Annotated in this window: 51 protein-coding genes; 32 read left to right on the forward strand and 19 right to left on the reverse strand. The window is 56.2% G+C overall.

What is annotated here, in order from left to right:
• Positions 1-89 precede the first annotated feature (89 nt).
• The 3 genes from FC18_RS05800 to FC18_RS05810 form a co-directional block, all read right to left on the reverse strand.
• Entirely contained in the window at positions 90-830 is a 741-nt protein-coding gene (locus FC18_RS05800; RefSeq protein WP_156300921.1) for an amino acid ABC transporter ATP-binding protein, read from the reverse strand.
• A complete protein-coding gene (locus FC18_RS05805) occupies positions 827-2287 on the reverse strand; it encodes an amino acid ABC transporter substrate-binding protein/permease (RefSeq protein ID WP_054679239.1) in 1461 nt (486 codons plus the stop codon). Before FC18_RS05805 ends, FC18_RS05800 begins: the two co-directional genes overlap by 4 nt.
• Before the next feature lie 166 nt (positions 2288-2453).
• Positions 2454-3371, reverse strand: a complete 918-nt coding sequence (locus FC18_RS05810) for a DMT family transporter (protein ID WP_056975713.1) — start codon at positions 3369-3371, stop codon at positions 2454-2456.
• Positions 3372-3548: 177 nt separating this feature from the next.
• Here FC18_RS05810 and FC18_RS05815 point away from each other — a divergent pair, with 177 nt between their 5' ends.
• The 10 genes from FC18_RS05815 (at position 3549) to FC18_RS05860 (ending at position 14401) form a co-directional block, all read left to right on the forward strand.
• Complete coding sequence (locus tag FC18_RS05815) at positions 3549-3854, forward strand: hypothetical protein (RefSeq protein WP_054679229.1); 306 nt, start codon at positions 3549-3551, stop codon at positions 3852-3854.
• Between the two features lie 125 nt (positions 3855-3979).
• The gene (locus FC18_RS05820) at positions 3980-5992 is read left to right on the forward strand and encodes a DHH family phosphoesterase (protein ID WP_054679226.1); all 2013 of its coding nucleotides are present in this window, start codon (positions 3980-3982) and stop codon (positions 5990-5992) included.
• Between the two features lie 138 nt (positions 5993-6130).
• Positions 6131-6580, forward strand: coding sequence for a 50S ribosomal protein L9 (gene rplI / locus FC18_RS05825; RefSeq protein WP_054679223.1), 450 nt, complete (start codon positions 6131-6133; stop codon positions 6578-6580).
• A gap of 225 nt (positions 6581-6805) precedes the next feature.
• A complete protein-coding gene (locus FC18_RS05830) occupies positions 6806-7681 on the forward strand; it encodes a helix-turn-helix domain-containing protein (protein WP_054679221.1) in 876 nt (291 codons plus the stop codon).
• 188 nt (positions 7682-7869) lie between these two features.
• On the forward strand, positions 7870-8697 hold the full coding sequence (locus FC18_RS05835; protein ID WP_054679218.1) for a CPBP family intramembrane glutamic endopeptidase: 828 nt from the start codon (positions 7870-7872) through the stop codon (positions 8695-8697).
• 149 nt (positions 8698-8846) lie between these two features.
• Complete coding sequence (locus FC18_RS05840; protein ID WP_054679216.1) at positions 8847-9428, forward strand: uracil-DNA glycosylase family protein; 582 nt, start codon at positions 8847-8849, stop codon at positions 9426-9428.
• Between the two features lie 45 nt (positions 9429-9473).
• Positions 9474-10076: a sugar O-acetyltransferase gene (locus tag FC18_RS05845; protein ID WP_054679214.1), complete on the forward strand. Its 603-nt coding sequence runs from the start codon at positions 9474-9476 to the stop codon at positions 10074-10076.
• Between the two features lie 202 nt (positions 10077-10278).
• Complete coding sequence (dnaB, locus tag FC18_RS05850; protein ID WP_054679211.1) at positions 10279-11667, forward strand: replicative DNA helicase; 1389 nt, start codon at positions 10279-10281, stop codon at positions 11665-11667.
• 32 nt (positions 11668-11699) lie between these two features.
• Positions 11700-12866, forward strand: coding sequence for a hypothetical protein (locus FC18_RS05855; RefSeq protein ID WP_054679208.1), 1167 nt, complete (start codon positions 11700-11702; stop codon positions 12864-12866).
• Positions 12867-13111: 245 nt separating this feature from the next.
• A complete protein-coding gene (locus tag FC18_RS05860) occupies positions 13112-14401 on the forward strand; it encodes an adenylosuccinate synthase (protein WP_054679205.1) in 1290 nt (429 codons plus the stop codon).
• Positions 14402-14461: 60 nt separating this feature from the next.
• Here the strand turns inward: FC18_RS05860 and FC18_RS05865 are convergent, their stop codons facing one another.
• Positions 14462-15613 (reverse strand): M56 family metallopeptidase, encoded by a 1152-nt coding sequence (locus FC18_RS05865; protein ID WP_054679202.1) that lies wholly within the window; start codon positions 15611-15613, stop codon positions 14462-14464.
• 320 nt (positions 15614-15933) lie between these two features.
• On the opposite strand from FC18_RS05865, the gene FC18_RS05870 reads away from it, so the two are divergent.
• Positions 15934-16515, forward strand: coding sequence for a VanZ family protein (locus FC18_RS05870; RefSeq protein ID WP_054679199.1), 582 nt, complete (start codon positions 15934-15936; stop codon positions 16513-16515).
• A gap of 46 nt (positions 16516-16561) precedes the next feature.
• Here the strand turns inward: FC18_RS05870 and FC18_RS05875 are convergent, their stop codons facing one another.
• On the reverse strand, positions 16562-16915 hold the full coding sequence (locus tag FC18_RS05875) for a BlaI/MecI/CopY family transcriptional regulator (RefSeq protein ID WP_054679198.1): 354 nt from the start codon (positions 16913-16915) through the stop codon (positions 16562-16564).
• Between the two features lie 290 nt (positions 16916-17205).
• Here FC18_RS05875 and FC18_RS05880 point away from each other — a divergent pair, with 290 nt between their 5' ends.
• Positions 17206-17625, forward strand: coding sequence for a hypothetical protein (locus tag FC18_RS05880; RefSeq protein ID WP_054679195.1), 420 nt, complete (start codon positions 17206-17208; stop codon positions 17623-17625).
• Between the two features lie 57 nt (positions 17626-17682).
• Here the strand turns inward: FC18_RS05880 and FC18_RS05885 are convergent, their stop codons facing one another.
• Positions 17683-17883 carry a hypothetical protein gene (locus FC18_RS05885; protein WP_054679191.1) on the reverse strand — a complete coding sequence of 67 codons (201 nt, stop codon included), beginning with the start codon at positions 17881-17883 and terminating at the stop codon, positions 17683-17685.
• A gap of 265 nt (positions 17884-18148) precedes the next feature.
• Between FC18_RS05885 and FC18_RS05890 the strand changes: the two genes are divergently transcribed.
• Positions 18149-18853, forward strand: coding sequence for an MIP/aquaporin family protein (locus FC18_RS05890; protein ID WP_054679188.1), 705 nt, complete (start codon positions 18149-18151; stop codon positions 18851-18853).
• 180 nt (positions 18854-19033) lie between these two features.
• Here FC18_RS05890 and FC18_RS05895 read toward each other — a convergent pair whose 3' ends face one another.
• The 3 genes from FC18_RS05895 to FC18_RS11915 form a co-directional block, all read right to left on the reverse strand.
• Positions 19034-21040, reverse strand: a complete 2007-nt coding sequence (locus FC18_RS05895; protein WP_056975715.1) for an FtsX-like permease family protein — start codon at positions 21038-21040, stop codon at positions 19034-19036.
• On the reverse strand, positions 21041-21826 hold the full coding sequence (locus FC18_RS05900; RefSeq protein ID WP_056975718.1) for an ABC transporter ATP-binding protein: 786 nt from the start codon (positions 21824-21826) through the stop codon (positions 21041-21043).
• Positions 21827-22186: 360 nt separating this feature from the next.
• Complete coding sequence (locus FC18_RS11915; protein WP_082404078.1) at positions 22187-22435, reverse strand: type II toxin-antitoxin system PemK/MazF family toxin; 249 nt, start codon at positions 22433-22435, stop codon at positions 22187-22189.
• A gap of 89 nt (positions 22436-22524) precedes the next feature.
• Here FC18_RS11915 and FC18_RS05910 point away from each other — a divergent pair, with 89 nt between their 5' ends.
• The 6 genes from FC18_RS05910 to FC18_RS05935 all read left to right on the forward strand — a co-directional run bounded on the left by FC18_RS05910 (position 22525) and on the right by FC18_RS05935 (position 27410).
• Positions 22525-23013, forward strand: coding sequence for an AAA family ATPase (locus FC18_RS05910; protein WP_054679176.1), 489 nt, complete (start codon positions 22525-22527; stop codon positions 23011-23013).
• Between the two features lie 49 nt (positions 23014-23062).
• Positions 23063-23626, forward strand: coding sequence for a Crp/Fnr family transcriptional regulator (locus FC18_RS05915; protein ID WP_054679173.1), 564 nt, complete (start codon positions 23063-23065; stop codon positions 23624-23626).
• An 87-nt stretch (positions 23627-23713) separates the two neighbouring features.
• Positions 23714-24304: an NAD(P)H-dependent oxidoreductase gene (locus FC18_RS05920; RefSeq protein WP_054679170.1), complete on the forward strand. Its 591-nt coding sequence runs from the start codon at positions 23714-23716 to the stop codon at positions 24302-24304.
• 189 nt (positions 24305-24493) lie between these two features.
• Entirely contained in the window at positions 24494-25198 is a 705-nt protein-coding gene (locus tag FC18_RS05925; protein WP_054679167.1) for an ABC transporter ATP-binding protein, read from the forward strand.
• Entirely contained in the window at positions 25176-26282 is a 1107-nt protein-coding gene (locus FC18_RS05930) for a hypothetical protein (protein WP_054679163.1), read from the forward strand. Before FC18_RS05925 ends, FC18_RS05930 begins: the two co-directional genes overlap by 23 nt.
• A gap of 12 nt (positions 26283-26294) precedes the next feature.
• Entirely contained in the window at positions 26295-27410 is a 1116-nt protein-coding gene (locus tag FC18_RS05935) for a hypothetical protein (RefSeq protein WP_056975720.1), read from the forward strand.
• A gap of 48 nt (positions 27411-27458) precedes the next feature.
• Here the strand turns inward: FC18_RS05935 and FC18_RS05940 are convergent, their stop codons facing one another.
• A complete protein-coding gene (locus FC18_RS05940) occupies positions 27459-27680 on the reverse strand; it encodes a KH domain-containing protein (RefSeq protein WP_054679154.1) in 222 nt (73 codons plus the stop codon).
• Positions 27681-27826: 146 nt separating this feature from the next.
• Between FC18_RS05940 and FC18_RS05945 the strand changes: the two genes are divergently transcribed.
• The gene (locus tag FC18_RS05945; protein WP_054679152.1) at positions 27827-28102 is read left to right on the forward strand and encodes a type II toxin-antitoxin system RelB/DinJ family antitoxin; all 276 of its coding nucleotides are present in this window, start codon (positions 27827-27829) and stop codon (positions 28100-28102) included.
• Between the two features lie 38 nt (positions 28103-28140).
• Here FC18_RS05945 and FC18_RS05950 read toward each other — a convergent pair whose 3' ends face one another.
• The 3 genes from FC18_RS05950 to FC18_RS05960 form a co-directional block, all read right to left on the reverse strand.
• The gene (locus FC18_RS05950; protein ID WP_054679149.1) at positions 28141-29112 is read right to left on the reverse strand and encodes a sensor histidine kinase; all 972 of its coding nucleotides are present in this window, start codon (positions 29110-29112) and stop codon (positions 28141-28143) included.
• Positions 29105-29800: a response regulator transcription factor gene (locus FC18_RS05955; protein WP_054679146.1), complete on the reverse strand. Its 696-nt coding sequence runs from the start codon at positions 29798-29800 to the stop codon at positions 29105-29107. Before FC18_RS05955 ends, FC18_RS05950 begins: the two co-directional genes overlap by 8 nt.
• Before the next feature lie 87 nt (positions 29801-29887).
• Entirely contained in the window at positions 29888-30229 is a 342-nt protein-coding gene (locus FC18_RS05960; protein ID WP_054679143.1) for a DUF1648 domain-containing protein, read from the reverse strand.
• Positions 30230-30410: 181 nt separating this feature from the next.
• On the opposite strand from FC18_RS05960, the gene FC18_RS05965 reads away from it, so the two are divergent.
• A complete protein-coding gene (locus tag FC18_RS05965) occupies positions 30411-31613 on the forward strand; it encodes a DUF2075 domain-containing protein (protein ID WP_054679140.1) in 1203 nt (400 codons plus the stop codon).
• A gap of 82 nt (positions 31614-31695) precedes the next feature.
• Positions 31696-32541: an aldo/keto reductase gene (locus FC18_RS05970; RefSeq protein WP_056975722.1), complete on the forward strand. Its 846-nt coding sequence runs from the start codon at positions 31696-31698 to the stop codon at positions 32539-32541.
• Positions 32542-32591: 50 nt separating this feature from the next.
• Here FC18_RS05970 and FC18_RS05975 read toward each other — a convergent pair whose 3' ends face one another.
• The 5 genes from FC18_RS05975 to FC18_RS05995 all read right to left on the reverse strand — a co-directional run bounded on the left by FC18_RS05975 (position 32592) and on the right by FC18_RS05995 (position 36327).
• Positions 32592-32810, reverse strand: a complete 219-nt coding sequence (locus FC18_RS05975) for a hypothetical protein (RefSeq protein WP_054679139.1) — start codon at positions 32808-32810, stop codon at positions 32592-32594.
• A 19-nt stretch (positions 32811-32829) separates the two neighbouring features.
• A complete protein-coding gene (locus FC18_RS05980) occupies positions 32830-33615 on the reverse strand; it encodes a Cof-type HAD-IIB family hydrolase (protein ID WP_054679136.1) in 786 nt (261 codons plus the stop codon).
• Positions 33616-33730: 115 nt separating this feature from the next.
• Positions 33731-34393, reverse strand: a complete 663-nt coding sequence (locus FC18_RS05985; RefSeq protein ID WP_056975724.1) for an EAL domain-containing protein — start codon at positions 34391-34393, stop codon at positions 33731-33733.
• A gap of 74 nt (positions 34394-34467) precedes the next feature.
• The gene (locus FC18_RS05990) at positions 34468-35604 is read right to left on the reverse strand and encodes an NADH-dependent flavin oxidoreductase (protein ID WP_082620474.1); all 1137 of its coding nucleotides are present in this window, start codon (positions 35602-35604) and stop codon (positions 34468-34470) included.
• A gap of 39 nt (positions 35605-35643) precedes the next feature.
• Positions 35644-36327, reverse strand: a complete 684-nt coding sequence (locus FC18_RS05995) for a type 1 glutamine amidotransferase domain-containing protein (RefSeq protein WP_054679134.1) — start codon at positions 36325-36327, stop codon at positions 35644-35646.
• 148 nt (positions 36328-36475) lie between these two features.
• On the opposite strand from FC18_RS05995, the gene FC18_RS06000 reads away from it, so the two are divergent.
• The gene (locus FC18_RS06000) at positions 36476-36967 is read left to right on the forward strand and encodes a GNAT family N-acetyltransferase (protein WP_054679131.1); all 492 of its coding nucleotides are present in this window, start codon (positions 36476-36478) and stop codon (positions 36965-36967) included.
• Between the two features lie 236 nt (positions 36968-37203).
• Here FC18_RS06000 and FC18_RS06005 read toward each other — a convergent pair whose 3' ends face one another.
• Positions 37204-38592, reverse strand: a complete 1389-nt coding sequence (locus FC18_RS06005; RefSeq protein WP_056975726.1) for an amino acid permease — start codon at positions 38590-38592, stop codon at positions 37204-37206.
• Positions 38593-38748: 156 nt separating this feature from the next.
• Between FC18_RS06005 and mmuM the strand changes: the two genes are divergently transcribed.
• The 9 genes from mmuM to FC18_RS06050 all read left to right on the forward strand — a co-directional run bounded on the left by mmuM (position 38749) and on the right by FC18_RS06050 (position 47887).
• On the forward strand, positions 38749-39702 hold the full coding sequence (gene mmuM / locus FC18_RS06010; RefSeq protein WP_054679128.1) for a homocysteine S-methyltransferase: 954 nt from the start codon (positions 38749-38751) through the stop codon (positions 39700-39702).
• Positions 39703-39919: 217 nt separating this feature from the next.
• Positions 39920-40897, forward strand: a complete 978-nt coding sequence (gene guaC, locus FC18_RS06015) for a GMP reductase (RefSeq protein ID WP_054679124.1) — start codon at positions 39920-39922, stop codon at positions 40895-40897.
• 129 nt (positions 40898-41026) lie between these two features.
• Entirely contained in the window at positions 41027-41899 is an 873-nt protein-coding gene (locus FC18_RS06020) for an ROK family protein (protein ID WP_054679122.1), read from the forward strand.
• 169 nt (positions 41900-42068) lie between these two features.
• Positions 42069-42437, forward strand: coding sequence for a GntR family transcriptional regulator (locus FC18_RS06025; RefSeq protein WP_054679120.1), 369 nt, complete (start codon positions 42069-42071; stop codon positions 42435-42437).
• Between the two features lie 5 nt (positions 42438-42442).
• The gene (locus FC18_RS06030) at positions 42443-43342 is read left to right on the forward strand and encodes an ATP-binding cassette domain-containing protein (RefSeq protein ID WP_054679117.1); all 900 of its coding nucleotides are present in this window, start codon (positions 42443-42445) and stop codon (positions 43340-43342) included.
• Complete coding sequence (locus FC18_RS06035; RefSeq protein ID WP_056975728.1) at positions 43332-44342, forward strand: hypothetical protein; 1011 nt, start codon at positions 43332-43334, stop codon at positions 44340-44342. The genes FC18_RS06030 and FC18_RS06035 overlap by 11 nt, the downstream gene beginning before the upstream one ends.
• 13 nt (positions 44343-44355) lie before the next feature.
• Positions 44356-45360, forward strand: a complete 1005-nt coding sequence (locus FC18_RS06040) for a hypothetical protein (protein ID WP_056975730.1) — start codon at positions 44356-44358, stop codon at positions 45358-45360.
• Between the two features lie 219 nt (positions 45361-45579).
• Positions 45580-46638 carry a D-alanine--D-alanine ligase family protein gene (locus FC18_RS06045; protein WP_056975732.1) on the forward strand — a complete coding sequence of 353 codons (1059 nt, stop codon included), beginning with the start codon at positions 45580-45582 and terminating at the stop codon, positions 46636-46638.
• A gap of 259 nt (positions 46639-46897) precedes the next feature.
• Positions 46898-47887 (forward strand): D-2-hydroxyacid dehydrogenase, encoded by a 990-nt coding sequence (locus FC18_RS06050; protein WP_056975734.1) that lies wholly within the window; start codon positions 46898-46900, stop codon positions 47885-47887.
• The last annotated feature ends 164 nt before the right edge of the window (positions 47888-48051 follow it).

Below are 48051 nucleotides of genomic sequence, written 5' to 3' on the forward strand. Positions count from 1 at the left end.
CATTGATTTAGATGTTATTTTCAGAAGTGGCTAACTTGTACTTGAAATTTACCAAACAAAAACTCCACCTTTTGCGGGTGGAGTTTTTGTTATGCATTCAGCACTTGGTTCAAGAATGTCTGCAGCCGCGGGTGCTGCGGGTGGTCGAAAATCTGTTCCGGTGTGCCTTGCTCCAGAATCTTACCATCACCGAAGAAGACGACGCGGTCGGCAACTTCCTTTGCGAAGCCCATTTCGTGGGTCACGATAACCATGGTCATGCCTTGCTTGGCGAGCCGACGCATAACGCCGAGGACGTCGCCAACCATTTCGGGATCCAGCGCACTGGTGGGTTCGTCAAACAGCATGATTTCGGGTTTCATTGCGAGGGCGCGGGCGATGGCCACCCGCTGCTTTTGGCCCCCGGACAGGGAACTGGGGTTGTCGTCGGCCTTCTCGCTCAGGCCAACGGTGGCCAGGAGCTTGTCGGCTTCTACGTTCGCTGCGTCCTTGTCCATCACACCGAGTTCGACGGGTGCCAGGGTAATATTCTCCCGCACGGTCATGTTGGGGAAGAGGTTGAAGTGCTGGAACACCATGCCAATCTTCTCGCGGATCTTGTTGATGTCCACGCCTGGTTTGGCAATATCCTCACCGTCAATCATGATTTCACCGGTTGTCGTGGTTTCGAGGCCGTTAATCATGCGCAGGACGGTACTCTTCCCGGCCCCGGATGGTCCGATGAGCACGACGACTTCATTGTCTTCAACCTGCAGGTCCACGCCCTTGATGACGTCGTTGGCACCATATTGCTTGTGCACATTTTTCATTTCTACACGTGTTGTCATTATGCATTCACCTTCTTCTGGACCCAGTTAGATAGCCACGTTAATACCGTGATGATGATGAGGTAAATCAGGGCAACCATGGTCCAAATCTTAAAGCCTTCCATGTTGCGGGCGATGATAATCTTCCCGGTTTGCGTCAATTCGAGCAGGCCGATGACGGAGAGGATGGAGGTATCCTTCAGCGTGATGATGAACTGGTTGATGAAGGATGGAATCATGATCTTAATCCCCTGCGGCAGAATTACGCGGCGCATGGCCTTGCTCCACGGCAAGCCGAGCGAACGCGCGGCTTCCATCTGCCCGTTGTCGACGGACTCGATGCCCCCCTTAACGAAGGCGGCGGTGTAGGCCCCTTCGTTAAGGGTCAAGGTGATAATCCCGGCGATGAAGGCAGGAATCTTGGTGCCGGTTAGGCTTGGAATCCCGGTGTAGATGAACAGAGCGAGCACCATGAGGGGCAATCCCCGGAAGATGTAGATGAAGGTGGTTGCCGTGCCCTGGGCGAACTTATTCGGGGTCGCGCCTAGCAAACCGATGAGGATTCCAACAATGGTGGCACAGAGGATGGCCACAATCGTCAGCAGCAACGTTTCGCCGAGTCCCTGCAGCAGGGTGCCACTGTTGGTTTTGAGCAACCCGAGGAATGAGTGGTTGGTTTCCTGCGTGGACTTGTTGGCTTTTTCCTGTGACTTGGTGGAGCCGTTGCCCAGGTACTTAGCGACAATCTTGTCGTACTTACCGTTAGCCTTGAGCTTCTTAATCCCGTCGTTGACCATGTTCAGGAGGTGCTTATCGCCCTTCTTGATGGCAATCCCGTAGCTGCCAGATTCGGCAGGTTTTGTGACAATCTTCAGCGCCAAACCGGTCGCAATCCCGTACTGCATTACGGGCTGGTCTTCGAAGCAGGCCGCGGAGTTACCGGTGATGACGTCCTGGTACACGTTGTTGGAATCGTCGAAGGTGACGACGGTCAGATTGTACTTGGACTTGATGGAGTTGATGTAGTCGGCGGAAGAAGTCCCAGTCTTGACCGCAACCTTCTTCCCGCGCAGATCGGCCAAGCTCTTAATGGTGGAGTTCTTCTTCACCGCGCCCACAACCCCGGACGTGTAGTAGGGGTCGGACATCTCGAACTTCGCTTTGCGTTCAGGGGTGATGCTCATGCCGGCAATGGTTCCGTCGATTTGGCCCGCTTCAAGCGACTGCACCGCTGCGTTGAAGCCAAGCGGTTTGATGTTGACGTTGAAGCCTTCTTCTTTGGCAATCGCGTGCATCAGGTCGATATCGATGCCGACGTATTTGTTGTCCTTGTTCGCGAATTCGAACGGCGCGAAGGTTACGTCCGTACCGATTGTGTAGGTCTTCGCGGCCGCGCGCACCGTACTTGTTTGCGTTGTAACTAACGCTACCATACCGACAAACAGCGTGATAACGGCGGTCCAGAACCAATTGCGTTTCATAAATGCCACCACTTTCGTAAAAATAATGTATTAAGGATAGCTTAAATGACAGACAAATGTCCATGGACTTTGTCAGGTTACCTGACATTGAGGCAAATTGTGGCAAAAAGATTGGGATTGAGGCGCAAAAAACGCATGCGCGGCGGGGCGACATGCGTTAAATAGGTTATTCCCGCTCCCCAATTCGTCGCCGCTTCTTCTTCGGCTGCCAACTCATGGCGAAGACGGCGAGGAGGACGGTGATGATGCCTGCCAGTTGCAAGGGATGGAAGTCGAGGTTCAGGAAGAGGACGGAGAGGATGGTGGCGGTCATCGGCTCGAAGTTGCCAATCATGCTGGCCACAGCGGGAGCGAGGATGCGCAGGCTGGAGACGTAGAGGATGTAGGCGAGGAAGGTGGCGCCGAAGATCACGAAGAATACGGCGAGCCAGAGCGTTGGGGTCAGGCCGCGGGGGATGCGCCACATGGGGTGCAAGATGTTGCCGACAATGCCGCCGAGCATGAGCCCCCAACCGACAACGATGATTGGTTCGTAGTGATTCAGCAACGGGCGCGGCAGCATGGTGTACGCGACCCCGGTGCATGCCCCCATGACGCCCCAGAAGATGGCGAGTAGCGGCACACCGAGCTCATGCACGTTGCCGTTCGTGACGAGGAAGAACACGCCGAGGAGCGCGGCGATGATGGCGATGGTATCAATCGGCCGCGGCATGGACTTCTGGCGCACGCTGACGATGATGGTAATCATGGCGGGGACGAGCGCAAGTAAGATGGTGGCCACGGCGGCGTTCCCGTAGAAGATGGCCAGCAGGTAGGTGAGCTGGGCGGCCGCGACGCCGAACAGCCCGAATGCAATCAAGCGCACGGCGGCGCGGCGATCACGCCAGATAGCCCAAATGTCTTTTTTCGTTGCTAGTGCCAGCAGTAGCATCACCAGGCCGCTCCAGAACATGCGCATGCCGCTGAGCCATTGCGGGGTAGCGGCGGTGTTGTTGAAGATGATATTGCTGCAGACGCCGCCGACACCCCACATGCAGGTGCCGATACCCGCCTGGATGGCCGCGCGTAGTTTCGATTGTTGCATAATATGTATTCCTTTCGCCGGCGCTGGTTCGCCCAGTATGTTTAGCGCCAGAATTCAGTATAGTGGTTGGCGTCGCGCTTGGCTAGATTGTGGCGGCAGAAAATAACGTAGAGAATTTTTCTACTATATATAACTCTGCCAAGGGCCAGCGTATACTGGTGAATGAGGTGGGGTAAAATGAAAAGCATTCGGTTATTCTTTGCGCCCGGCGGCAGCAAGGCGGACATCAGCAAAATGTTCGACGTCTGCGGGGGCGTGTTCGTCCTTGCGTATTTAATTGGACTGTTGTGGCGGTTGCGGTTTGGACTTGATGTGCTTGGGGTGGGCGCAGTCCTGACCATCGTACCGCTAAGCAAGTGGTTTGAACGTACGCGCATGCCGCATCTTGGGGCGGTGCTGCTGGCCATCGTGCTGGGCTTCCTGCTGCTTGCAGGGACCAGCCTGTTGTTATTAGTCATGGGGGCAGCGTTTGGGCGCCCGTAGTCAATTCCGATTGTTTTGCTCGGCTCGCGGTGTAATGTTAACCGTTTACACTGTGGTGCTGGGTGCTGTGTGGTAAAATGGGTCAGTAACACCGATTGGAAATGAGAGGAGCAATTGCAAAACTCATGCAAAAAATCAAAGGCACAATCAAGCTGCCGGCCTTCCTCGAAGACGTCCGGCTCCGGTATGTTTCGCTAGCGATGGTGGCCCTCGCGGTTGCGGGGATTATCATTGCGTTCTTCATTAAGCCATTGTTAGCGCTGGGCATGACCGTTGTTTTGATTGGTATTCTCCTTGCATCCTTCTACACGCTGGAGACGATTACCAAGAATACGAATAAGTACATCGCCAACCTGTCGTACCGCATCAAGCGTGGGGAGCAAGAAGCCCTCGTGCGGATGCCGATGGGGATTCTGATGTACGACAAGAAGATGAACATCGAGTGGCTGAACCCATTCCTGCGTACATATTTTGGGGATGAACCCGCACTCGGCCGCAACTTAGCCGACGTTGACGGCGAACTCGCCGCCATTATCGCGGGCCATCAGGACAGCAAGGAACCACGGCTGGTCCACTGGGGTGAGAACCAGTTCGAAATCACGGTGCAAAGCAGCATCGGGGTCGTCTACATGATGGACGTCACCCGGTACGCCGCCATCGAGCAACGGGCCGCAGACGAGAAGATTGTCATCGGCCAGATTTTCCTCGATAACTACGATGAGGTCACCCAGAGCCTGGATGACCAGCTGATTTCGAACCTCAGCAATTACGTCACCACGGAATTGACCACGTGGGCCACCAAGTTCGGGTTCTTCGTTAAGCGTGTGGATGAAGACCACTTCATCCTGATTGCTTACGCGAAGGCCTTGCGTGCTGTGATTGCCGACAAGTTCCGCATCCTGGACACGATTCGGGAAGGGACGTCGAAACAGAATGCACCGCTGACGCTGTCCATCGGGATTGCGTACGGTGATACCGACCTCGGCCAGCTCGCATTGACCAGTCAATCGAATCTGGACCTCGCGCTTGGTCGTGGCGGGGACCAGGTTGTGGTTAAGGCCCGCACTGGTGAGGCCAAGTTCTACGGCGGTAAGACCAACCCGATGGAAAAGCGGACCCGCGTGCGGGCGCGCATGATTAGTCAGGCACTGCAAGAGTTGTTCAAGCAGACGGACAAAATCTACGTGGTTGGCCACGGCCGGCCCGACATGGACAGTATCGGGGCCGCTCTCGGGGTGCGCCGAATTGCCCAGATGAACGGTAAAGAATGTTACGTCGTTCTGGACCCCACGAACCTGCACTCTGACGTGGAACGCCTGATGGAGAAGGTGGCTAGTGATCCAGAACTGGCTAACCAGATTATCACCCCCGAAGCTGCAATTGGCGGGGCGACCGACAAGTCGATGCTCGTGATGGTCGATCACAGCAAGCCATCAATCACGACGGCGCCGGAGCTATACACCAAGCTGCAGAACCGGGTGGTCATCCTGGATCACCACCGGCGCGGCGAGGAGTTCCCCGACAACCCGATGCTCGTGTACATCGAACCGTACGCCAGCTCGACGTGTGAGTTGATTGCCGAAATGTTCGAGTACCAACCACAGGGGAGCGCACCACTGAACAAGCTGGAAGCCACCGCGATGCTCGCGGGAATTACGGTCGACACGAAGAACTTCGCGCTACGGACCGGGACCCGGACCTTTGACGCGGCCTCTTACCTGCGTTCAATGGGGGCCGACGCCAAGCTAATTTCGAACATGCTGAAGGAGAATCTGGACTCATACATTCAGAAGAACCACCTGATTGATGGCGTCGAAATGATTGGCGACAACATGGCCGTTGCATGCGGTGAAGAAGTGAAGTCCTACGATCCCGTGATTGCGGCGCAGGCGGCAGATACACTGCTGTCGCTGTCTGGGATTGATGCCAGCTTCGTGGTTACGAAGCGACGGGACGGCAAAGTCGGGATTTCTGCCCGCAGCCTTGGTGACATCAACGTGCAACTCATCATGGAACGGCTGGGCGGTGGGGGTCACCTCAGCAACGCTGCCACCCAGATGGCCGGCGTGACCGTGGCCGATGCGAAGGGCGAGCTGCTCAACGCGATTCACAAGGAGCTCACACAGGAAGACGATTAGCCGCGGCGACATTTTCAGGCTTTTGACCGCAATCCGCGTAAACCCTTGGCGTTTTGCCGGTTAGATAGGTAAACTAATAGTATCAACAAAGGAATAAGCCCGACTGCACGCGGCCGGGCCCAAACGGAGGTATTCACAATGAAGGTTATTTTCACCGAAGACGTACGTGGTAAGGGCAAGCGCGGCCAGCTCAAGGAAATCCCTGACGGTTACGCGAACTTCCTCATCAAGAACAACAAGGCGAAGGCCGGCACGCCCCAGGCTATCAGTCAGCTGAAGGGTCAGGAGAAGGCCGAAGAGAAGAAGGCCGCTGCGCTTAAGGCTGAAGCCGTGGCCTTGAAGACCAAGCTCGAAGACGACAAGACCGTGGTTGAAATCAAGTCCAAGGCTGGTGCCGACTCCCGCCTGTTCGGCTCCGTCCCGAGCAAGCAGATTGCTCAGGCCCTCGAGAAGCAGTTCGGTTACAAGGTCGACAAGCGCAAGATCGACCTACCCGAACCCATCCGCGCGCTGGGTTACCGGAATCTGACGGTGCAGCTCGCACCCGGTGTGGACGCGAAGATTCGCGTGCACGTCGTGGAACAGTAATATAAGCGAATGCCCCCTAACTTGCAATTCAGGTTAGGGGGCATTTTTTTAATGTTGACTAGTGCTTTGGCGTGCTGGCGGTAAGCTGTTGGTCTGAGGTACAACGAGATTGACACTGAAGGTCAGTAAGGTCAAAATAGTTATTAGAATCGTTCTTTTTGCTTTCATAATATATTCTCCTATATTTGCAATGCTATTATCAATTAGTAACGGATGGTGAGCGACATGAACTATGGTCAAAAGTTTAAACTGTTACGTAAGGCGAAGGGGTTTGCACTGAAACAATTAGCAGACGAAACTATCTCAATTTCGGCCATCTCCCGGTTTGAAAACGGTAAGGCTGATTTGGGATTGCAGACGTTGGACCGAATATTAACTAAGATGCATAGCTCGCTGATGGAATTTATGGAGCAGCATCCAACGCGTACTAGTCGTGATGTAAGTACAAACATCTACAGTCTTGTGGGCAATATGCAAGTGGAGCGAAACGTTTCCGGATTACAGGATCTGTTTCAGACTGTGCATGCAGAATATTTGCAGAATAGCCAACTTGAAACACTTGTTCATTTGGCGGTGATTGCGACTGCGCTCTACTCATTAACTGGTAAAAATGTGATGCGCGCAAAAGAAATTGACCGCATCTACAACAGCGTGTTTGATGTTGAGGTTTGGGACTCAGATACACTAACTGTACTCGGCAGTATTGCGGTGCTCCTCGATCCGCCGCGACTGGAGATTGTGTTCAACGATTTGGTTAGTAACGCGCCGACAATCATGCGCCAGGACTTCATTGCGGCCGGCGACTTGTGGGACAACATGCTTAATTGTTATGAGATTGCGCTTGGACGGGATGTAGAGATTGCGACCAGAATGCACGCGAAATTATCCCAGCTGGCGGTGCCGTACCTTGCGCTTGATTACCAAATCCGAATTTACTTTTTGAACCAATTGTTTGCGGGCCTAACCGGGAAGGATGAACTGGAGCGACTAACGGCAAAGAAGAACGTTTTTGCGATTATCGGGTTGTTAATTGATGTTGGGAACCCGCTCGTGGCAAGGCAGTACGCGGATATTGCGGACGGGGTGCTGGAGGGAAATTAATTTTTCAGTCAACAAATGCGCAAGATGACTTTGCAGATAGGGGAAATTAGCGTTTTTCCCTGTATTTTGTTAATTATTATGGCTACTTTTTCCCACGTGTGAGAATAAGCGTCGGGTTGCAATTGCTGGCAGTAATATTTAGGCAACAGTTATCAGTAGAGCAGACTAGTTGATTGAGGTGCGCATCCATGGAAACGTTAAAGCACAAGTGGCATTTGAATAATTGGCAAACGGTGCTGGTCGCATTCGGCAGTTGCTTGTTGTGGCTGGCATGTGGCTATTACCTGCCGCTTGCTGTGCACATCCATGTCAGCGAATGGCGAATTGGGATTTCCCTGGCCACACCAGTTCTGGCGGTACTGTTGGCCCTGCTCTGGCATTACAAGCTCGGTGTCCGTTACCCAATCCGAATCAAGGGGCTGCTAGTGGGGTTGTTAATGGGCTGGCCCTTCATCTGGCAAGCAATAACGTATCTTCCGTGGACCAAGGCATTGTACACAATCTATGACTGGCAAACGTACCGGCCAATGTTCATGTTGGTGGTGCTGGAATCGTTGCTGACCGGGATTGAAGAGGAATTGCTGTTTCGCGGTACGCTGATGGGCCTGCTGAAGAAGGCATTTGCGGACCGTAAACATGCCAACCTGTTGGTGATTGGTCTGTCCGCGGTGTTTTTCGGGTTGCTGCACTTAACCAATATGACTGCAGACATCGGCTCCAATCAGCAGGTTATTCAGGAAGCTCTGTCCGCGGTTGCGTTCGGTATTTTCATGGGCACGATTTATCTGCTGACGAACAACTTGCTGCCGGTGATTCTGTTGCACACGATGCAGGACATTCAGCCGCTGAACACGATTTTGTGCCGGCACGAGTCAGCCGTGAAGAATTATTCGTTCGACTGGTCCGGCATTATCTCTGGACTGCTGCTCATCGTCCTTGCCATCGCGCTCAGTGCCTGCTACTGGTGGCTGAGTAGCTACCTCAAGAAACGCCGTCTGCGTGCGGCCGTTAAGTAAAAAATCTGCTGCCCCGTAACTGCATGGTTGCGGGGTATTTCTGTGCCCGTCGGTAGCAAAATCATTGGTTATGCGCAATAATATTGTTGTAGTAGCCACGAGGAAAGTGTAGTTAAGCAGGCATGCTTAACCATACCCTGGAGGATAACATGACAGAACTCGATGATATTTTTAATGCTATCAAAGCCGACCCGCAGAACGCGGAGTACACCGCACGTGGCGTTGATCCACTATATGCGGTGGACCCGGCGGCGAAGATTGTCCTGATTGGGCAGGCGCCCGGCATTCGAGCGGAGCAGTCCAAGATGTATTGGAATGACCCCAGTGGCGACCGACTGCGCGAGTGGATGGGCATTGACCGGGATACGTTCTACGACCCGAAGCAGGTGGCCATCATCCCGCTGGACTTTTACTACCCCGGGAAGGGCAAGAGCGGGGACTTGCCGCCGCGTAAGGGTTTTGCGGAGAAGTGGCACCCGCAACTGCTTGCAGCCTTGCCGAACCTGCAGTTAACGGTGCTGATTGGGATGTACGCGCAGAAGTATTATCTGGGTAAGAACCGTAAGCGGACGCTCACCGACACCGTGCACGCATACCAAGAGTACCTGCCCAAGTATTTCCCCCTCGTGCACCCATCGCCCCGGAACCAGCTGTGGATGAGCCGTAATCCGTGGTTTGCCGAAGACGTCCTGCCCGACTTCAAGCAGCGTGTCCACACGATTTTACAGTAATAGCCAAACGCAACTAACTGATTAGCAAAAGAAACGGAGATTGATATGCGTCCCTTCATGGATATTTTGACCGACCCCAACGGTTACATTATTGATTACCACGACCAGGACCAGAGCCTGCAGCCCCACGCGCGGAACCTATGCTGGCAGCTGAACCAGATTGATCCGCTTGACGATGCAGCGCGCCGGGCAGTATTGAATGAACTCTTCGGTACGCTCGCACCAACTGCGAACGTGCACTCGGGCTTCCAGTGTGACTACGGGGTGAACATCCACGCGGACGCGGATGTCTTCATCAACTACAACGTCACCATGCTCGACACCTCGCCGATTAAGCTCGGCGCGGGTAGCCTGATTGGTCCGTACAGCGTGCTCGCCTGCCCGAACCACGCCTTGGATGTGGGGCAGCGCCGGTTCGGCATCTGTGCCTCCAAGCCGATTACCCTGGAACACGACGTCTGGCTAGGCGCGCACGTTACCGTCGTTGGTGGCGTCACGATTGGCGCCGGCAGTGTCATTGGCGCCGGCAGCGTGGTCACCCACGACATTCCCGCGGGTGTGGTCGCGGTCGGTTCCCCCGCGAAGGTCGTCCGCAAGATTACCCCGGCGGACAAGATTCCGGATGCGGAATTAACGCCGCGCGACTAGAAGAAAGAGGCACCTGCTAACGGATGGTTGGCAGGTGCCTTTTGACGTCTACGCCCAAAATTCCCGACCAATCTGTTTGTTCTGGCCGGTCTTAATTTCTGCTACTTTATGGTAGAATTTACTAAGCCGTGCACGTGCAGAATGCGTGCACATGAACCAGTCACCCGCACGCGTTGCGGGTCAGTGCGAAGGAGGATCATCGATGGACGAACCAATCAATAACCGGCAGATGCCGTTCAATAATGAAGCGGAACAAGCGGTTTTGGGGGGCATTCTGCTCAAGCCCGAGACCGTGGCGGATGCGCAGGAATACGTGACGGCCGATGACTTCTACCGCCGTGCGCACCAGCTGATTTTCGCCGCGATGGAGGAAATCTCGGACCGCGACGACGCCATTGACGTGGTCACGGTACAGGAACAGCTGGAGAAGAACGACAGCCTGGAAGATGTTGGTGGGATTCCATACCTGATGGAACTCACTGATGCCGTGGCGATGGCCACCAACGTCAGCTACTACGCGCGGATTGTGAAGCAGAAGGCCACGAGTCGGCGGCTGATCAACGCGGCCACCGAGATTGCGACCCGCGGCTTCGACGACAACGACGACCCGAACATCCAGCTGGAAGAAGCCGAAGAGCAGATTTCCCGCATCGGCCAGGGTGGCGGGAATGACTTCCGCAAGATTCGCGACGTGCTGGGCGACGCGATGAATAACATCGATGAACTCATCAACCAGCACGAGGAAATCACGGGGCTGGCCACCGGTTTTGCCGACCTGGATAAGATGACCACCGGGTTCCACGAAGACGAAATGATTGTTATCGCCGCCCGTCCCGGGATGGGGAAGACTGCGTTCGCGCTGAACATCGCGCAGAACGTCGGGACCAAGACGGACAAGGCCGTTGCCATCTTCTCCCTCGAAATGGGGGCGGAATCCCTGGTTAACCGGATGATTTGTAGCGAAGGTAACATCAACGCGAACCACCTGCGCACCGGGCAGCTGACGCCAGAAGAGATGCAGAACCTCATCATCGCGATGGGGAGTCTGTCCAAAACGAACATCTACTTCGACGACACCCCGGGGATTCGCGTGGGGGAAATCCGGGCGAAGTGTCGCCGGCTGGCGCGCCAGCCGGATGTCGACCTCGGCCTGATTATCATCGACTACCTGCAGCTGATTGAAGGTAGTGGCCAGGAGAACCGGCAACAAGAAGTGTCCAACATTTCCCGGCAACTGAAGAAGCTCGCCAAAGAACTGCACGTGCCCGTCATCGCGATGTCCCAGTTGTCACGTGGCGTGGAACAGCGTCAGGACAAGCGGCCCGTGCTGTCGGATATTCGTGAATCCGGGGCGATTGAACAGGATGCCGACATCGTGGCCTTCCTCTACCGTGAAGATTACTACCGGGACGAAGAGGGCGTCGATGATGATGACGGCCCGAAGGAAGATCCAGAAGACCAGGACGTTGGGGAAATGGAAATCATCTTGGAGAAGAACCGTTCCGGGGCGCGCGGCACGGTTAAGTTGATGTTCGTGAAGTCACTGAACAAGTTCTCCTCCATCGCGTACCAAGGTGGTGCCCCGCACTAAGCCTTGGGCGCAGAAAGTAAATGAGGCAGTAAATGGACGGAATTGTAATGAGCCTGGTAACGGCCCGCACGCAGCATCTATTAATTAATGTCTACCAGCACGATGTGGACGATTTCTATACCGGTTACGTGCAAGCCGTCGCCGACGACGGGGTGGTTTTGCGAACCTTTAGCGATGCCGGCCTCGCCGACGGTTTCGCGTTCGTGGCGCTGCGGGCGATTGACTCCATTGAAGTGGCCGGTGCCGACCTCGACAACATGGCCTACCGGATTGCGACCGCCGACGAGCTGCGGTTCCGCGCCACGCCGGCGGCACCGCTCGCCATGCCGCTACACGACGATAACCCGCTGCTGTACCAAGTCGCCGAGAACATGCGGCGGACGGGGCAGGCGGTGCTCTGTGTCACCATTGACGCTGAGAATTACCTGGAAGGGCAAATCGTGGCGGTGCACGAGGACAACCTGGAGTTATCCGTCTTCAATAAGTTCAATTACACCGACCGCCGTCGCATTCAGGTGGACTACTCAAGTCTGCAGGTGCTGGAATATGAGGGCTATGATTTGATGCTGGAGACCGCGCTGCTTGCTCAGCGGGCAACCCTCACGCACACGCCAACGCACCGGTACCCGAACAACAACAACGCGGACAAGATTTTGCAGGCGGCTCAGCAAACGAACCAGCTCGTGGCGGTCCTTGCCCGGCAGAATTTCGAAAACTTCTACGTCGGCCGCGTTATCACCGTGAACCAGCAGTGGGCGGTCATTCGCCTCATCGACATGGCTGGGCAGTTCGGCGGGTACACCCTGCTGCGGGTCAGTGCGGTGCATTCCGTGATTATCGCGTCCGATTACCTGACGACCATGGACTTTTATGAACGTTGGGGGCAGGCGCACAGCTTTATTCAGGTGCCAGTATTGAATCAGGAACGCGAATTCGATGCGGACAGCGATTTGCTGGGTGATTTGCTCAGTGAAGGCGAAATCTTCGGCCGCGTTTACCGCGTTCGCGGCACCCAGGATAATGGCGTGGAGCCAATCATGGGCACGCCCAGTGCGGTAGATCAGGACAGCTTCACGATTATCCCGACCGGGGCCAACGCTGAAGCCGGACAGACTTTCCGTAACAGCGAGGTGCAGGCCCTGAGTTTCGGCAACGTCTACACGTTCTTGCAGGAGCGGTGGCTGAGCGACAAGGAGTAATCCCAAGTGGGAATCGCCGGTAGTGGTGATTCCCATTTTTAGTGGGCGCCGGGCATGTTTCACGTGTGACATAATTGCCTTAGGTTAGCGTTTTTGCAGCTAATGTTCGGGTTTTACCCCCACAAAAGGGGTAGGCACCCCCAATTGTTCCCACGAAAACCGGATTAACCCTTGCTGATTGTTCGGGTTATTGATATTATTGTTAAGGTTTTTGAAACGCATCTCCAGGAAGGGGTATTTTAATTATGGGTACAGTAGTTATCGTTGGTACACAGTGGGGCGACGAAGGTAAGGGGAAGATCGTTGACTTCCTGAGCCAGGGCGCGAACGTCATCGCCCGTTACCAGGGGGGCGACAATGCGGGCCACACCATTCACGCGAACGGTCAGGTCTACAAGTTGCGCCTGGTTCCATCCGGGATTCTGTACCCAGACAAGCTATCCGTTGTCGGTAACGGGGTCGTGGTGAACCCGAAGAGCCTCGTTGCTGAACTCGCGCGGCTTAAGGAACAGGGCGTGGCAAGTGCTAACCTGCGCATCAGCGACCGCGCCCAGGTCATCCTGCCGTACCACATCGCCCTCGACAAGTTGCAGGAAGCAGCCAAGGGTGACGGTAAGATTGGGACCACCGGCCGCGGTATCGGCCCTGCCTACATGGACAAGGCCGGCCGGGTTGGGATTCGCTTCTGTGACCTCCTGGAAAAAGACACATTCGAACGCAAGCTGCGTGCCAACTTGGCAGAAAAGAACGTGCTGTTCACCAAGATTTACGGTGCCGAACCAATGCAGTTCGACGACATCTTCGAAGAATACTACGCATACGGGCAGCAGCTCGCGCAGTTCGTGGTCGACACCTCGGTGCTGCTCAACGACACTGTGGATGACGGCGGCAACGTCTTGTTCGAAGGCGCCCAGGGCATCATGCTCGACATCGACCAGGGAACCTACCCATTCGTGACGTCCAGTAACCCTGCTGGTGGGGTATCCACCGGTTCCGGTCTCGGTGCTTCCCGTGTGAGTCGCGTCGTTGGGGTCACCAAGGCGTACACCTCCCGAGTTGGGGATGGCCCATTCCCAACTGAATTGAACAACGAAACCGGCGACTTCATCCGCAACGCCGGCCACGAATTCGGGACGGTTACCGGCCGTCCACGCCGCATTGGCTGGCTCGACACCGTGGTGGTTAACCACGCCAAGCGCGTTGCCGGGGTGACGGACATCTGCTTGAACTCTGTGGATGTGCTCACTGGCCTCGACACCATCAAGATTTGCAAGGCGTACAAGAAGGCTAACGGCGAGATCATCACCCGCTTCCCCGCATCGCTCAAGGAACTGGCTGAATGCGAACCAGTTTACGAAGAAATGCCTGGTTGGTCCGATGACATCACCGGTGCGAAGTCCCTTGCTGACCTGCCCGCCGCAGCGCAGCACTACATCCAGCGCATCACCGAACTCGTTGGTGCTGACCTGCTCACGTTCGGGGTTGGCCCGGACCGCGATCAGACCAACGTGCTCGAAGACGTTTGGGCCAAATAAACCATTAAAAAAATCTCGCCGCGATGGGCGAGATTTTTTTGTGCGCTTGGCCAACACAGTTTATTTCTTGAAGTGCACTGCCGGAATATGCTTAACGATGGGCATGCCGCCGAGCGATTCGGCGTGCGGATTATCGACAAGGCCTTGCAGCTTGCCGGCGTGCCAGAGGTAGTATTTGCCGTCGTGCGCGAGGATTTTGTCCTTCTGCGGATTGATTTCGAATGTGCCCTTGGCGTCTTCGGGATTAATGGAGTCGGGCTCGAAGATGATTGAGGTGGCCATGAGTGGCACGAAGATGATGAGTGCGAGGATAATCCGGTTAGTGCGCTTGACGGTCCGCCCGGTGAGCAGGAACTTGATGCGGTGGGTCAGCGTTGGTTTCTCGAACATGGTGAACTGGGGGAGCAGGGCCGCTGACAGTGCGGGGGCGACCGCTACTTTTGGCGCGGCTTGCAGCTGCTTAGTTACGGTGACGAGGCTCTGCGTGTAACCGAGGTAGGTGTCCTTATCGACATTTTGGACGACCTGGTTATCCACGCGCATTTCGATAATCATGTTGGCCTGGCGCCGGAAAATGTACATGATGGGGAACCACCAGTAGACGCACACGAGTAAGCTGACGAGGTACTTCAAGAAGACATCGTGATTTTTGATGTGCTGCAGCTCGTGGTGCATGATGTAGGTCAGCGTCTGCGGAGCAAGGTCAACGGCGGGGATGATGAGCTTGGGTCTGCGCAGGCCAGAGACGAACGGGGACGCCACCCCGGGTAGCCGGTAAATAGTCACGTTCGCGGGGATGGCGACGTGCTCGGTGAGCTCAAGTTCGTGCTTGGCCACCCGCGGAAGTGTTCCTAGCGCGCGATTCAGGTGGTAACCCTGCCAGAGCAAACGGCTGAGCATGGCCAGGAATCCAACCAGCCAGACTACCCCGATGATGATAAACCAGGTGACCTGGAAGTGGCCGAGACTAAAGCGCGGGTGGGCCAGGAAGCCGTATACTGCCGGCAAGATGTGGTGCGAGGAGATGGTGTAGGTGCCGAAATACTCGGCGGGCACCAGCAGTCGCAGCAGGACAATCACCGCAAAAGTGGCGATGAAGTCGATACGAAAAACCCCGTACGCCTTGGTGCGGGCAATGAGCAGCTGCAAGATCCCCACGAGGATACTAGCAATGATTAACGAAATAATAATTGAAGAAACCGAAATGTCCATGACCCTAACCCCTACGTGCATAGCATTAATGTTTCTAGCATACATTAATGCGGCGGTCTTGGCGAATTTGACGAGTTTTTTAATCTTCCTCCGTCGGCTGCTGGGGTGACGGGATTATTTGCACTTTTTTACTGGTGCTTCCAGTTAGCTATCAGGCTGGACAAAAGCCGCGGCGGTAGGGATTACTGGCTGCGTTGCGGCGTTGCATCTAGCTTAGTGCGGATTTGTGTTATTAAAATAAAAATATATTGTCGTTCCGCCAAAATGGCATTAAGGTTAGGGTATTGGGCAGGGTTGGCCCGATATTTTGGAGGGTAGAAATGATGAATACAGCGGTGAATGAGCAGCTACAACTCTACGGTGAGCTGAACGGCGCGCTGCCAGTGCTGGTGGCGATAGTGATTGCGATAATTGTTGTGGCGGCCCAAGCATGGCGGCACACGGTGCGGCCACAAACGGCGGCGCAGGTGGCAATGATCCTGTACGTGGGCGTGCTGGTCGGCATCACGCTTTTTCCCGTTAACTTATATTCCCCGAGCAATGTCATGAGCAAGCTGCCATTCGGCTTGCAGGGGCCATACATTAACGTCAATCTAGCTGATATTCGCAACTACACGCCGGTACAAGTGTACGGCAACGTGCTGCTATTCATGCCGCTCGGGTTCCTCGCGGGGCTCATCAGCAAGAAGTACGCACAGTTCGCGCCGAACCTGGCCCTGATTGTGGGCACGACGCTCATGATTGAAGCGGCGCAGTTCATCATGTGTTACTTCTACCTGGGCAACCGGACAACGGACGTCGTGGATTTAGTCACCAACACGCTTGGCGGCATCGCGGGTTTCCTGGTGCTCAAGCTGGTGCAGTGGTTAATCCCGCATGCAGTTGCGCGGGTGCAGGAATAGTTGGGCAAAACAAAACGCCTCACCGATTGCGGTGGGGCGTTTGCTGTTACTTCTGTTCGTCAATCAACTTCGCCAAATCCTGTAAGTCGTCTTTTTCAGCGTCGCGGCTGATGAAGTTTGCTGCGAGGGCCTTCAAGGCGGACTTGGAGATGAGGGTGGCGTAGTAGTCTTCCTCGGTGATGTTGGCCACGTATTCACGGGTCAGCACGGTGCCACTGTAACCGATGTGTTCAACGCGAATGAACTCGCCCTTCAGCAACTTGCGCAGGACGGACTGGACGGTATTCATGCTGATGTCAGTCTTGGCTGCGACCTGGTTGGCGGCGAGGGGTTCATCGGAGTCCCAGAGCACGTGGAGAATATCTTCTTCGCGGCGGGTGATTTTGATTTTGCGTGTCATTATTCGTACTTCCTCGTTTAATGTATACACATATTATAATACACGATGTCAAAAAAACAATAGACAGCCATAATTGCGTCCTATCACGATAATTGCATATAAGAATTTTCTGGGCGTGTGATGGTGGTATAAATATATTAATGCCAATTGTTATTCATAAAATTCAATTAGCATTTTACAATAAAAAAAATATTGCAATCCGGCGAAATCAGTCGTACCATGGTATTCGAGGTTGGCTTATCAAATCGGTCCGCAAACTGGAATTGCGGACACGGAAGAAGAGGTTGCACATGGGTACGCGGAATCTGTTCAGTTATATCTTGCGGGGCATCTCGCTGGCGGCTGGGGTAGTCGCCGCGGGGGGCTTGATCCACAGTGGTTTCATTACCGAAATTATTCTGGCCGCGATTATTCCTGGCAACCAGCACCCAGCGGTTTTCGCCATGCTCGTGGTGGCGATGGGCACGCTGCTACTCATGCTGGCGCAGATTGGCATGACCATCTGGTGCCCGTGCCAGCATACAGCACTCATGAGTACGACGCTGCTGATTGGCGGCTGGTTCATCTGCGCGGCGTTCGCGGGCGTCCAGTTGTTCACGCTGTCGATGTGGGCCGGCGTCAGCACGATTGCGTTCTTGCTCACGGTGGGGTTCAGGCGCCCCGACGCGGCTGCGGCGGACACAGAAGTGGTGCAAGACGAGCAACATTAATATGCGCCAAGCTAAAAGACCGTTACCTGATTCATCATCGGGTAACGGTCTTTTGCGTTAAATATTGCCGGTCAGGGTGGCGATGCCTACGAGGATGACGATGATGCCAAAGCCGAAGCCGTACCACAGGCCGAATGCGGAGAAGGGGGAGGTGGACTTGCTGGCGGTTTGCTTGAACCGCTTGAACGTCCGCACCCCAACGTAAATTTGAATCAAACCCAAAATGATGGCGCCGATACCCACAAGATATTGTTCCATGATTGTTGCCTCCATTAACCCCAACAAGTTAAACCCTACACATGTTTAACTATGCCCACATTGTACTGCTAAGCAAGCACTAACACAGGGACTTTAGTCTGATATTCAGCCGATTGTGACAAGTTTCTACGTGGTGAATCTGTCGCTGGTGCGGGCGCCGAATTAATCGCTAAATATTGCTTTGCGCCGCGTCGGTAAACGGTTACAATTAAGCTATCGTTAACGCAATTATTGATTTGTAAAGCGGAGAAATGGAGATGACGATGTGAGTGGTTTTCTTGGTGAATTCCTTGGCACGATGGTCTTGATTGTGTTCGGGGTTGGATGTGGTGCGGGGATTAGCCTGCGCAAGAGCCTGGCGCACGGGCAGAGCTGGTTGTTTGTGACCCTCGCCTGGGGCATGGCGGTGACGTTCGGGGTGTACGTGGCGGCCCACTTCGGCACGGACGGGCACCTGAACCCGGCGGTGACCCTAGCGTTCGCCGCGTTTGGCTACTTTCCGTGGCGCGAGGTGCCCGGGTACTTGCTCGGCCAGTTCCTCGGCGCGTTTGTCGGAGCAGCACTGGTGATCCTGCAGTACTACCCGCATTTTTGGCAAACCAAGACCGAGGCGGACGGCAACACCGTGGGCATTTTTGCCACCGGCCCAGCTATCAAGGCGCCGTTCTTCAACTTCCTGAGTGAAGTTATCGCCACCTTCATGTTCATCTTCACGCTGCTGAATCTCGGCGACTTCAGTACGGGTCTCAAGCCGTTCATCGTCGGGCTACTAATCATGGTTGTGGGTCAGACACTCGGGGGCACGACGGGGTTCGCGCTGAACCCTGCCCGGGACTTCGCGCCCCGGTTGGCATACGCGGTGCTGCCCGTGCCGAACCGCGGCCAGGTGCACTGGGAGTACGCGTGGGTACCCATTGCCGGACCGATCATCGGTGGCTTGCTCGCGGCGGGACTGGAGCGGATGTTGTAGTTAACTTACGAATTGTGGAAGTGCGTAATAAACGTGCTTCTATTTTTTTCGGGGGGGTGTATACTTAGCGCAATTTACGGTGGTTGAACATAAGGTGTCAGCCGACCGAGCGTACCGTTTAATCAAACTAAACTAAAAAACGTCCGGGAATTTCAATCACGAAATTCCCGGATGTTTGCTTTATTTCACAATGCGGTAGTAAACCCGCGCGGTGGTCTTGTACATCAGCACGTATACGACGGCGAAGATACCAAGGGTGATGCCGATGGTGGCGAGGAACTGCCACCAGTCATAGATACCAAACAGCGTGAGGACGCGCTGGATGAACGGCGCGGCGACCAGGGTGTGGAGGCCGGCGACAATCAGGGGGATGTAGAACAGGGTGAGCAGCTGGCTATTGATGGTGCGGCGCACTTCGCGCTCGCTTAGCCCAACTTGCTGGAGAATCTTGTAGCGCTTGGCATCCGCGAGTCCTTCCGCGACCTGCTTGTAGTAGAGAATCAGCGCGGTGGCGAGGATGAACATGATGCCGATGAGGATGCCCATGAACAGGAAGGCACTCATCCACTGCAGGATTTCTTTGCGGTTAACCGCGGCACTCTGGACGCTATCACCGGGGATGTCCTTGGCGAGTGCGCGCTGGTTAGCTTGGCTGCCAGACAGCGTCAGGTAGACGGTGGTCTGCATCTGCGCGAACATTGCATCAATGTCTGCTTGCTTCATCTTTGGTGCGAGCTGCTTGATTACCGCACTGATTGCGGACTCATTCTGCAATACCAGAAGCGCAGTGCCGGTAGCGGCAATGTTGGTGGCAAACGGCATGGCAGCCTTACCCAGCACCCGCATAGTACTGGTACCGACGATGATGCGGCTGCGCGTCTGGTCCTTCGTTGAGCCGTATAATACATCGCTTGCCCCTAACTTGACGTGGGTACCCATCATCTGGTTATAGTGGGCGGCAGTCATGAAGCTCAGCGTCTGCATGTCCGCTTTGGGTCCGAACATGCCGTTGTAGTCCTTGTTCGTCGCTAGTTGCAGACGCTTGCCCGTGAACTTCATCGGCGTAGCGCCGCTAACAGTGGCGACGGTGCGCTTTTTGATGGTGACGTGGTGCTTGCGGGCGGCCGCGGCTACCTGCGCCTTTTCCTTAGCCGGGGTCAACGTGCCCTTCTTGCCTTGCGTCCCGGTGTCCAGGGTGGTGAAACGCAGGTACTGGAGGTCGGCGGGGTTAGAAGTGTTCACGATTTGCGGCACGCCGCGGTACAACGTGATGGTGGTGGCAATGGTGACGAGCGTCATGGTGGCGAGGATGGCGATGGAGGCCAGTCCGGCCCCGTTTTGCCGCATCCGGTGAATCATGTTGGCGACGTTAATGAAGTGGGCAGGCTGGTAGTAGTACTTCTTGTTCTTGCGCAGGCGCTTGAAGATGAACACGGAACCGGCGATGAACAGGAAGTACGTGCCGATGATGACGAGAACGACGGCGATGAAGAACCACTGCAGTGCGCCGAGCGGGTTGGTGATCCCGATAGCAGCAGCGTACCCGGCGCCCAGAGTCAGCACGCCGAGAATGAGCATCAGCCAGCGCGTCTTAGGTTCACGTTCACCGGCGCTCACCGCCTGCAGCATTTCCAGTGGTCGGTGCCGCCTTAGCCAGTTAGCGTCCAGTAGCATGAGCCAGAGGAAAATCAGGGCCATGATCCCGGCCACTTCGGCAATCGGAACGGGATTGACGCCAAAAGCGACGTTGGCCGGCACCCCGAGCATCTTGCCCAGCGCCAGGTAGCTGAGGCGTGAGAACGCGGCACCGAAAACCGAGCCGCAAATCAGGGTAATGATGAGGCAGATCAGCAGTTCAGCGGCAGTCATCAGGCGTAATTCGCGCTTGCCGAAACCGATGACGCTGTACAAAGCGAGCTGCTTGGTCCGTTGTTTGAGCAGGAAACTGTTGGCGTACCAGGCGAGGATGACGGCGAACACCATCATCACGTAGGCACCATACTTGAACATTTCGCTGGCGACGGCCTGAATGCCTTCGCTGTTGTTGGCGAAGATTGCGCCTGCGTCGGCGTGCACTGAGAGCATGACCACGTTCATCACGGTCAGCAGGGTGGTTGCGAGGAGAAACGGCACGAATATCCGCTTGTGCGCCCGGATATTCGTGGCGGCAAGACGAAAGTAGAACATTTAGGCGTCCCCCTTCGTTGCGGATGGAACCTGTTTTGCGAGCATCGCCGTCATCGTGTCGCTAATCTTCACCAGCATTTCGTCCTGGGTCAAATCGCCCCGGTACAGCTGGTGGAAAATGCGGCCGTCGCGAATGAACAGCACACGCCCGGCGTGGCTGGCGGCAACGGCAGAGTGGGTCACCATCAGAATGGTTTGGCCATCACCATTGAGCTGAGCAAACAGCTGCAGCAGTTCGTCGGCGGTGCGCGAGTCCAGGGCCCCGGTTGGCTCGTCCGCCAGCAGCAATTCGGGGTTGGTAATCAGGGCGCGGGCGGCGGCAACTCGCTGTTGCTGCCCGCCGGAGAGTTCGTACGGGAACTTGGCGAGCTTGTCACCCAGCCCCAGTTTGGGCGCCAGATCCTTGACGCGCTTTTCCATTTCGGGTACCGGCGTTTTGCTCAGCACCAACGGGAGTACGATGTTGTCCTGCACTTTGAAGGTGTCGAGGAGGTTGAAGTCCTGGAAGACGAATCCGAGGTGCTCCCGGCGGAACTTAGCTGATTTGCCTTCCGGAATGGTGCTCAGTTCGGTGCCGTTCAGGTTAATGCTGCCACTGGTGGGCTTGTCGAGGGCGGCAATCAGGTTGAGCAGCGTGCTCTTCCCCGAGCCGGATTCCCCCATGATGGCAACGTACTCGCCGGTTTCTACCGACAGCGAGACGTCCGTCAGCGCCTGAACCGCGTTGGCGTTGAAACGCGTGTGGTAGGTCTTAGCAACATTAGTTAATTCGAGAATTGTGGACATGATTGACTCCTCCTGGGTTCGCAGCGCAGCGATGCACGTTGCGAACTTACTTGTTGGTTATAGCATATCCCAGGCGGAGGAGTGCGGGTACTTACGATTTGCGGGGAAAGCTTACAATGTTGTAAGGTGGACGGGTAATGTGCAAATTGTTATTAAATTTTTCGTATTGCTGAAATTGGTGGTTTCGGTTAGTCAGTGCTGAGCCTTGCATTATTGTGCGACCGTGTGTAGAATATAGGTATCGAAATCGATCATGGAGATCACTGAAGAAGCTACCCCGACTGCCAACTATGGGTGGCTTTTTTTGTTATTAAATTGCTATTTCAGAATTATGCCAACCTGATTACAAGGTGCAATTGTTTATTCGAGCAGCTGGTTAACCCGCACACGGACTTGCGCGTACAGGTAGTCGGGCAGTTGGCCAATCTTGCGCACGTGCCGTTTGCGGTAGTCGAATGTGAACAACTGCAGTGGGTTCACGAAGCCATCAACTTCAGGTAGGTTTAGCGGAATAAGTAGGCCGGAGTCTTTAAGGCGATTGTGGGTGGCGTGCGTTATCGGCGCTACCAGAACCAAGCCGGTAAGCTGGCTGTATGTCCCACGGCTAATGACTACTGCAACAGAAGCAACAGATTTTTAGCGACCCAGCGCTGAATTCAGAGTGGTATGATGAGCTCATCAATAGCGGAGGTGGCGTCATGCCCGCACAAATCATTCTTATTCGCGGAAATTCTGGTAGCGGCAAAACAACGCTCGCACAGGCGGTTAGGGCGCAGCTTTCGGACAGTTGCCTCATTTCACAGGACGTGTTTCGCAAGCAAATTTTGACTGAGCCCGATCATACCGGCAATAAGAGTATCGATCTCATGCGGACGAACATCGCGTGGGCGCAGGCAAATGTGCACTACCTGATTATTGAAGGTATTTTGAAGCAGTCGGTGTACGGCGGCATGTTGACTGCACTGCACGAGGAAGCGAGCACGCGGATGCACACGTACTACTTCGACCTGCCGTTTGCCGTGGCCTTGGCGCGTAACCAGACCAAGGCGGCGCCGTTTCCGGAAGCGTGGTTGCGCCGGTGGTGGCTGGAAGCCGACGAACTCGGTTTTGAGGACGCAATTTTCACGCCGGATGTAGACTTTGCCCACCAACAAGCGCAAATTATAGCGGATTTGACGCAGAAATGATTGCGCAAGGCGAGATTGGGCTGCAGGACGGTAAATTGAGGTGATTAGAATGCCACAGGAACAGAATTTAGGGCGGCGTTTACGGCAAATTTGTGCAGCAACGCCCGCAATCAACGCGCAGATTCGCCATTTTGCCGCCGGGACGGTACTGCTGCAAGCCGGTGACGTGGCGACCGCGCTGTATCTCGTTAACCGCGGGTGCTTGCGGATGATCTATAACGACGGGGAACATGACATCACGCTGAAGTTCTTCACCGAAGACCAGGCCGTCAGTTCATTCGCAAGTTTCTACAATCAGGTGCCGAGTGCATTCAGTCTGGTGTGTGTGGAGGACGTCGAACTACTCGAACTGCGCCGCACCCAGGTCATGCAGATGATTGAGCAGCGCCCGGAAGTCTTGCGCCTCGCCATGGACGCGCTCAGTAAGCGGCTGGGTGAGTACACCCTGCTGCTGGCACGGGCGAAGACGACGCCGGAAGAACGGTACCAGCAGCTGGTGCTGACTAGCCCCGCCATCGAGCAACGACTGACGCAGAGCATGCTGGCGAGTTACCTCGGCATATCGCCGGTGTCGCTGAGCCGGATGCGCAAACGTCTCGGAATAATCAAATAAATTATGGCCCGTTAACTTAGGTTAATGCGCGGGCCCACGCGCGGCGGTAACCTTGGTTCATCAAATAGATGAAGCGAGGTTTTTATTATGACCAAAAACACAGCGATTGTTTACTACCACCCATACGCAGGCAGCTTCTGCCACGGGATTCTTGAAGCCGTGACCAGTGGGGTGCAGCAGGCTGGAGGCACCGTCGATCTGATTGATCTGGGCGCGGATGGGTTTAACCCGGTGATGTCCGGCGCCGATTTGCTGGCATTTCGCAAGCACGCCATGGTTGACCCCCAGGCACAGGCGTACGTTGCGCGGCTGCAAAAGGCGGATGAATTGGTGCTGATTTTCCCAATTTGGTGGGAACTCATGCCCGCGATGGTGAAGGGGTTCATCGACAAAGTGATTTTCCCGGGCAGCACCTACGAGTACACGCACGGCGGTAAGGGGATGCGCACGTTGCTCACGAATGTGCAGCGGGTGCAGGTCTACACGACGATGAACACGCCGGGCTGGTTGTACCGCACCCTCTACGGGAATGCGATTCAGCGCAGCCTAATTCGCGGCACGTTGCGCAAGTCGGGGCTGCGGAACGTGCACCTGAAGGCCTTCTACGTGGTTAAGGGCACCAAGCGTGCGCAGTTGGCCCGCCAGCTGGCGCAAATCACGCGTAGTTTTCAGCAGTAATCACGTTGAATTAACAGACAATTATAATGATGCACGCACGTCCTGACCGGTAGTTTGCTGGTCAAGACGCGCGTGTTTTTTACGTTGGCAGCCAAATGTTTACTAAATGTTAAGCGCGTACCGTTAAATGATGCAGTGCTGCTTAAGAATCAATGCTATAATTAGAAAAACATTTTGGAGGTGGCCGTTATGTTGGAGGTTTCTCATCTGAATTTTGCGTACCACAAACAGCCAATTTTGCACGATCTGACCTTCACGGTGGCCACGGACGAGATTGTCGGGCTCGTGGCGCCGAACGGCACGGGGAAGAGCACATTGCTCAAGAACCTGGTGGGCCTGTTGACGCCGGCCAGCGGGACAATCAGCTTGAACGGACACGATTCCCGGCAGGACCGCACCGCGTTCCTGCAGAATTTGTTCTTTCTGGAAGATAACCGCAATTTGTATGAACACCTGACCGCACGCGAGCAGATTATCTACGTGCAGCAGATGTGGCGTAGCGGGGTGGACGTGGACCACATCATCGACCTACTGAATATGGGTGGCTACAAGAACAAACGCATTAGCAAGATGTCGCTGGGGATGCGGCAACACGTGCTGCTGGCGACGTATCTGGCGGCGAATACGCCGCTCATGCTGTTTGACGAACCGCTGAACGGGCTGGATCCGACGAGCATGCAGCTGTTCACGCAGATTTTCACCCAGCTGCGGGCGCAAGGACACGGCATTATCATGTCCTCGCACTCGGTGGAAAACGTCACGGCGATGACCGACCGCACCTTCTTCCTCAAGCAGGGGCAACTGACGGTGTGCAACACGGGTGACATCGACCTGCTGGCGAAGTACAACGAGATGTTCGAGGTGAAGGCACTTGGGCCCGAATTTAAGCTTTGAGTTCCGCACGTTGCGCCGCGCGCCGGCGATGCTGGGCTTCATCATCGCCATGGCGTTATTGTTCCTAGCCCCGAACCTGCCCCGGCTGCATCCGGTAGTCGGGTACGAACAGGAAGTCCAGAGCTACATGGGCGATGCGAGTCAGATTAGTGCGCAGCTAGAAGCGTGGCGGAAGAATCCCCCGGCGACTGCACCGACCAATCCGAGTGTGCGTGAGTTGCGGGCGGTGCAAACCAAGCTGACTGCCGTGATTGCTGCTGAAACGGCGACCCCGGTGCAGGTACGCACCGTGATGCGGGCGAAGTTGGCTTACGGGCAATTGCTTGTGCGTGGTGCCCGCGCGGGGTGGGCGCAGTTCACGGGCTCCGCGGCTTTCGAGCTGGCGCGGGTCAAAACGCTGCGCTACCAGCTCCGCCACCACATTGCCGAGATTCCGGCGGGGAGCACGCAGCTACCAGGACTGCACCAGCTGAGCCAGAACCTGACCACGTTCCTGAATGGTATCTGGCTTGCAGCCCTCCTCGCCCTATGGTGTGCGACCTTCCTGATTGCGGATAAGCGGCAGCGAGTTAACGCGCTCGTGACCATCATGCCGGTCCGCAAAACGGTGGTGCTGGGCAATAAGCTGTTGAGCTTCTTGCTCCTTGCTGGGTCCGGGCTGCTCGCGAGCGTGGGCATTGCGTTTGTTGTCCCCACACTGATGAACGGCGCCGGCAACTGGCAGTATCCCGTGGCCTATTCGCTTGACGGGCAGCACGTTTTTCTGCGGCATCTGGGCGTACTTGTGCTGGAGCAATATAGCCTGCTCATGCTGGTGCTGCTCTTTCTCGCCGTTTGTGCCGTGTTCATTCAGCTCTGGACGAAGAACGTATTGGTCTCGCTGCTGGGGATGCTGCTGATTGCACTTAGTGGGCAGGTGCCGACGAGCAGCTGGTTGCCGACCAGTTATTTCAACGCGAGTGCAGTGCTCACGTCGCTTAATGGTGGGGCCACGTTTGGCCACATGGCTGGGGTGCTGCTCGCGGCTAGTTTGCTTTTGGGGTTAATTAGTTTTGCCGTTGTGCGTGTGCGCCAGCGGCTGTAGTGGAGGGTGAACATGATGATTGAGTTGCGTAATGATCTGCGCCGCATCTGGCGCGAACCCGTCTTCTGGTTAGTGCCGCTGGTCCTGGCCGTCGTGTTAATGCTGCCCCTGCGCCCCGTTACACATGAAACAACGGTGCAGACGATGGTGCGCGAGGCCAAGACCGATGCGTCGACGATGAAACTGGACAATATGCGCAGTCTTGCTCAGGGCAACAAGGCCAAAACTGCGGACTACCACGCCGCGGTGGCGGAGAGAAGCAAGTTGCAGCAGATTGCCCGCCGCGGTGACCGGGTGGCGTACGCCAAGTCCATGTCGCGGTTTATGACGCTGGAAGAGCGCGTTGAGGGCACTGCGCCGAGTGACTTTCAGGGATTCCACTATCTGGCGAAGCACAGCATGCCGATTTACTTCTACAACATTGAACGGCAACGGGAACCGGTGTTGAAGTATCTGGGTGAGAACCTGGGCCTGACGTACCAGAGCATGTTCATCCTCGTCATTTTAGCAGTGACGGTGGCTTACTTGATTTGGTTGCCGCAACACAAGGACGAACGCGCGCAGTTCAGTCTGGTGCCACGGCGACCAGTGACGGTCCAACTCGCTCAGGCATCTGCGGTGTTCATTAGCGTCAGCGCGGCCTTCATCGGTAGCGTCATTCTCGCCAGCCTGGTGCCGCTGGTACGCAATGGCTTTGGCCAGTGGCTGTACCCAATTGTGCATAATACAAGCGAGCAGAACCAGATTTTTGCAGCCGGGCCACTGGTGTTGGGGCAGATTTTGTTGGTCATCGCGTTTGTCTTCCTGCTGACGGGCATCGGGACGCTGGCGCTGACATTGCGGCCGACGTTGGTGACGAATGTGGTGGTGCAGTTAGTGTTCGTTCTGGGTGCTTCTTTAACGACGGCAAACGGGGTGGCGCCGCAGAACTTGTTCCGCTTCATCCCCAGCACCTACGTCTGGACGCGGGGCGTAATGATGGGTAGCGGTAGCATGCAGTTCGAAATCAATGCGTTCGGGCTGGTAGGCGGCCTGCTGGTTCTGGGCGTATATGGCTGCTTGGCGCTGGGGCTGGCCGGGTATCTCGTGCACAGGCGGGCTGGCAGACTGTGCACAGTAGCGATGTGAAAATAAGGTGCCCCATCAGCGTTTCTGCGCTGGCGGGGCACCTTTTAGTTAATCCTGTTCGTCCGGCGGGAAGACGTTATGTTCCCGCTCAATCTCTTGGTCCGCAGACAGGGCCGCGTCCAGCTCGCTGCTGGATTCAACCACCCGTTCAGGAAGCCCGCGCACCTGGTTCTCCAGGTGAATCCGCGCGGCTTGCTTCGGGTTCAGCAGCTTGTGCCCCAGCTTCTTCGTGCGTTTTGCGTTTCGGTTGCGCCAAATTTTGTTTGCCATAATCTGCCTCCACTGTGTGCGCGACTGCTTCTATGATTATGGTAACGCGGGGGCGGGGAAAGAAAAATTGGGCGGGTGAACCGAGTAGGACGGGCTCAGAAAAACGTTATATAATAATAGTGAGAACCGGTGGTGGAGGTGATAGTATGACCAGTAATGATGATACAAAGACGATTACAGTTAAGGTTAATCGTGAGCTTGCTGATCAGGTTGAGATTACTCTGAAAAATCTAGGAATAACCCAGACTGCATTGATTAATTTGCTGTACAAGAAGGTTGCTGTGCTTGGTAAAGTTCCGTTTGCGCTAAAATTAACTGATGCGGAGGTGGCTCAATTGGACCTAGAAGATGCGGTTAAGGATATTTCGGCGCGCACAATTGACAACCCAGATGAATTTGACCAGTGGCTCAACGAAGATTAACCAAAAAGTCGCCCAGCAATGAGCGGCTTTTTGTTATCCTATTCCGCCTGCCACACCTGCTGCGCCATGTGCACGTACACCTTGGTGCCGCTGCCGACCGTTGACGTCACGGATAGCTTGAGCCCCATCTTCGCGGCCACGGTTTGGCTGAGCGTCAGGCCGAGTCCGCTTGCCTTCTGGTTCATGCGGCCGTTGTAGCCGGAAAAGCCGGGTTCAAAAAGGCGAGGCAGATCGCTGGCGGCAATGCCGATGCCCGTATCGGCAATCACGATGGCGTCACCTTGCGCATAGATGTGCACGCCGCCACGTTCGGTATACTTGGCGGCGTTGGTGAGGATTTGTTCAAAAATAAAGCCGAGCCACTGGCTGTCAGCGACCACCGTGGGCAGCGCATCAACCTTGACCGCCAGATTCTTGCTGATGAAAAGGTCAGCGAGGTCGCGTACGGTGCGGTTGACTAGCGGTGTCAGCGGCGTTGGCTCGAGCACCAGGTCGCGGTTGACGTCGTTGATTTTCACGTACGTCAGCATCATTTTGATGTAGCGGTCCACCTTGCGTACCTCGGCGCGGGCGGCGGTGGCATTCACTGGCGGCACTTGGAGCAGTAAGTCCAGCGCGGCCAGCGGTGTTTTCATCTGGTGACTCCACAAGGCGAAGTTGTCGTTTAAATCTTTGGCCTGCTTGTGGGTCTGATTCGCTAGTTGCCGGCGGGCCTGCATCTGGCCGTTAATGATGGCCTGATATTGGGCGGCTGCAGGGTCCAGTGCGGGCGGCAGTGGGGCGTCATCGGCGACGGGGATGCTGCGCAGCTGGCGGAAATTCACTAGCCAGCTCCATGCGTCAACGGCCAGGACGGGGATGAGTATTGCCGCGCCAATCACCGTGCCATCCAGTAATGCCACCGGTGGCAGGTCTTCAAGGAAGGTGATGGTGGCGGCGGTGAGCCAGATAATGACGATGGTGAGCCAGGTGATGGTGCGGGCCTTGAGGTAGGCGGTTAAATCACGCATTTGGTTGCACCGCCAATCGGTAGCCGGCACCGCGCACGGTTTGGATGACCTGATCAAGTGCGATTGGTGCGACCTTTTGCCGCAACCGCGTCATCGTTACGGCCAGCGTGTTCTGGTCAATGAACGCGTCACTGGCCCACAGCTTGGCGATGATGTCTTCGCGGCTCACGACCGCGCCGGGACTAGCGAACAGCATGCGCAAAATCCGGGTTTCGGTCGGCGTGAGATCGATGCTCTGGGCCAAGGGGATGCTGGTGACCCGGTTGTCCAAAGCGGCCAGCTCGAACTGACCTGCAGGGTAGCGTCCGTCTTGCTGCTGGTATTCATACGTGCGGCGCAATAGTCCCTGAATCTTCGCCAGCAGTACCGGCAGTTCGATGGGCTTGGTGAGGAAGTCGTCGGCACCCATGTTCATCGCCATCACCAGATTCATGTCGTCGCTGACGCTGGTGAGGAACATCACCGGCACCTTCGACGTCCGCCGAATGCATTCGAGCCAGTGGAATCCGTTGAAGAACGGCAGGCGAATATCCATGAGCACGAGGTTGGGCGCCGCGGCCGCTACTTCGGCATCCACGTGATTGAAGTCCTGCACGGCTTTGACCGTGTAGCCCCACTGCGCTAGGTAGTGGCTGATGGTGGCCGCGATGGTCGGTTCGTCTTCAACTAGGAAAATAGTTTGCGTCATAATGGCCTCCGGTGATTTAAGGTTGCGCAAACATTGTACCAGTTTTCGGCTTTTGCGGCGCGCGGCTTAAGTCCTAGAGGCGATGGTTTAGCCCGCAATCCCGTGCATCTGTTGCCACATGGTGATGAGGACGACGACCGCGATGATGCCGGTGAAGAAAATCATGTACAGCTCCTTGTACATGATCATGTTGATGTCACTCGTTGCGTCTTTTTTCCGCCGCCACTTGGCCCAGAGAATGACAAGCTCGCCGAAGATCACCACGATGGCGCCCTCGGCAAGGAAGGCCAGGGGACCACTGGTCGCGTCGATTGTGCCCAAGCCATTGAAGTGGGTGGGGACGGTTTTCGGGCCGATGAATGTGCAGATGATGCCGACGATGAATGTGCAGGCGGTGATGAGCCGCATGCTCAGGGTGAATTTACGCATGAGATTGCCTCCGTATTGTTCCGGGAACCCAACTGAATTGCCTACATTATAGTGCGAAAATGGGGGGTGAAACCCTTTCATAAAAATAATTATCCTGACGGTCACGGGACGGATGCTGTCCGCTTGGGGCCGTTTTTTGCGCGGTATAATTAACGTATCAATCATCAAGGAGTGTGTCCCTTTGCCCGATTTATCAACTTCAACCTTTATTTTGCCCCCAGACGCCCAGATGTCGGCGGACCAGCAGCAACTGACCGCACAGATTCTGGCATTCACGACCGCGCACCTGCACGACGCAACCAGCGCGGTGTTCGTGCTCACGGGGGATGCCGGTTCGGGCAAGAGTGCGGCGCTGGCCCACGCCTTCACCCAGGTGCAGGCGGCTGCTCGCAGCAAGGCGCCGGGTGAACTGGTTGGCACCGACAACTACTTGCTTGTTAATCACAACGAAATGCTCAAGGTATATAAGGAAGTTGCGGCGGCCACATCGGCACTGCGGGTGAAGGACTTCATGAAGCCCACGCCGTTCATCAATGGCATGCGCAAGCGCGGGCATAAAGCGGACGTGGTGTTCATCGATGAGGCACATTTACTATTGAGCCAGAGTGACCCGTTCAATAAGTTCACCGGTGATAACCAGCTCGACGGGATTCTGCAGCTGGCACGAGTCGTGGTGCTTGTGTTCGATCCGCAGCAGGTGGTCAAGCTCAAGAGCCACTGGGATCCGCACATGCTGCAGCGGCACCTGCGCGGGCACGCGGTGGCGGAGTTCAATCTGGACGGGCAGATGCGGGTGCAAGATGCGCAGGTTAGTGAATGGATTAACCGGTTGGTGCAAGGGCGCCTGACTGCATTACCACAACCAACTGAATTTGAACTGCGCGTGTTTGCTGACGGTCAGCCGCTGTACGATTGGGTGCAAGCGCGCGACCGGATGTTCGGCCTGTCGCGGCTGATTGCCACCAGTGATTTTCCGTTCCGCGTCTATACCGATCAGAAGTGGTTCGTGCACGCAGGGAGTCTGACCCTGCCGTGGGACAAAATCAATTTCACCGACCGGCCGTGGGCGGGGCGGCCCGAGACGGTGCACGAGGTGGGCTCCATCTATACGATTCAGGGTTTCGACCTGAACTATGCCGGCGTCATTCTCGGACCCAGCGTGGATTATGATGCGGCCAGCGACCGAATTATCGTGCACCCAGACAGCTTTGAGGACACGGAAGCCTTCCGCAAGCACCCCGGTTTGCCGGATCCGGATGCGGCGAAGGACGCGATTATCCTGCACACCATGAATATTTTGCTTAAGCGCGGGCGCAAGGGCTTGGGGATTTATGCGGTGCGTCCGGCATTGTGGCAGCGACTGTTGGAACTTAGCCGGCGCTGACAAACGGCGCGCGTTTGTCCGGACGCCACGCAATCGCGACGGGTACAATGAACTTATCAACCAGTAGATTGGGGGCACTTTTATGCAGCAAATCAAAATCGGCCAGGAACACGTTCCAGCTTTGGGCATGGGCACCTGGCATATGGGCGAAGGGAGCGCGGCCAAGACGCAGGCCGAAGTCGCCAGTTTGCGGTACGGGCTCGACCACGGCCTGACCGTGATTGACACTGCGGAAATGTACGGCGAAGGGGCAGCTGAACGGGTTGTGGGCCAGGCGATGCAGGGTTATGACCGCAGTCAGATTTACCTGATTTCCAAATTCTACCCGTGGCACGCGACCGATAAGCTGATCCGCAAGTCGCTGGCGGCCAGTCTGCGGCGACTCGGCACGGATTATCTGGACCTGTACCTCCTGCACTGGCGCGGGACCACGCCGCTGACCGAGACCATCGGCACGTTGCGGGCCTTGCAGAACGAGGGGCTGATTCGCGCTTACGGGGTGTCGAATTTCGACACGCTGGACCTCGCCGAAGCCCGTGCGGTTGCGGGCGGCAAGGGGGTTGTAGCCAACGAAGTACTTTACAACGTGGCCGAACGCGGCATCGAGTACGACCTGTTGCCGGCGCAGAAACAGTCGGGGACCACGCTGATTGGCTACTCGCCGTACGGTTCGGGCAATGGCCAGGCGATTACGGTCCCCCAGCCGCTGCAGGAACTCGCTGCCGCTAAGGGCATAACGGCCCACCAACTGCTGCTCGCGTGGGTTTTGCGCAATGGGGATGTGCTCAGCATCCCCAAGGCGAGCCGGCCGGAGCACATGGCCGCCAACATCGCCGCCATGGACGTGCAGTTAACCTCAGCGGACTTGCAGCTGATTGACACGTACTTCCCGGCGCCAACGGGGAAGGTGCCACTGGCAGAAATCTAAATTTGAAGCAAAATAAAAGCCTGCCAATTGCTTGGCGGGCTTTTTGTTACCTACTTGCGGCGCTTCTTGTGCTGAATCGGGTGCTGCTCCCGGTAACGTTCCTTGGTGGCTGCGCGCATGCGGCTGCGGCGAACCATCCAGACATTGAGCGTGACCGCCAGCAACATGACGATGACCGCGGCAACTTGATGGCGCAGTGCGAGCAGGATGAACGTGATGACGTAGAGTACGTAATAGGTGATGGATGCGGGATTGAATTTTGACTTCATGAATAGCTTAACCTGGATTCTAAATTAATTGGTAGTGCTGGAGGGCGAACTCGATGCCGCCGTCCATGTTGCTGCGGGTGGTGAACTCGGCGCACGCCTTGAGCTCGGCACTCGCGTTGGCCATCGCCACGGGGTGGTCGACCCGGCGCGCCATCGGGATGTCATTGTCGCCGTCGCCAAACGCATAGCTGGTCGCCCCGGCAAACTCGGGGCGGGCGAGCATGGCATTCACGCCCGATTCCTTGCTGAGGCGCGTTTCAATCAGGTCGATGTCGTATGGCGAGTCGTGGTAGAAGCTCATCTGGGGGAACAATGTGCGGTAACGGGCGGTGATGCGCTGGCCCTCTGCGTTGTTCGGTACGAAAATGAGCATGCGCGTGGGTTCAGCGCGCAGATAGTAGTCGGGCTGCACCGGCGGCAATGCCTGGTGCACGTCCGCGTAGTTCGCGCGGCTCAGCCCATCAAGGCCGGAGAGCACCGCGCCGTCCTCGTTATACCACGCGGCCACGAGTCCGTCGGCGGCGCACTGCTGACTGATGGCCACGGTCAATGCATGGTCGATGTGGTGGCGTTCGATGACCTGGTTATGGGCGACGATGGTGGCCCCGTTGCCCGCGATGGCGTTGCTGATGCCGGTTGCCGCCATCAACGCGCGGATTTCCCAGAGGTCGCGTCCGGTCGCGATGACGGGCTCATTGCCATTTGCAACTAACTGGTTTAGCGCCGCCTGGGTTGCGGGCGCGACGGTTTTATCGTCTTGAAAAAGGGTGCCGTCTAGATCGAAGAACACCACTGCCTGTGCCATGTTATCACCACCATGGGTTAAGGTTAGCAGTTTCGTTCATCGTGTGCAAACGGTTTCGAAGGTTGGTGCACAAAAAAGCTCCTGCAACCAAGCAGGAGTTCAGTTAACGACTGATTTACGCGAAAGCCTCCGGTAGTGCCGGCCGCGCGATGTAATAGCCCTGGCCACGGGAAATACCGATGCTACGGGCGAGCTGCACGTCCGCCTCGTCCTCGATGCCTTCGAAGGTGAACAGCATCTGCTGGTCCTCGGCCCGGTTGAACCAAAAACGTAGAGCGGCGGCGACTTCCGGTGCGGTTTGTTCGCCAAAGCGGCGCAAGTTCTGGATGGCGAACTTGATGGTGTTGACGTACGGCAGCATCTCTTTGATTTCCGCGTACGTGTTATCGCTGCCCACATCGTCAATGGCCAGCAGCATCCCCGCTGACCGGTAGTGCACGCTCATCTGGCGCAGCACGTCGAAGTCGGGCGTCTCCACCAGTTCGACGGTTAGCTGCCGCGGCAGCATGTGCTCGGCGACGTAGGTCGTGAGTGCGCGCATCATTTCCGGGTCGGCGAATTGCTGGTTGGTCAAATTGACGCTGACCCGGTGGAAGTTGAGGTGCGTAATGGCCTGATCCAGGGTCGCAATCAGGGCGTCCGGCGTCAAGTCGAACGTGTCTGGTCGCAGCCACGCGTCCTTGTCTGGAACCCACTGCCGCAACAGTAATTCGTAGACAATGATGTGCTTAGTCTTGATGTTCGCGATTGGTTGCGCAAAGTAACGATATTGCGGCATGCTCTCACCTCGTTAATAGTTGTTATCTTAAGTGTAACGGAATGGGCGCAGCGATACCATCGCTTGGCGCAATTTTACTTGTTGTGGCTTGCCCGGTACGCCGCAATGCGGGCCGCACGGGCATTGATCATGCCGCGGACGAACTCGCGAATTGGCACGTTGAGGTCGGCGGTATCGATGAGGTCCGTGAACGGCGCCGAGACGATGGTGTCATCTTTGCCCAGCAGCAGTTTCTGTGCGAATGTGGGGTCAAAGAGTAGCTGCTGGCCAATGGCAACGGCGTCGGCACTGGCCAAAACACCGGTGACAGCCGCCCGGTTGCGCACGCCCCCAACGCCGATGAGCGGCATGCGGCCATCGAGTTCAGCGTGAACGTAGCTCAGCATCGACTGGTCCTGGTAGTTAGGGTCCTGGCTCTTACGCGTGTAGTTGTTCAGTGACAGGTGCAAGTAGTCCAGCGGCTGTTCGCGCAGCTGGTCGATGAGCCACAATGTGTCGGCGAAGCGAATGCCTGGGGTTTCGAACTCCTCGGGCGAAATGCGATAGCCGACGATGAATGGCCGGTCGGCGTACTTGTCGACGGCGGCAAAGACGCTGGCGAGCAGCTCCTTGATGAAGCGGTAGCGATTCTCCAGACTGCCACCGTATTCGTCGGTGCGGCGGTTGGAGTGGGGGGAGAAGAACTGCTGGATCAGGTAGGTGTTGGCGCCATGCAACTCGATGCCGTCAAAACCCGCAGCAATTGCGCGGCGGGTGGCTTCCCCGAACGCAGCGGTCGTCGCGTGGATTTCGTCCACGGTCATTGCCCGCGGCGTTTCGGCATCGGGCCGCTCAGCTGGAACAGCGCTGGCGGAAACGGTTTGGACCCCAGACAGAGTGGCCTTATTCGTCATCCGGCCGCCGTGGAAAATCTGGATGATGGCCTTGGCCCCTTTGCTCTGGATACCCTTGGCCAGCGCCCGCAGTTCAGGTAGGTACAGGTCGTCTGCGATACTCAGCTCACCGGGCCACCCCTTGCCGCCGTCCTGGACGTTCGCGGCACCAGTGATAACGGCGCCGACACCCCCAGCACGGTTGGTGTAGTAGTCAATTTCATCACGAGTGACAGTCCCGTTGTAGAAACTCTGCTGGGTCGTCATTGGGGACATGAACAGGCGTTTGCGCAGGGTGACGCCCGATTTGAAATGCAGTGGTTCTGTGAATTCAGTCATGGATTTTGCCTTCTTAATTAAGTTGATTGCACAAAGAAATTACCTCTGGAGCGCCGCAATAACCGCAAGCCCCACACCACGTGCCGACTGCGGGTTCTGCCCCGTCACGAGGTGGCCGTCCGTGACAACGTGCTCCGTGTAGGCGGCAGACTTGCTGTAGTTGGCACCGGCTGCGCGCAGGGCGTCTTCAGCGAGGAATGGCACGGCGTCAGTTAACTTGTTGATGGTTTCTTCTTCATTGGTGAAGCCGGTCAGTTTTTTGCCGCTGATGAAATGCTGACCGTCTTGCTGCAACGCGAGTAGGCCCACAACCCCGTGGCATACAGCACTGATGATACCGCCGTGGGCGTAAATCTTGCGGGCGATTTCTGCCACCGCGGTGCTGTCTGGGAAGTCCCACATGGTGCCGTGACCGCCAGCGTAGTAAACGATGTCGTAATCATCCGGGTTAACTTGGTCAGGGCGCAGACTGTTAGCCAGGTTGCGCTGCCGGAATTCAGGGTCGCCGTAGAAGTGCCAGCTAGTTTCATCGATGGCGTCAGCGGCGATGCTACCCGGATCGAGGGGCACGTAACCACCGCGGGGGCTGAGGTAATCCACGTTGATGCCGTTATCCGCCATTACCTGGTGGAAGTGGGTGGCTTCACTCAGCCAGACGCCGGTGGGCCGCTTCAGGGAGCCGAATTGAGCCGTGTTGGTTACCACGATTAGTGCTTTAGTCATGTACATTTCCTTTCGCTCTTACAATTTGTAAGTCTAGTGTAAAATGGGAAACGCCAACTGGGTAAGGGACAACTCAGCGGGTGTGTCCTAGTTGTTTGCGGTGTTATACTGAAGCCTGTAAATAACGAACGAACAAGGTGGGACGAACATGTATACTTTTACCCCAATTAATGACGCGGAGACCGGGACGGCGGCGCTCGCAATCTATCAGGCTAACGCGGATTACTACCAAACGATTGGCGAACCCGCACCGACGATTCAGACGGTGCTGGAGGACGCTAAAGAATTGCCGCCCGCAATGCCGGCTAGTGCCAAACACTTCTGGCTCGTTAAGCAGGCGGGCAAGCCGGTGGCCGTGCTGGATCTGATTGAGGGCTACCCGGAGCAGGCCACGCTCTACATTGGCCTCCTCGAGGTGCGCGAACACGGTCAGGGCCATGGCCGCGGCATCATCACCCAGCTGGAACAGCAACTGGGGACGCACGGTTATCAGCGCATTGAACTCGCGGTCGTGCACGCAAACAAGGACGCGGGGAAGTTCTGGACCGCGCTTGGCTTTGCGCTGTTGCGCCAGGTTGACGGTGAACTCAGCGCCGGCAACGAGCAGCTGCTCGACATCTATTCAAAAAAATTGGGTTAAACCAGGGCAGCCGCATTTCGGACAATCATCCGGGGTGCGGCTGTTTTTATGTGCGGCCAAACAAAAAAGCAGCACGGTAAATTAACCGTGCTGCTGGTAAGCTATGTAGTGGCGAGCCTTAAGACCTTCTGAACGGTTTCCCGCCGATCCGCTAACTCACCGGTATGGTTTGGCACCATACACACAGCATAGCATGGCGTCCCTGCTAAAAGCAATAGCGGGGCGTCAACGTGCAGTTATTTGTTCGAGTCGCGCTTGCGCCATTTTTCGCGGCCATAATAAAAGGCATAGCAGGCGAGCACGAATGGCACCATGTAGTACAGCGATGGCCGCTGCGTGGGGTCGAAAACAATCAGCACGCACGACAGCAGGCTCATGATGAATGCCGCCCAGGGCACGATGGGGTACCACGGTGTGCGGTATTTCAGCTCAGCGACGGTGTGGCCACCGCGCAACCAAGACTTGCGGAAGTTGATTTCTGACAGGGCAATCACCATCCACACGATGACGACGGCCAGGCCAGAAATGGAGACCAGCACGAGGTACACCGTGTCGGCGGCGATGACGCTGGAGAACAGGGCGAGAATCCCGCCGAGCATGCTCATGCACAGGGCAAGGAAGGGCACGCCGTGGCTGTTGGTGTGCGCGTATTTTTTGCTAATCATGCCCTCGTTCGCCAGTGACCACAGCATGCGCGTCGAGGCGTAGAGGCCGGAGTTGGCGGCGGACATGATGGCCGTCAGCACGACGAAGTTCATGATGTCACCGGCGAAGGGCAGGCCGATGCTATTGAAAACGAGGACGAAGGGACTCTGGGTGACACCCGCCTTTTGCCACGGAATCAGCGCGGCCATGACGAAGATGCTGCCGATGAAGAAGATAACCAAGCGCAAGAGTGTGGTGCGGATGGCCTTGGGGATGTTGTGCTCCGGGTCCTTGGTCTCGCCGTCCGTGACCCCGATGAGTTCGGTGCCGGAGAAGGCGAAGTTCACCGTCAGCATGGTGGTGAAGACGCCCTTGAAGCCAGTGGGGAACAGCCCGTCTTTGAACAGATTCGTCAGTCCGGGTGCCTTGCTGTAGCCGTGAATGTGGAGCACACCGACGATTGCCAGCAGCCCGAGCACGATGAACGCGACGATGGCGACCACCTTGATGCTGGAGAACCAGAACTCGGCCTCGGCGAAGAAGCGCACGGACAACGCGTTGACGGTGAAAATCACGACCATGAACAGCAGGCTCCAGATCCACGTTGGCGTGTGCGGGAACCACGTCTTCATGATGAGCCCCGCCGCGGTGAATTCCGACCCGAGCGCGACCGTCCACGTCAGCCAGTACAAGATGGCGGTGGTGAATCCGGTGCCGGGCCCGATGAACTTGTCGGCATAAACGTGGAATGAGCCGGTTTGCGGCATCGCAACGGATAATTCGCCCAGACACAGCATGACGAGGTAGACGACGACCGCGCCGATGCCGTACGCGAGGATGGTGCCGACCGGGCCGGCCTGGTTGATGGTGTAGCCAGAACTCAGGAACAATCCGGTCCCGATAACGCCGCCGAGCGAAATCATCAGGAGGTGCCGCGATTCCATTTTACGTTCCAGCTTGGTATGTGGTTCTTGTGCCATATATGCCTCCGAAATATGTAAGAATTGATAGAAAATTTGCGTGACAGACTAGATTAGATTAACATTAACCGATAGTTAAGAACAGAGCGAAGTTGCTCGGTGCCGCGCTAAATGGTCCGTGCCGGGTAACTGCAAATGATTACTGGAGGCAACTACATGCAAAATCCGCTGGGCAACTTGTTAGATCAGCAGCAATATTTAGTTAATGATGGCGCGATGGGCACGGAATTGGAGAAGCACGGCGTCGACACCAATAACGCGTTGTGGTCAGCGATGGCACTGCTGAAGAATCCTGAAGCCGTAATCGCGGTGCACCGCAGCTATTTCGAAGCCGGCGCGAACATCGCGACCACTGACTCATACCAGGCTAACCCGCAAGCCTTCGCTAAGTTAGGCCTCACCGAGCAGCAAAGTGACGACCTGATTCGCCAGACCGTGCAGCTGGCCAGTGCGGCGCGCGATGAATACTTGGCGAACTTGACCACCGTGCAGCGTTTCAGTCAGGCGCGCAACCTGCTGATTGCCGGTAGCGTGGGCCCTTACGGCACGTTCCTGGCTGACGGGAGCGAGTATACGGGTGCGTACGACTTGACCGCGGACGCGTATCAGGACTTCCACTGGCGGCGCATGGCACTGCTCGAACGCGCCGGCGCGGATCTGTTCGCGCTGGAGACCATGCCGAACTTCGCGGAGATCAAGGCGCTGTGTGCCTTGCTCAAAGACGAGTTCCCCGAGATGACCGCGTGGGTGTCTTTGTCTATCGGTACGAATCAAGACAAGCTGGCAGACGGCACGCCGCTTGCGGATGTTGTTGAATTTTTGAACGATCAGCGGCAAGTAGTTGCGCTGGGCATCAACTGCACGTCCATGAACAACGTGACGTCGGCACTGCGGGTGATTAGCGCCCACACCGCTAAGCCAATCATCGTGTACCCGAACAACGGCGACATTTATGACCCGACCGACAAGAGCTGGCAGGTGAACCCCGAAGCGGCGACCTTCAGTGATTTGGTGCCCGAATGGGTGGCCAACGGGGCCCGCATCGTGGGTGGTTGCTGCCGAACGACGCCAGCGGACGTGGCGGAGATTAAGCAGGCACTGTTCAAATAAACAGTAATCCGGAACCGTTCAGCGATATTGTGGCTGAACGGTTTTTATATGGGGTAAAAGCCGAATGATGTGGCTAATTTAAAAACTATTTGCGAACCGCAAAAGATTTCGTTCGGGTTTGACAATAACCACGAACACCGGTATAGTACTCTATTGGTGTGAACGATAGCTATCTCGTTCGCAATAATGTTCGTCTTTTAGTGATGGAGGACCCCTAATGCAAATTTTTGACTACGAAGATATCCAGTTGATTCCGAATAAGTGTGTGGTGCGCAGCCGCAAAGAAGTGGATACGTCCATTAAGTTCGGCCCCCGGACGTTCAAGATTCCGGTTGTACCCGCGAACATGCAGACGATTATTGACGAACCACTGGCAATCTGGCTGGCGGAACACGACTACTTCTACGTCATGCACCGGTTCACGCCGGAAACCCGCGCTGATTTCGTGGCGGACATGCACAAGCGGGGTCTCTTCGCGTCAATCTCCGTGGGGGTCAAACCCGGTGAGTTCGGCTTCATCCAGCAGCTGGAAGAACAGAAGCTTGTGCCTGAATACATCACCATCGACATCGCGCACGGCCACTCCCAGGTCGTGATCGACATGATTCACCACATCAAATTGCACCTGCCCGACACGTTCGTGATTGCCGGGAACGTCGGGACGCCAGAGGGTGTGCGGGAACTGGAGAACGCTGGTGCGGACGCCACCAAGGTCGGTATCGGCCCCGGTAAGGTCTGCATCACGAAGCTCAAGACCGGCTTTGGGACTGGGGGCTGGCAGCTTGCTGCCCTACGCTGGTGCGCGAAGGCCGCCAGCAAGCCCGTCATCGCGGATGGCGGGATTCGTAACAACGGCGACATCGCCAAGTCCGTCCGGTTCGGCGCCAGCATGTGCATGATCGGCTCGCTCTTCGCCGGCCACGTGGAAACCCCGGGTAAGAAGGTTGAAGTCGACGGCGAATTGTTCCAGGAATACTACGGCTCCGCATCCCAGTACCAGAAGAATTCGCACCATAACGTTGAGGGGAAGAAAATTTTGCTGCCAGTGAAGGGCAAGATTGCTGACACCTTGACCGAGATGCAGGAAGACCTGCAGAGTTCCGTTTCCTATGCCGGGGGCCGCGACCTCAGCGCCTTGCGGAAGGTGGACTACGTAATCGTGAAGAATTCCATCTTCAACGGGGACCAATATTAATTCGTGAATGACACGCGCACCGTTTGTTTCGGCAAATGGCGCGCGTTTTTCTATATATGTATATACAAATCTTGAAGTGGAGGCGGTTTCACCCTATAATTTAGTTAATAACTAGATGAGGTGATTATTGTGAGTTACGTACTGGGCATTATTGAGGCCGGCGGGACGAAATTCGTCCTGGCGACAGCGGACGCGGATTACAACATTTTGCAAAAGAAGCGGATTTCCACGGAGACGCCGGCAGTGACCTTGGCGCACTGCATCGACTTCTTCAAGGCTAACCCCGTGGATGCGATTGGCTTGGGCTCGTTCGGTCCCATCGGTATTAAGCAGGGGACACAGGATTACGGCCATATCCTCGCCACCCCCAAGCCGGGCTGGGCGGGCACGGACATGGTCGGCACGTTAACGGACGCGCTGCACGTGCCGGTGTTCTTCACCACCGACGTCAACGCCTCGGTTTACGGCGAGTACATCGCGGGCGCGGCGAAGGATGTCGACTCGGCGGTGTACTTCACCATCGGCACCGGGATTGGTGGCGGCGCGATTCAAGACGGCCAGTTCGTCGGCGGCCACGCGCACCTCGAGATGGGGCACGCGCCGGTCATGCTGCACCCTGATGATCACTTCGCCGGGGGCTGTCCGTTCCACGGCAACCGCTGCTTTGAAGGTGTTGCGGCGGGGCCGACGATTGAGCTGCGGACGGGCGAGAAGGGCGAGAACCTGGACCGCGACAACCCCGTGTTTGACTACATCGATTACTACGCGGCGCAGATGGCGTGGAATGCATACCTGAACCTGGCGCCCGAGAAGATTATCTTCGGCGGTTCGGTCATCAGTGAAGACGACATGCCGCGCGTGCGGGCGTACTTCGACCAGCTGAACAACGGCTACGTCCAGGTGCCAGAAGAACTCATCGTCCACAGCCACTTCCCGGACAACGCGAGTGCGACCGTGGGTGATTTCGCGCTGGCGGAAGCGGCGCTGAAGGCAGCAAATTAAAATCAAATTTTCCATAGGAGGTCCGTCGCTGACGGCCTCTTTTTTTGCGCACCAGTAAAGTTTCCCTAAAGTCATTTGCAATTCTTGAGTGTACTAACTACAATAGTACACGTAAGGGTGTTAATTGACTTGCTCCGTGAACAGGAGATTCACGGCGGCGAATGGAGGGATGAGAATGGATCCTGCAGAACTTGGCCATCTTGCTTATTATGAGCGGTTGGTGCTGAAGGTTAAGGATCAAGTGGTACGCGGCATTTTGCAGCCGGGGGACAAGTTGCCCTCGGTGCGGGAGACGGCGCAGGCGGAGAAACTCAATCCGAACACTGTGGCCAAAGCGTACAAGCAGTTGGAGGTTGACGGGGTGATTGAGGTACAGCCGGGGCGCGGCTCCTTCATTAGCGTCAACCAGCGGGAACTTAGTGCAACGGAATTGCGGGAGCTGAAGAATCGCTTCGACGCACTTGTTGTCACGGCGACCGCGCAGGGTATCGATGAGGCGACGTTAAGCCAGTGGCTTGCGGCGCACTTTAAGGGGTAATGGGTATGGAAATCAAAATTAGTAACCTGGCAGAAAAAATTGACGGGCAGAGCATTCTACACGATATCAATCTTGATTGGCATCCCGGCGAAATTCTGGGCCTGGTGGGGCGTAACGGCGCGGGCAAAACGACGTTGATGCGCGCACTGTCTGCCGCGTACCGGCCCCAATCCGGCACGGTGGCACTGGACGGGCACGACTTGCTGAAGGAACCCCAATTGCGCACGCACATGGTGTTCCTCGACAACGATAACCTGTTCTTCGGCGCGTCACGGTTGACCAAGGTGGCTGAATTCTACGCCACGGCCTACGCGCGTTTTGATTGCGACCAGTTCACGTCCTTGCTCGCCAAGAACGACATCAATGCCAGTGCCACCTTCAACAGCTTGTCGAAGGGGAACCGCGCATACGTGCTGCTGGCTTTGGCGCTGGCCACTAATGCCGAGTTCATCCTGCTCGACGAACCGTTCGACGGCCTGGACGTGATTGTGCGCGAACAGATTATCAACCTCGTTATCGACACGGTGACGGGCGGCGAGCGCACGTTCATGATTGCCTCACACAACCTGGACGAACTCGACGGGCTCGCCGACCGCGTGGCCTTCCTGAAGCACGGCACCATCAGTCAGGTCTACACGCTTGAGGATGTGCGCGCCGATGCGGTGAAGATGCAGCTGGTGTTCAAGGGTAGCGAGATTCCAGCCGTGGTCCGCGAAAATGGGCGGATTGTGTCCCGGCGTGGCCGCGTGCTGGAAGTGGTATTTCCCCACTTCGATGACACGGTGGCCGCAGCTTTGCGGCAAGCCAGTCCGGTGATGCAGGAAGAGTTGCCACTCCAGCTAACTGACTTGTTCAAGCTGGAGTATCGCAAGACACGGGAAGGGGAGCTCGCTGATGCGCAATAAGCGATTATGGCGGTTAATGTGGCAGCGCTACTGGCCGGCCGTGATTATTTTCGCGCTCGTAACGGTGCTCATAACCGGGTTCATCTTGCACTATGCCAGTCGGCTAACGGACGTGCCGATGAGCCGTGCAACCTATCTGTATGAGATGGCCAAGCATCCGGGCCAGTACGACCGAAATTACGTGGGCTACCTGCACGATGTCTACGCACCGTACGTCCAGGTCCGGGCCAGTGACCCGATTCCGTCCAGTAACGGTGGCGTGGTGCTGTCCGTGTTGATGCTGCTGACAGCGTTGATTGCGGGCATTGTTTGTGCCAGCCGCGACCTGCGCAGTGGATTTTTGGTATTCTGCCAGCAGGCGGGCTTCAGTCGGCAGACGGTCCTGCGAGTTCGCGGGTTGTTTCTGGCCGCAACGTTCAGCGTGCTCACTGTTTTGCACATGCTGTTCATGCTGGCGGTTGATTACCACGTGCACCCCGATTTCATCACGATTAAACCGGGGCAAATCGTGCTGGTGCTTCTATATAATGTCGTCTGGGTTGGCGGGGTTAGTTTAGCAGCGCAGGCAATCGCGACGATGGTTGGCCGCGGGTTGTTCGCCACGGTGCTGCTTTGGAGTATCGGGATTATGAGCGTTGCCGCGTTTTCGAACTCAGTGTACATCCTGCCGTTTAGCAACGTGACGCTCGATAACCCAGGGGACGATTACTGGCCGGCACTGCTGGTTGGCCTGGTGCTGCTCGGGCTCAGCGTTTGGGCACTGGCATATGCTGCCCGGCACGTGCAGTTCGAGCTGATTAACGCGAACTTCACCATGCGTGGGGCCAAAACGAGGTTGTTCGTGGTCCTGGCCGTCATGATTGCCATCGCGACGAATGCGCAGGTGGGCACTGCCAGCATCGATTACACGGGTCTGGCGATGTCCATCATGTGGATCGTCTTCGCGGGCATCATGTGGTTTGGCGGCGACTATCTGACCCGCCGCATTGGGCTCAAGTAAGGGGGTGGACTGAATGAATAAGCGTTTATGGAAAATTTTGTGGTTGCGTTACCGGCCAATCATCTTGGTACTCGGCGTGTTGACGCTGGTTGTCACGGTTGTGGGCATCATGCAGTCACTCCCGTATCATGACGTGCTGACCAAGGCCCAGTTCTTGACCAAGTACGGCAAGTCTGGCAACTACGATAGCTACCAGGATTTCGTGGAGGTTGAAACAGCGTACTACCTGAAGACGACGGGGATGTTCCCGTACTCGAATGGTGGGGTGATTGTGTCCATCTTCATGCTGGGGGTTGCCGGCCTGTTCGGAGCCCTCTTAACGAACATCGAGTTGCAAAACGGCTTCGACACCTTCTGCCAGCGTGCTGGCTTCACGACGAATCAGGTATACGGGGCGCGCACGTTGCTCTTTAGCGGTGTGCTTGCCGGGCTGGTCACGCTGAACGTTCTGGCGCAGGTTGTAGCGTACTTCATCCGCGTGCCGGCAAAGTACGTTGGCATTGCACCGGGCCAGGTTGGCTTGCTGGTTGTGCTCAACATCGTCTGGATCTTGGTGCTGTATCTCGGCGGTCAAGCCATCGGAACTATCTTCGGGCACAACTGGTTCGCGTTGCTGCTAGCCATCATCCTGGTCGTCTTCCTGGTCTATGGCATTTTCGGCACGCCAATTATCGCGACGCCGGCCGGATTCGGGTTCATCATTGATCCGGGGACGGAATACTGGCTGGTGTTTGGCCTCGGCGTGGGCGGCCTAGTATTAACTGGCGGACTTGGTTTCCTGATGAACCGCTTTGCCGACCGCACGCGGTTGCGCAGTGTCTTCACCGTGCCGGGGGCCAATGTGTTGGCCTTCATTGCCTGGGCCATTTGCTGGTGGCTGAGTTTCGATGTCACTTACAATGAGAAGTACACGGTGGTCAACCGGCCGCTCAAGCAAGACTTGGTCATCATTGCCATTGCGGCGGTTGTTTGGTTCGGCGGCCAGTGGCTAGTCGAGCGGCGGAACCGGGCAAAATAATGTGCGGATTAAAGCAAGAAAATTCAGGCGGGTTGCCTGGGTTTGCTTGCTTTTTTGCTGGAGAAATTTGCGGTCAAAGCCGGTGCGCGCGGCGTGCGACGGCAAAAATGTGCACGTTTGCATTTTTCCTAAGATTAGCCGGAATGCCAGCGAACGCGCGCATTTTGTGGTAAGCTTAAGATTCTAGATAGTACGGATAAATCACGGAGGAGAATATCCATGAAGATTTGCGTTTTAGCAGGTGGCCGCAGTACGGAACGAAACGTTTCCCTCTCTAGCGGTACCCGCATCACCACAGCTTTGCGCACAGCCGGACACGATGCGACCCTGGTTGACCTGTTCCTCGGCTACGATTTAAGCTCTGTTCAAAACGTGGACGACGTTTTTGCAGACGCGAACATCCCCGATTCCATGGCCATCAGTGACGCGGTGCTCACCGATGATGACATCAACGCTCTGCGCACAGACGGCAGCACCCAGCTCTTCGGCCCTGGCGTCCTCGAGATTGCCAAGGCGGCCGACATTGTTTACCTCGCCCTGCACGGTGGCGACGGCGAAAACGGGAAGGTGCAGGCATACCTGGACCTGAACAACATTCGCTACACCGGTAGTGGCGCGCTTGCTTCCGGGATGACCATGAACAAGGTCATCAGCAAGAAGATTATGCTCCAAAGCGACATTCCCACGGCGGCCTTCAAGGAAGTCCTTCGCGAGAACGGTAGCAAGCAGACCATGCCGTTCGGCTTCCCAATGATCGTTAAGCCAACCAGCGGCGGTTCATCAGTGGGGATGACCATCGCGCACGACCAGGCAGAGTTGGAAGCGGGGCTGACTGAAGCCTTCCGCTTTGACCCATCCGCCATCGTCGAAGAATTCATCACCGGTCGCGAGTTCTCTCTCGGCGTGGTGAACGGCCGCGCGCTGCCTGCCATCGAGATTAAAGTCCATGATGGTTGGTATGACTTCGAGCACAAGTTCCAGCCTGGGCACACCGACTTCGTGACCCCACCAGAACTGGACGAGGACACCCACAAGCGGATGCAGGCTATCGCCGTGCGCACGCTTGACGTTCTGGAGCTCCAGAACTACGCGCGGGTCGACTTCCTGCTCGACAAGGACAACAATATCTTTGTCATCGAGGCCAACAATTTGCCCGGCATGACGCCACTGTCTCTGCTCCCCCAAGAAGCAGAAGCGGACGGCATGACCTACGAAGAACTGGTCGACTCCATCGTTAAGGGGAAGATTGCCCTCTACGAAGCGGGCCTGAACAACTAAAGCACCCACAAAAGGCAGAATGCACGCATGCGTTCTGCCTTTTTGTTTACCCCGGCAACTGAATTAGAAAAAATCTAACCGCTTTCGGCTCGCAATCACCGGGGGCAAAGTCGTACAATTAAAGGGTAGGGACGTTCTAGAACTGACCGAACGCCGTTAATCCGCAGCGCTCGGCTGGGTAACGCCTGACAGTCCGCTGCGGAGTGGCCGCGACGGGCAGCAACTGAACATCGAACCAAAGACAATAGGAGGATTTCTGATGAAACTAGCATCTTTTGGTACTCGAGTTGACGAAAAGCCATTTTTGGAAGCTTGGGCCAAGCGCACCGGTAACGAAATGCAAATCTTCACCGAGACGCTGAATGAAGACACGTTGAAACTCGCCGCAGACGGCACGCAGGGGATTACTGGCCTGCAGACCGTGCCGTACTCCGCGAAGTTGTTCCAGATGATGGCGGACCGTGGGATTAACTTCCTGTCCATCCGTAACGTCGGCCTCGACAACATTGATCTTGAAGGCGCGAAGGCCGCCGGTGTCCGCATTAGCAATGTGCCTGCCTACTCACCAAGCGCCATCGCTGAATTCGCGGTGACACTCGTGATGCACCTGTGCCGGAACCTCGGGCAGGTCGAACAGCACCTGCAGAATAACGACTACAACGGCGCCATGCACTACATGGGTCGCGAAGTTGGGCACTCCACGGTGGGGGTCATCGGGACGGGTCGCATCGGCCGCGCTGCCATCCAGATTTTCAACGGCTTCGGCGCCAAGGTCATTGCCTACGACCCATTCCCAGCTAAGAACAGCGACATCGATTACGTAACGCTCGATGAACTGCTGGCGCAAAGTGACATTATCGACCTGCACGTACCTGGCCTGCCACAGAACACGCACATGATTAATGCCGACTCCTTCGCTAAGATGAAGGACGGCGTCATCATCGTCAACACTGCCCGTGGCAACCTGATTGACACGAAGGCGCTGCTCGATGCTCTGCACAGCGGCAAGGTTGCCGGTGCCGGGATCGACACGTTCGAATACGAGCAGCAAGACCTGCTGAACCTGGAACAGCACGGCAACTTCAACGACCCAGTCTGGGATGAAATGCTGAATATGCCAAACGTGGTGCTCAGTCCCCACATCGCTTACTTCACGGCCACCGCGGTGAAGAACATGTGCGAATTCAGCCTGAACAACTTGACCGGCTTCATCAACGACGGCAAGGCGGAGAATGAAGTAAACATTTAGTGAATATTGATTTAGGGCCACTGCCTGGTGACGGGTGGTGGCTTTTTTTACAGCAGGCTTACAACACAAAAAAGGCTAAACTTTTTTCGTTTAGCCCATGGTCGTACTATTTTGGGTCTACACTTTCTGGTGTTGGAGATTTTTCTCCAACTCAGAGGTGTAGG

This window comes from Lacticaseibacillus sharpeae JCM 1186 = DSM 20505, from assembly GCF_001436225.1.
Classification (GTDB): Bacteria; Bacillota; Bacilli; order Lactobacillales; family Lactobacillaceae; genus Lacticaseibacillus; species Lacticaseibacillus sharpeae.

Excerpts from the sequence above, each read along its gene's own strand:
- FC18_RS06030 (WP_054679117.1), top strand. The coding sequence starts at position 42,443 with ATGGAAATCAAAATTAGTAACCTGGCAGAAAAAATTGACGGGCAGAGC.
- FC18_RS05885 (WP_054679191.1), bottom strand. The coding sequence starts at position 17,883 with ATGGAACAATATCTTGTGGGTATCGGCGCCATCATTTTGGGTTTGATT.
- FC18_RS06035 (WP_056975728.1), top strand. The coding sequence starts at position 43,332 with ATGCGCAATAAGCGATTATGGCGGTTAATGTGGCAGCGCTACTGGCCG.
- FC18_RS05970 (WP_056975722.1), top strand. The coding sequence starts at position 31,696 with ATGCAGCAAATCAAAATCGGCCAGGAACACGTTCCAGCTTTGGGCATG.
- FC18_RS05810 (WP_056975713.1), bottom strand. The coding sequence starts at position 3,371 with ATGCAACAATCGAAACTACGCGCGGCCATCCAGGCGGGTATCGGCACC.
- FC18_RS05925 (WP_054679167.1), top strand. The coding sequence starts at position 24,494 with ATGTTGGAGGTTTCTCATCTGAATTTTGCGTACCACAAACAGCCAATT.
- FC18_RS05805 (WP_054679239.1), bottom strand. The coding sequence starts at position 2,287 with ATGAAACGCAATTGGTTCTGGACCGCCGTTATCACGCTGTTTGTCGGT.
- FC18_RS05845 (WP_054679214.1), top strand. The coding sequence starts at position 9,474 with ATGCGTCCCTTCATGGATATTTTGACCGACCCCAACGGTTACATTATT.
- FC18_RS05995 (WP_054679134.1), bottom strand. The coding sequence starts at position 36,327 with ATGACTAAAGCACTAATCGTGGTAACCAACACGGCTCAATTCGGCTCC.
- FC18_RS05990 (WP_082620474.1), bottom strand. The coding sequence starts at position 35,604 with ATGACTGAATTCACAGAACCACTGCATTTCAAATCGGGCGTCACCCTG.
- FC18_RS05880 (WP_054679195.1), top strand. The coding sequence starts at position 17,206 with ATGGGTACGCGGAATCTGTTCAGTTATATCTTGCGGGGCATCTCGCTG.
- FC18_RS05955 (WP_054679146.1), bottom strand. The coding sequence starts at position 29,800 with ATGACGCAAACTATTTTCCTAGTTGAAGACGAACCGACCATCGCGGCC.
- FC18_RS06050 (WP_056975734.1), top strand. The coding sequence starts at position 46,898 with ATGAAACTAGCATCTTTTGGTACTCGAGTTGACGAAAAGCCATTTTTG.
- FC18_RS05915 (WP_054679173.1), top strand. The coding sequence starts at position 23,063 with ATGCCACAGGAACAGAATTTAGGGCGGCGTTTACGGCAAATTTGTGCA.
- FC18_RS05910 (WP_054679176.1), top strand. The coding sequence starts at position 22,525 with ATGCCCGCACAAATCATTCTTATTCGCGGAAATTCTGGTAGCGGCAAA.
- FC18_RS05975 (WP_054679139.1), bottom strand. The coding sequence starts at position 32,810 with ATGAAGTCAAAATTCAATCCCGCATCCATCACCTATTACGTACTCTAC.
- FC18_RS05865 (WP_054679202.1), bottom strand. The coding sequence starts at position 15,613 with ATGGACATTTCGGTTTCTTCAATTATTATTTCGTTAATCATTGCTAGT.
- guaC (WP_054679124.1), top strand. The coding sequence starts at position 39,920 with ATGCAAATTTTTGACTACGAAGATATCCAGTTGATTCCGAATAAGTGT.
- FC18_RS06040 (WP_056975730.1), top strand. The coding sequence starts at position 44,356 with ATGAATAAGCGTTTATGGAAAATTTTGTGGTTGCGTTACCGGCCAATC.
- FC18_RS05945 (WP_054679152.1), top strand. The coding sequence starts at position 27,827 with ATGACCAGTAATGATGATACAAAGACGATTACAGTTAAGGTTAATCGT.
- FC18_RS05900 (WP_056975718.1), bottom strand. The coding sequence starts at position 21,826 with ATGTCCACAATTCTCGAATTAACTAATGTTGCTAAGACCTACCACACG.
- dnaB (WP_054679211.1), top strand. The coding sequence starts at position 10,279 with ATGGACGAACCAATCAATAACCGGCAGATGCCGTTCAATAATGAAGCG.
- FC18_RS05980 (WP_054679136.1), bottom strand. The coding sequence starts at position 33,615 with ATGGCACAGGCAGTGGTGTTCTTCGATCTAGACGGCACCCTTTTTCAA.
- FC18_RS05830 (WP_054679221.1), top strand. The coding sequence starts at position 6,806 with ATGAACTATGGTCAAAAGTTTAAACTGTTACGTAAGGCGAAGGGGTTT.
- FC18_RS06045 (WP_056975732.1), top strand. The coding sequence starts at position 45,580 with ATGAAGATTTGCGTTTTAGCAGGTGGCCGCAGTACGGAACGAAACGTT.
- FC18_RS05820 (WP_054679226.1), top strand. The coding sequence starts at position 3,980 with ATGCAAAAAATCAAAGGCACAATCAAGCTGCCGGCCTTCCTCGAAGAC.
- mmuM (WP_054679128.1), top strand. The coding sequence starts at position 38,749 with ATGCAAAATCCGCTGGGCAACTTGTTAGATCAGCAGCAATATTTAGTT.
- FC18_RS05985 (WP_056975724.1), bottom strand. The coding sequence starts at position 34,393 with ATGCCGCAATATCGTTACTTTGCGCAACCAATCGCGAACATCAAGACT.
- FC18_RS06005 (WP_056975726.1), bottom strand. The coding sequence starts at position 38,592 with ATGGCACAAGAACCACATACCAAGCTGGAACGTAAAATGGAATCGCGG.
- FC18_RS05920 (WP_054679170.1), top strand. The coding sequence starts at position 23,714 with ATGACCAAAAACACAGCGATTGTTTACTACCACCCATACGCAGGCAGC.
- FC18_RS05815 (WP_054679229.1), top strand. The coding sequence starts at position 3,549 with ATGAAAAGCATTCGGTTATTCTTTGCGCCCGGCGGCAGCAAGGCGGAC.
- FC18_RS06000 (WP_054679131.1), top strand. The coding sequence starts at position 36,476 with ATGTATACTTTTACCCCAATTAATGACGCGGAGACCGGGACGGCGGCG.
- FC18_RS06025 (WP_054679120.1), top strand. The coding sequence starts at position 42,069 with ATGAGAATGGATCCTGCAGAACTTGGCCATCTTGCTTATTATGAGCGG.
- FC18_RS05960 (WP_054679143.1), bottom strand. The coding sequence starts at position 30,229 with ATGCGTAAATTCACCCTGAGCATGCGGCTCATCACCGCCTGCACATTC.
- FC18_RS05875 (WP_054679198.1), bottom strand. The coding sequence starts at position 16,915 with ATGACACGCAAAATCAAAATCACCCGCCGCGAAGAAGATATTCTCCAC.
- FC18_RS05940 (WP_054679154.1), bottom strand. The coding sequence starts at position 27,680 with ATGGCAAACAAAATTTGGCGCAACCGAAACGCAAAACGCACGAAGAAG.
- rplI (WP_054679223.1), top strand. The coding sequence starts at position 6,131 with ATGAAGGTTATTTTCACCGAAGACGTACGTGGTAAGGGCAAGCGCGGC.
- FC18_RS05835 (WP_054679218.1), top strand. The coding sequence starts at position 7,870 with ATGGAAACGTTAAAGCACAAGTGGCATTTGAATAATTGGCAAACGGTG.
- FC18_RS05840 (WP_054679216.1), top strand. The coding sequence starts at position 8,847 with ATGACAGAACTCGATGATATTTTTAATGCTATCAAAGCCGACCCGCAG.
- FC18_RS05860 (WP_054679205.1), top strand. The coding sequence starts at position 13,112 with ATGGGTACAGTAGTTATCGTTGGTACACAGTGGGGCGACGAAGGTAAG.
- FC18_RS05935 (WP_056975720.1), top strand. The coding sequence starts at position 26,295 with ATGATGATTGAGTTGCGTAATGATCTGCGCCGCATCTGGCGCGAACCC.
- FC18_RS05895 (WP_056975715.1), bottom strand. The coding sequence starts at position 21,040 with ATGTTCTACTTTCGTCTTGCCGCCACGAATATCCGGGCGCACAAGCGG.
- FC18_RS05950 (WP_054679149.1), bottom strand. The coding sequence starts at position 29,112 with ATGCGTGATTTAACCGCCTACCTCAAGGCCCGCACCATCACCTGGCTC.
- FC18_RS05855 (WP_054679208.1), top strand. The coding sequence starts at position 11,700 with ATGGACGGAATTGTAATGAGCCTGGTAACGGCCCGCACGCAGCATCTA.
- FC18_RS05870 (WP_054679199.1), top strand. The coding sequence starts at position 15,934 with ATGATGAATACAGCGGTGAATGAGCAGCTACAACTCTACGGTGAGCTG.